Source organism: Gemmatimonas sp. (assembly GCF_036405635.1).
GTDB lineage: Bacteria > Gemmatimonadota > Gemmatimonadetes > Gemmatimonadales > Gemmatimonadaceae > Gemmatimonas.
Genome location: NZ_DASWXE010000117.1, coordinates 1 through 47,778, shown reverse-complemented (window position 1 = coordinate 47,778; position 47,778 = coordinate 1). Strand labels below are relative to the sequence as shown.

The 47,778-nt window shown below is 64.9% G+C and carries 46 protein-coding genes and 1 tRNA gene; 4 read left to right on the top strand and 43 right to left on the bottom strand.

Annotation, left to right across the window (positions count from 1 at the left end):
- The 6 genes from VGE27_RS10415 to uvrB form a co-directional block, all read right to left on the bottom strand.
- The coding region (locus VGE27_RS10415) for a single-stranded DNA-binding protein (RefSeq protein WP_331049584.1) at positions 1 to 288 on the bottom strand (288 nt) is incomplete at its 3' end.
- A 220-nt stretch (positions 289 to 508) separates the two neighbouring features.
- Entirely contained in the window at positions 509 to 1,027 is a 519-nt protein-coding gene (rimI, locus tag VGE27_RS10410; RefSeq protein ID WP_331049583.1) for a ribosomal protein S18-alanine N-acetyltransferase, read from the bottom strand.
- Between the two features lie 3 nt (positions 1,028 to 1,030).
- On the bottom strand, positions 1,031 to 1,753 hold the full coding sequence (tsaB, locus tag VGE27_RS10405) for a tRNA (adenosine(37)-N6)-threonylcarbamoyltransferase complex dimerization subunit type 1 TsaB (protein WP_331049582.1): 723 nt from the start codon (positions 1,751 to 1,753) through the stop codon (positions 1,031 to 1,033).
- Between the two features lie 75 nt (positions 1,754 to 1,828).
- Positions 1,829 to 3,301 (bottom strand): HD-GYP domain-containing protein, encoded by a 1,473-nt coding sequence (locus tag VGE27_RS10400; protein ID WP_331049581.1) that lies wholly within the window; start codon positions 3,299 to 3,301, stop codon positions 1,829 to 1,831.
- 115 nt (positions 3,302 to 3,416) lie between these two features.
- Positions 3,417 to 3,899: a tRNA (adenosine(37)-N6)-threonylcarbamoyltransferase complex ATPase subunit type 1 TsaE gene (gene tsaE, locus VGE27_RS10395; RefSeq protein WP_331049580.1), complete on the bottom strand. Its 483-nt coding sequence runs from the start codon at positions 3,897 to 3,899 to the stop codon at positions 3,417 to 3,419.
- A complete protein-coding gene (uvrB, locus tag VGE27_RS10390) occupies positions 3,889 to 5,988 on the bottom strand; it encodes an excinuclease ABC subunit UvrB (protein ID WP_331049579.1) in 2,100 nt (699 codons plus the stop codon). Before uvrB ends, tsaE begins: the two co-directional genes overlap by 11 nt.
- 206 nt (positions 5,989 to 6,194) lie before the next feature.
- Here uvrB and VGE27_RS10385 point away from each other — a divergent pair, with 206 nt between their 5' ends.
- A complete protein-coding gene (locus tag VGE27_RS10385; RefSeq protein ID WP_331049578.1) occupies positions 6,195 to 8,294 on the top strand; it encodes a methyl-accepting chemotaxis protein in 2,100 nt (699 codons plus the stop codon).
- 70 nt (positions 8,295 to 8,364) lie between these two features.
- Here the strand turns inward: VGE27_RS10385 and VGE27_RS10380 are convergent, their stop codons facing one another.
- Positions 8,365 to 10,542: a bifunctional (p)ppGpp synthetase/guanosine-3',5'-bis(diphosphate) 3'-pyrophosphohydrolase gene (locus VGE27_RS10380; RefSeq protein WP_331049577.1), complete on the bottom strand. Its 2,178-nt coding sequence runs from the start codon at positions 10,540 to 10,542 to the stop codon at positions 8,365 to 8,367.
- A 195-nt stretch (positions 10,543 to 10,737) separates the two neighbouring features.
- Complete coding sequence (gene radC / locus VGE27_RS10375; protein WP_331049576.1) at positions 10,738 to 11,454, bottom strand: RadC family protein; 717 nt, start codon at positions 11,452 to 11,454, stop codon at positions 10,738 to 10,740.
- A gap of 172 nt (positions 11,455 to 11,626) precedes the next feature.
- Here radC and VGE27_RS10370 point away from each other — a divergent pair, with 172 nt between their 5' ends.
- Positions 11,627 to 13,135 (top strand): pyridoxal phosphate-dependent decarboxylase family protein, encoded by a 1,509-nt coding sequence (locus VGE27_RS10370; protein WP_331049575.1) that lies wholly within the window; start codon positions 11,627 to 11,629, stop codon positions 13,133 to 13,135.
- A 43-nt stretch (positions 13,136 to 13,178) separates the two neighbouring features.
- Here VGE27_RS10370 and VGE27_RS10365 read toward each other — a convergent pair whose 3' ends face one another.
- Both VGE27_RS10365 and VGE27_RS10360 read right to left on the bottom strand, forming a co-directional pair.
- Positions 13,179 to 14,525 carry a hypothetical protein gene (locus tag VGE27_RS10365; RefSeq protein WP_331049574.1) on the bottom strand — a complete coding sequence of 449 codons (1,347 nt, stop codon included), beginning with the start codon at positions 14,523 to 14,525 and terminating at the stop codon, positions 13,179 to 13,181.
- A 26-nt stretch (positions 14,526 to 14,551) separates the two neighbouring features.
- A complete protein-coding gene (locus VGE27_RS10360; RefSeq protein ID WP_331049573.1) occupies positions 14,552 to 15,286 on the bottom strand; it encodes a hypothetical protein in 735 nt (244 codons plus the stop codon).
- 270 nt (positions 15,287 to 15,556) lie between these two features.
- On the opposite strand from VGE27_RS10360, the gene VGE27_RS10355 reads away from it, so the two are divergent.
- Complete coding sequence (locus VGE27_RS10355) at positions 15,557 to 16,519, top strand: cation diffusion facilitator family transporter (RefSeq protein WP_331049572.1); 963 nt, start codon at positions 15,557 to 15,559, stop codon at positions 16,517 to 16,519.
- Between the two features lie 85 nt (positions 16,520 to 16,604).
- Here the strand turns inward: VGE27_RS10355 and secA are convergent, their stop codons facing one another.
- The 21 genes from secA to smpB form a co-directional block, all read right to left on the bottom strand.
- On the bottom strand, positions 16,605 to 19,916 hold the full coding sequence (gene secA, locus VGE27_RS10350) for a preprotein translocase subunit SecA (protein ID WP_331049571.1): 3,312 nt from the start codon (positions 19,914 to 19,916) through the stop codon (positions 16,605 to 16,607).
- 53 nt (positions 19,917 to 19,969) lie between these two features.
- Positions 19,970 to 20,605, bottom strand: a complete 636-nt coding sequence (gene nadD / locus VGE27_RS10345; protein ID WP_331049570.1) for a nicotinate (nicotinamide) nucleotide adenylyltransferase — start codon at positions 20,603 to 20,605, stop codon at positions 19,970 to 19,972.
- Positions 20,606 to 20,611: 6 nt separating this feature from the next.
- Entirely contained in the window at positions 20,612 to 21,496 is an 885-nt protein-coding gene (locus VGE27_RS10340; protein ID WP_331049569.1) for an outer membrane protein assembly factor BamD, read from the bottom strand.
- Between the two features lie 52 nt (positions 21,497 to 21,548).
- Positions 21,549 to 22,889 carry a nucleotide sugar dehydrogenase gene (locus VGE27_RS10335; RefSeq protein WP_331049568.1) on the bottom strand — a complete coding sequence of 447 codons (1,341 nt, stop codon included), beginning with the start codon at positions 22,887 to 22,889 and terminating at the stop codon, positions 21,549 to 21,551.
- A gap of 23 nt (positions 22,890 to 22,912) precedes the next feature.
- Positions 22,913 to 24,025, bottom strand: coding sequence for a DegT/DnrJ/EryC1/StrS family aminotransferase (locus tag VGE27_RS10330; protein WP_331049567.1), 1,113 nt, complete (start codon positions 24,023 to 24,025; stop codon positions 22,913 to 22,915).
- Positions 24,026 to 24,058: 33 nt separating this feature from the next.
- Positions 24,059 to 25,120: a Gfo/Idh/MocA family oxidoreductase gene (locus VGE27_RS10325; protein ID WP_331049566.1), complete on the bottom strand. Its 1,062-nt coding sequence runs from the start codon at positions 25,118 to 25,120 to the stop codon at positions 24,059 to 24,061.
- Positions 25,117 to 25,704, bottom strand: coding sequence for an acyltransferase (locus VGE27_RS10320; RefSeq protein WP_345788008.1), 588 nt, complete (start codon positions 25,702 to 25,704; stop codon positions 25,117 to 25,119). The genes VGE27_RS10325 and VGE27_RS10320 overlap by 4 nt, the downstream gene beginning before the upstream one ends.
- Positions 25,705 to 25,787: 83 nt before the next feature.
- Complete coding sequence (gene carB / locus VGE27_RS10315) at positions 25,788 to 29,039, bottom strand: carbamoyl-phosphate synthase large subunit (RefSeq protein WP_331049564.1); 3,252 nt, start codon at positions 29,037 to 29,039, stop codon at positions 25,788 to 25,790.
- Positions 29,023 to 29,994 carry a GDP-mannose 4,6-dehydratase gene (locus VGE27_RS10310; RefSeq protein ID WP_331049563.1) on the bottom strand — a complete coding sequence of 324 codons (972 nt, stop codon included), beginning with the start codon at positions 29,992 to 29,994 and terminating at the stop codon, positions 29,023 to 29,025. Before VGE27_RS10310 ends, carB begins: the two co-directional genes overlap by 17 nt.
- 41 nt (positions 29,995 to 30,035) lie before the next feature.
- Positions 30,036 to 31,055, bottom strand: coding sequence for a GDP-mannose 4,6-dehydratase (gene gmd, locus VGE27_RS10305; protein ID WP_345788007.1), 1,020 nt, complete (start codon positions 31,053 to 31,055; stop codon positions 30,036 to 30,038).
- A gap of 42 nt (positions 31,056 to 31,097) precedes the next feature.
- Positions 31,098 to 31,319 carry a 50S ribosomal protein L28 gene (rpmB, locus tag VGE27_RS10300; protein WP_331049561.1) on the bottom strand — a complete coding sequence of 74 codons (222 nt, stop codon included), beginning with the start codon at positions 31,317 to 31,319 and terminating at the stop codon, positions 31,098 to 31,100.
- 11 nt (positions 31,320 to 31,330) lie between these two features.
- On the bottom strand, positions 31,331 to 31,687 hold the full coding sequence (gene rplQ / locus VGE27_RS10295) for a 50S ribosomal protein L17 (RefSeq protein WP_012683461.1): 357 nt from the start codon (positions 31,685 to 31,687) through the stop codon (positions 31,331 to 31,333).
- A gap of 6 nt (positions 31,688 to 31,693) precedes the next feature.
- Positions 31,694 to 32,767, bottom strand: coding sequence for a DNA-directed RNA polymerase subunit alpha (locus VGE27_RS10290; RefSeq protein ID WP_331049560.1), 1,074 nt, complete (start codon positions 32,765 to 32,767; stop codon positions 31,694 to 31,696).
- Positions 32,768 to 32,949: 182 nt separating this feature from the next.
- Positions 32,950 to 33,585 carry a 30S ribosomal protein S4 gene (gene rpsD / locus VGE27_RS10285; RefSeq protein ID WP_331049559.1) on the bottom strand — a complete coding sequence of 212 codons (636 nt, stop codon included), beginning with the start codon at positions 33,583 to 33,585 and terminating at the stop codon, positions 32,950 to 32,952.
- Positions 33,586 to 33,587: 2 nt separating this feature from the next.
- Positions 33,588 to 33,965, bottom strand: coding sequence for a 30S ribosomal protein S11 (gene rpsK / locus VGE27_RS10280; protein WP_012683464.1), 378 nt, complete (start codon positions 33,963 to 33,965; stop codon positions 33,588 to 33,590).
- A 3-nt stretch (positions 33,966 to 33,968) separates the two neighbouring features.
- Positions 33,969 to 34,346: a 30S ribosomal protein S13 gene (rpsM, locus tag VGE27_RS10275; RefSeq protein WP_012683465.1), complete on the bottom strand. Its 378-nt coding sequence runs from the start codon at positions 34,344 to 34,346 to the stop codon at positions 33,969 to 33,971.
- Between the two features lie 14 nt (positions 34,347 to 34,360).
- Positions 34,361 to 34,477, bottom strand: coding sequence for a 50S ribosomal protein L36 (gene rpmJ / locus VGE27_RS10270; RefSeq protein ID WP_012683466.1), 117 nt, complete (start codon positions 34,475 to 34,477; stop codon positions 34,361 to 34,363).
- A 349-nt stretch (positions 34,478 to 34,826) separates the two neighbouring features.
- Complete coding sequence (gene pyrF, locus VGE27_RS10265) at positions 34,827 to 35,579, bottom strand: orotidine-5'-phosphate decarboxylase (protein ID WP_414653558.1); 753 nt, start codon at positions 35,577 to 35,579, stop codon at positions 34,827 to 34,829.
- Positions 35,576 to 36,523, bottom strand: coding sequence for a dihydroorotate dehydrogenase (locus VGE27_RS10260; protein WP_331049557.1), 948 nt, complete (start codon positions 36,521 to 36,523; stop codon positions 35,576 to 35,578). Before VGE27_RS10260 ends, pyrF begins: the two co-directional genes overlap by 4 nt.
- On the bottom strand, positions 36,520 to 37,794 hold the full coding sequence (locus tag VGE27_RS10255; protein ID WP_331049556.1) for an N-acetylmuramoyl-L-alanine amidase: 1,275 nt from the start codon (positions 37,792 to 37,794) through the stop codon (positions 36,520 to 36,522). The genes VGE27_RS10260 and VGE27_RS10255 overlap by 4 nt, the downstream gene beginning before the upstream one ends.
- A gap of 2 nt (positions 37,795 to 37,796) precedes the next feature.
- Positions 37,797 to 38,267, bottom strand: coding sequence for an SsrA-binding protein SmpB (smpB, locus tag VGE27_RS10250; RefSeq protein WP_012683470.1), 471 nt, complete (start codon positions 38,265 to 38,267; stop codon positions 37,797 to 37,799).
- 138 nt (positions 38,268 to 38,405) lie between these two features.
- On the opposite strand from smpB, the gene VGE27_RS10245 reads away from it, so the two are divergent.
- A tRNA-Leu gene (locus VGE27_RS10245) sits at positions 38,406 to 38,489 on the top strand.
- Positions 38,490 to 38,636: 147 nt separating this feature from the next.
- On the opposite strand, the gene VGE27_RS10240 is transcribed toward VGE27_RS10245, so the two are convergent.
- From VGE27_RS10240 to VGE27_RS10185, 12 genes are all read right to left on the bottom strand, one after another.
- Positions 38,637 to 39,170, bottom strand: coding sequence for a hypothetical protein (locus tag VGE27_RS10240; protein WP_331049555.1), 534 nt, complete (start codon positions 39,168 to 39,170; stop codon positions 38,637 to 38,639).
- A gap of 8 nt (positions 39,171 to 39,178) precedes the next feature.
- Positions 39,179 to 39,670 (bottom strand): Rrf2 family transcriptional regulator, encoded by a 492-nt coding sequence (locus VGE27_RS10235; RefSeq protein ID WP_331049554.1) that lies wholly within the window; start codon positions 39,668 to 39,670, stop codon positions 39,179 to 39,181.
- 58 nt (positions 39,671 to 39,728) lie between these two features.
- Entirely contained in the window at positions 39,729 to 41,153 is a 1,425-nt protein-coding gene (locus tag VGE27_RS10230; protein ID WP_331049553.1) for an aspartate ammonia-lyase, read from the bottom strand.
- A 46-nt stretch (positions 41,154 to 41,199) separates the two neighbouring features.
- Positions 41,200 to 42,018 (bottom strand): hypothetical protein, encoded by an 819-nt coding sequence (locus VGE27_RS10225; RefSeq protein WP_331049552.1) that lies wholly within the window; start codon positions 42,016 to 42,018, stop codon positions 41,200 to 41,202.
- A 45-nt stretch (positions 42,019 to 42,063) separates the two neighbouring features.
- On the bottom strand, positions 42,064 to 42,735 hold the full coding sequence (locus VGE27_RS10220) for an MBL fold metallo-hydrolase (RefSeq protein WP_331049551.1): 672 nt from the start codon (positions 42,733 to 42,735) through the stop codon (positions 42,064 to 42,066).
- Entirely contained in the window at positions 42,732 to 43,763 is a 1,032-nt protein-coding gene (gene trxB / locus VGE27_RS10215; protein WP_331049550.1) for a thioredoxin-disulfide reductase, read from the bottom strand. Before trxB ends, VGE27_RS10220 begins: the two co-directional genes overlap by 4 nt.
- Before the next feature lie 25 nt (positions 43,764 to 43,788).
- Entirely contained in the window at positions 43,789 to 44,559 is a 771-nt protein-coding gene (locus VGE27_RS10210; protein ID WP_331049549.1) for a hypothetical protein, read from the bottom strand.
- 17 nt (positions 44,560 to 44,576) lie between these two features.
- The gene (locus VGE27_RS10205) at positions 44,577 to 45,311 is read right to left on the bottom strand and encodes an SDR family oxidoreductase (RefSeq protein WP_331049548.1); all 735 of its coding nucleotides are present in this window, start codon (positions 45,309 to 45,311) and stop codon (positions 44,577 to 44,579) included.
- Positions 45,312 to 45,313: 2 nt separating this feature from the next.
- A complete protein-coding gene (locus VGE27_RS10200) occupies positions 45,314 to 46,213 on the bottom strand; it encodes a PHP domain-containing protein (protein WP_331049547.1) in 900 nt (299 codons plus the stop codon).
- Complete coding sequence (locus tag VGE27_RS10195) at positions 46,210 to 46,476, bottom strand: hypothetical protein (protein WP_331049546.1); 267 nt, start codon at positions 46,474 to 46,476, stop codon at positions 46,210 to 46,212. Before VGE27_RS10195 ends, VGE27_RS10200 begins: the two co-directional genes overlap by 4 nt.
- Positions 46,477 to 46,478: 2 nt before the next feature.
- Positions 46,479 to 46,724, bottom strand: coding sequence for a hypothetical protein (locus VGE27_RS10190; RefSeq protein WP_331049545.1), 246 nt, complete (start codon positions 46,722 to 46,724; stop codon positions 46,479 to 46,481).
- 59 nt (positions 46,725 to 46,783) lie between these two features.
- Positions 46,784 to 47,778, bottom strand: a 995-nt coding sequence (locus tag VGE27_RS10185) for a dihydrolipoamide acetyltransferase family protein (protein WP_331049544.1), incomplete at its 5' end; no start/stop codon positions are given.

Genomic DNA, 47,778 nt, shown 5'->3' with positions numbered 1-47,778 from the left:
GTCCTTGTCCTGCCACTGGCGGTACTCGATCTCGCCCTCGACGTAGATCTTCTCGCCCTTGCGCACGTACTTCTCCACCACGTCAGCCAGGCCGGAGCCGCGCGAGTTGTTCCAGACCACACAGCGATGCCACTCGGTCTTCTCCTGCTTGTTGCCGCTCTGATCAGTCCAGTTGCGGCCGGTGGCCAGCGAAAACTGGGCGACGCGGCCGCCCGTGCCGACCGTGCGCACTTCGGGGTCTCCCCCGACATTGCCGATCAGGATGACCTTGTTCAGGCTGCGACTCACGATGCCTCCTCGCGCGCGACGCGCGATGCGTTTGGAAAACGGGAACGGTGGAACCCACCAGCCCTGCTGATAGAGGATCCGGGACCCCCCGGCCTCAGTGATCACAAGAGTAGAAGTCTTTGGCGGAACCAATTACCCGGAAATCCGCCACCATGTTCTTTCTTACGCACCACGGTATCGCATCGACTCCCCGGGTGTAAGGGAAGCCCTGAAGACCGGCTCAGCCCGGTTCCGGCGTACGCGTGGGACGGTCGCGGCGGAGCACGAGGGCGTCCTCGTCCGGATGCTGATAGTACCCACGACGGCGGCCAACCATCCGGAATCCGCGGGACGCGTACAGTCGCCGGGCCGGCGTATTCGACTCGCGCACTTCGAGAAAGACCGCGAAGGCCAGTGTGTCGTCCGCCGACGACAAGGCCTCGTCGAGGAGCAGCCCGGCGATGCCCTGGCCTCGCGCGTCAGGGGCGACGCAGATATTGGCGATCTCGCGTTCATCGAGGGCGATGAGCAACACGCAGTACCCCACGATGTGCCCCTCGGCATTCACCGCGAGCTGTAGGCGTGCGTGCGACCGGCGCAGCAGCATCGCGAAGGCATTGGCCGGCCAGGGATCGCTGAAGGCCTGTGCCTCGATGGACGCGACGCTCTCCACGTCGGCCTGTGTCATGGGCCGCAGTTGCACACCGGCCGGCAACGGTTGGCGCCGGAAGGCTTCCCCAGATGCGGATATCGCTTCCACGGGTCAGCCTGCAGCCAATGGCGCGTCCGGCAGGGCCCGTCCGTGAGAGGCCTCCCACTTCACCTGTGCCTCCGCCAGTCGGCCATACTGCGGCTCCCACGTCGCCAGATCCACCGGTTCCTCACGCCAGGCCCCGTCCACACGAGTGGCCATTGCCGCACGGGGAGCTACCACCGCGACACCCGGCAGTTCATCCGGCGTCTTGAGCAGCGCCACGCGCTGAAGCGCAGAGGATTGATTCAGCAACTCTTCGGCCGGAATGCGCACGGCGGGCCCGGCAGCGATCACCCGTCCCGCGGCGTCGCGATGTACCGGCTGCACGTAACGCTCACCACGCAGCGCGTCAGCGTGCAGCACGAGTTCACCGGTCACCGAATCGTCCAACGAGGCCGCGGCCAGCAGCATCGACGGCACGGCATAGAGTGGACGGCCCAGTCCATAGGCCAGACCCTTCGCCAGCGAGGCGGCAATTCGGAGTGAGGTGAAGCTGCCGGGTCCGGCGCCGCAGACCAGGGCCTCCACATCGCCGGCCACTACACCGGCCTCGGCCAACAGCTGCTGAATGCCCGGGAAGAGGCCATCGCTATAACCTGCGCCCATCGGCACCGCCCGCTCCGCCACCACGCGCTCCCCATTGAGCAGCGCCACACCGCCAGCGGCGGTGGAGGCCTCGATGACCAGCGTGAGGCCGGTCAGCGGCCGCGTGAGAGAGGATGGCGTGGGCATCCCGCAGTTTAACCGCCACGCTCCACTGCGCGACTGTCCGGTCTCCTGACGTGACCTCCGCGCAGCCCGCTCGAATCAGGCGGCGTTGGAGAGCAGCACGACCGGTGCCGGTGCTCCGCGCCGCTGCAGTTCCTCGAAGCCATTTTCGGTCACCTCTGCCAGCTCCGCGAGAATCCCGTTTTCGGCCAGTGCGACCGCGGCGTCCAACACATGGGGATCAAACGCCGTTCCGCGATCACGCGACATGATGTCGACCACCTTGGGGACGGCGAGCCCCTCCCGGTACGGACGGTTGGCGGTCAGGGCCTCGTAGACGTCAGCCACTGCCAGCACGCGCGCCATGGTACCGATCTGCTCACCGCCCAGTCGGAACGGGTACCCACGACCGTCGAGACGTTCGTGATGTTGCGCGGCGGCGTCGGCGAAATGTTCGAAGGCCTGCACATGGCGCAAAATCTCCAGCGTCCACGTGGGGTGCTTGCGCACCTCGCGAAATTCGTCGTCGGTGAGCTTGGCCGGCTTGTCGAGAATGCGGTTGGACACCCCCAGCTTGCCGATGTCGTGGAGCAGGCCCGCGCGCAGCACATCACGATAGGTCTGCGCGTCCGCGCCGATCTCGCCCATGATGCTCACGGCATAGCGGGCGACATTGGTGGAATGGCGTGCCGTGTACGGCGTCTTCGCATCGATCACCGCCGCGAACGCAAACGCGATACGATCGAGTCGTTCTGGCGTCGCCACCATGGGGGTCATGCCGGGTTCGAGCGCTACCACCTGCTCTTCCAGGTGCACCATGTCAGTGAGCTTGTCCCACCACGTCTTGTCGGTGTGCCAGGCGAGCACACGATCGACCAGTGCCGGGTCGAACCAGGTGCCACGACGCGCCCGCGCCATCTCCGTGGCGGCACGAAGCCCATGTTCGATCCAGTATGCCTCGAACGTCTGCGCCAACAACAGGACACGCGAGAGCAGCGGGATCTCATTCCCCGCCAGCCCCACCGGATGCCCAAGGCCGCACCAATGTTCATCCACGTGCAGGATCGCCTCGCCGGTGGCGGACGGAAATCCCAACACCGTCGCAATCTGCGCCCCGCGTTCGCAGCGAGTCTGAATGATCTCGCGCGTGAGCGAGGGCGTGCGCGCCACCTGCAGGAAGTGCTTGATGCGTGAAATGGGGTCGAGACCAATCCCGCAGCTCTTGGCGGTACGCATCGCGAGACGCCAGCGATCGTGCCAGTCGACCAGCCGCATGCTACGCTTGAGCGCCTGATCATCGCTTCCGAACAGCGCTGACATGCGCGCGGCATTGCTCGAACACCCGGAGTCCTTGAGCAGCGAGGCGTAGTACAACGCCGCCCGCGATTCACTGTCGAGCCCAAGGTCTTCACTCAGGCGCATCGCAATGAGCGTCGTGCGCAGTGTGTGCCCCGGGCGCTGACCTTCGGTGAGGTCGAGCGCATACGTAAGCGCCGAAATCACTTCGGCCAGGCGCACCGTCACGCGTGGCGAAGGGGAAGCCAATGACAGCGGCTGCACGACAGCGTCCAACGTCGACCGTTCCAGACAGGAGGAAACACACGATCCCCCGCGCGATGCGGAGCTTACCTGTGCAGGACGATGGACCAGCAGATCGGTTACAGCCGCCCGACCCAACAGCCGCCGCCTATCTGGCGGCCCCGGCGCGCGGCACGTGCACCTTGAGCAGCCGACGTTCGGGATGTTCGGGATCGTGTGCGAGTGTGATGCCGATGGCATCGGCCGGCAGCATGTTGGCAGCGCGGTCGGGCCACTCCACCAGCAAGACCGGCGACTGATCGACGAGTTCATCCCAACCCAGCGCCTCGAGGTCCGCCGGCCCTTTCAGTCGATACAAGTCAGCGTGCACGATCGGTCCGCGGGGCGCGTCGTACTGTTGCACCAGCGAGAACGTCGGACTGGTCACGGCGTCGAGGGCGAGCACCCCCAGCCCCGCACACAGCGCGCGGGCAAGCGTGGTCTTGCCCGTGCCCAGATCTCCTTCGAGCGTGATGACGGTTGGTCGTGGCAGCGCAGCGCCGAGGGCCTTGCCCCACGCATCGAGGGAGTCGCGATCGGGATTGCGCGGTGCGCCACGCCCCAGCAGGTGCGCCAGCGAATCAGCGACCACGACGGCCTCCGGCACGACGCTGCGGTGCACTGCCAGGCGGACGCTTCGGCGCCTGCGCATTGCCACGCGCCTGAGCGGGCGCCTGTCCCAGTGCAGTGCGCACTTCGAACAGTTGATCGCGAAGACGCGCCGCTGCCTCGAAGTCGAGTGCCACCGCGGCCTCGCGCATCGCGACCTCCAACTCACCCACCAGCGTCTCCAGTTCCTCGCGACTACGCGGCGCCGCCTCGCTGGCCAGGCGACGAGGTGCCGGCGCCTCTCCTTCGCGTTCCACACGGGCATCGGCGACACGTGTGATGAAGCGGACTTCATCGACGCTCTTCATCACGCCCTTCGGCACAATGCCGTTGGCTTCGTTGTGCTCCCGCTGGATGTTTCGACGGCGTGTCGTTTCGTCCATCGCGCGCTGCATCGATCCCGTGATACGATCGGCATACAGAATGGCCATGCCATGCAGATTGCGCGCCGCGCGGCCGATAGTCTGGATCAGCGAGCGATCACTGCGCAGGAAACCTTCCTGGTCGGCATCGAGAATGGCCACCAGGGAGACTTCAGGCATGTCCAATCCTTCGCGCAACAGGTTGATACCCACCAGTACGTCGAACTCGCCGAGCCGCAGACCGCGGATGATTTCCATGCGTTCGATGGCGTCGATATCCGAGTGCATGTAGCGCACCCGTACGCCCATCTGCTGCAGGTAGTCCGTGAGGTCTTCCGACATACGTTTGGTGAGCGTGGTGACGAGCACCCGCTCCCCGCGACGCTCGCGCGCTCGAATCTCGTGCAGGAGATCATCCACCTGCCCCTTCACCGGGCGCACCTCGAGGATGGGATCGAGCAATCCGGTGGGCCGGATGACCTGCTCCACCACCACACCTTCGGACAGCTGCAGCTCAAGTTCACCTGGCGTCGCCGACACGTTCACGAGACGCGGCACCAGTGACATGAACTCATCGAACACCAACGGGCGGTTGTCGAGTGCACTCGGCAAACGAAAGCCGTAGTCCACCAGCGTCAGCTTGCGTGCCCGGTCCCCGTTGTACATCGCGCGAATCTGCGGCAGCGTGACATGCGACTCGTCGACCACCACGAGATAGTCATCGGGGAAGTAGTCGAGCAAACAGGCCGGGCGTTCACCAGCTTCGCGTCCACTGATGTGCCGCGAGTAGTTTTCGATGCCGGCACATGTCCCGATCTCCATCAGCATTTCGAGATCGAACTGCGTGCGCTGCTCCAGACGTTGCGCCTCGAGCAACTTGCCCTGCATGCGCAACTCGGCCAGCCGGGTGGCCAGTTCATCGCGAATGGCCTTCGAGGCACGCTCGATGGTGGGCCGGTTCGTGATGAAGTGCTTGGCCGGATAGATGGCCATACGTTCGAGGGCGGCGATGGTCTCACCCGTGACCGGATCGATCTTGGAGATCCGCTCGATCTCATCCCCCCACAACTCGATGCGCACCGCCTGCTCTTCGTACGCAGGCAGGATTTCCACGGTGTCACCGCGCACCCGGAAGGTGCCGCGGTCGAACGCGACATCATTGCGCAGATACTGAATGCCGACCAACGCCCGGAGAATGTCGTCGCGCGCGATCTTCTGCCCACGCGCCAGCGCCACCATGCGCTCGCGATACTGCACCGGGTCACCAAGACCGTAGATCGCTGACACCGTCGAGACGATCACGACATCATCGCGCTCCATGAGGGACGACGTAGCGCGCAGGCGCAGCCGGTCGATGTCCTCATTGATGCTGGCGTCCTTCTCGATGTACGTGTCGCTCGAAGGCACATAGGCCTCCGGCTGGTAATAGTCGTAGTACGAAATGAAGTACTCGACCGCGTTGTTCGGGAAGAACGACTTGAGCTCCCCGTACAACTGTGCGGCCAGCGTTTTGTTGTGCGAAAGCACCAGCGTTGGCCGCCCCCAGTCGGCGATGACGTTGGCCATGGTCATCGTCTTCCCCGAACCGGTCACACCCAGCAGGGTCTGGATTCGGTCTCCGCGATGCAATCCGGAAGACAGCTCGACGATGGCGCGCGGCTGGTCGCCGGCGGGCGCGTACGGGGCTTGCAAACGAAACGGCGCAGTCATTCCTGCAATATAGCACAATGTCGGCATTTATTCGGGACTTCCGAATCGGGACAAAATTCTTCCCCGCCCGACTTCAGAGGACTGCCGGCAGCGCCGATACTCGGGCTGACAGGTCTCGCCTAACATCGGCAGGCCAACATCTCAAATGCCACTCCTGGTCACCGCATTGTTACGGCTGGCCATCCTTCTCCGTACGAAGAGGTACGATGCACGCGATTGCCCGATGGTTCACGCACCTTCCACTCCGCGGTCAGCTCTGGCGCACGCTCGGGCTCGGCATCGCCGCCGGCGCGGGGGCCACGCTGGTCTCGCTGTTCGCCCTCAAGGGAATCGCCAGCGAGGCGCGGGCGTTGGAATCGCAGGTCATCTTGCCACTCGCGGCATCGGGACACCTGCAGGGTGAAGTGCAACGCGTGCGCGCGGCGTATCGCGACCTCGCCTATGACACCACACGGCAGACGGAAGCGCGCGCGACGCTCGTACGCAGCATCGTGCGCGTCGACTCGCTGTATCGCACGGTCGCCGTGACGATGACCGCTCCTCAGGATCGCGCCGTGCTCGACACGTTCTATCAGCGCTGGTCGGCCGCCCAGCCGTCACTCGCTGCCATGATGGATCGGATGGCACAGGGACAGCAGCAGGAGGCCATCGGCATCCTGCATGGTCCGCTCCTTCGTGCGATGCTCGGCGTGGATTCTTCGCTCACCGTCGTGACGGATCGACAGGCGCATGCCGCCGTCGCGCTGGCCACCGCCGCCGACGCGCAAGTCACGCGCAGCTTCTGGCTCGCGTTGGCCACTCTGTTCTTCGGTATCTGCGCAGCCGCTACACTGGCCAGCCTGGTCATCGGGCGTGTGAGCACGTCGCTGGCACAGGTGCGTGACCGACTCACCTCGCTGCAGCGGCACTGCATGGCCGGACTGGAATCCGCCACATCGGCGCTCGCTGCCGGCAATCTCGATGAAGAAGTAGTTGCGCGCACCACACCGGTGGACATCGCCGGTGGCGATGAAATCGCCGCAGTGGCGGCAGAACTCAATGCGACCATCACGCGTGCGCAGGCGGGCATTCACTCGTACGGCCGCGCGGTGACCACGCTTCGCGCCCTGCTGGCAGAAACCGATCGTGTGGTGGGTCGTGCACGCCTTGGCGATACGAGCGCGCGCGCCGACAGTGATCGGTTCTCCGGTGCCTTCGCGCAGTTGCTCTCGGATTTCAATCAGGCTCAGGATGCGGCGCGTGAGCCCGTTGTGGCCGCACTCGCCGTGCTGGAACGTGTGGCCGAGCGCGATTTGTCCGTGCGCGTCGCTGGAGAATTCCCGGGTGATCATGCCCGCCTGGCCACGGCCATCAACGTCGCCGTCGTGAACGTCTCCGAAGCGCTCTGCAAGGTGGAAGTCGCCGCCGAACAGATCGCGAGTGCGTCGTATCAGGTGAACAACGGTGGACAGGAGATGGCCGGCACGGTGGCGAACCAGGCCGAGTCCATTGACGGCATCACCCGTGCGATGCGCGCCCAGACCGATGCGACCATTCGCACGGCCGATACGCTGGGTCAGACGCGTGAGCTGTCGGTCGCCATGCGCGAGCGCCTCACCGAAGGCACGCGCTCGATGCGCGAGCTGTCGGAGGCGATGACCCGCATGCGTGGTTCGGCCGAGCGCACGGCGCAGATTGTGAAGACCATCGACGAAATCGCGTTCCAGACCAACCTGCTGGCGCTGAACGCTGCAGTGGAAGCCGCGCGAGCGGGTGACGCAGGGCGTGGCTTTGCGGTGGTTGCCGGCGAAGTGCGCCAGCTGTCCATTCGTGCGGCATCGGCGGCGCGCGAAACGGCCACGCTCATCGACGAGACGGTGACCACCACGCGCGAGAGCAACATGATCAGCGAACATGTGCGTTCGCAGCTCGATGTGATCGATGGCGACGCCAATCGCGTCGCGACACTGGTGGAGAAGGTCGCCGACGATTGCCGCGTACAGCGTGACCAGATCGTGCAGGTCAACGAAGCCGTGGCCCGCGTGAGTGAGCAGACACAGGCCGCAGCCGCTTCGGCGGAAGAATCTGCTACGGCCGCCGATGAACTGGACGCGCAGGCGGCCACGATGCGTGACCTGGTGCGCTGCTTCCTGGTGCAGGATTCCAAGGGCGGTGCGCGCACGATGGCGCGTCGCATTCCCCACGAGCAGCCGAATTTTCCGGTACGGGAACGCCGCAGCATCGCGCAGACCCTCTCCGGCGTGGTTGCGCCCAAGGCATCGACACAGGCACCGGCCCGCAAGCGCGCGTTGGCATCGACGGGCTGACGCTGCCTGTCTCAATGTCGCGCTGACAATGAACGGCGCCGCTCCTCAGTGTGGGAGCGGCGCCGTTTGTTCAGTCGTCTGCGGTGATCTTCTCCCGTCGACTCACCACCGCGATTCCCTTCACGCGTCGCGCCGCCTTGATGATGCGCTCGAGATGCGCGAGGTTCTCGACCTCCACCATGGCAGCTCCCGTGACGCGCCCGTCAGTCGTCTTGAGCTCGAGGCTCTTGATGTCGGTGCCCGTGGCGCTCACTGCCGCTGCCACGTCCGCATAGAGGCCGCGTCGGTCCGTGCCTTCCATCGCCAGGCGCACCACGAAGCGTTCCCCGGCCATTTCCTGCCAATCAATCTCGAGGCGCCGCTCCGGTTCATGCGCGAGGAGCAGCAGGTTCGGGCAATCGCCGCGATGGATGCTCACACCACGGCCGCGCGTCACGTAGCCCACGACGCGGTCACCCGGCACCGGCTGACAACATTGCGAGTAGCGCACCAGCAGGCCATCGGCGCCCTGAATGCGGATGCCCTTGCCTGTGCCACGCACCCGGTCGACGATGCGCTCGAAGGTGCTGACCTTCTCGGGCTCCGGCGGTGAGGTATCGAGGTCCGGGTGCAGCGCTTTGAGCACCTGCAACACGTGCAGGTCCCCGGCGCCCACCGACGCGATGAGATGCGTGGTATCCTTGAGCTTCAGCTGCTTGGCAATGGGCTGCAGTTTGTCATCGTCCACTTTGGGCAGCCGACGGCGACGCAGCTCGCGCTCGAGAATCTCGCGACCCAAGCGCATGGCCGACGAGCGTTCTTCGAGGCGCAACAGTTGACGGATCTTGTGGCGCGCCTTGCCCGTGCGCACGTGCGACAACCAGTCACGACTGGGCTTGGCATTCGGATTGGTGAGGATTTCCACCGTTTCCGAATTCTTGAGCTCCCGCGACAGGGGCGCGATGCGGCCGTTCACCTTCGCGCCGGCGCACCGCGCACCAACCTGGGAGTGCACCGCGAACGCGAAGTCCAACGGTGTCGCGCCCTTCGGCAACTGGATTACATCGCCCGTGGGCGTGAACACGAAGATCTCGTCCTGATACAGGTCGAGCTTGAGGAACTCGAGAAACTCGCCCGGGGTTTCCGCATCGAGCTGCAGCTCGAGCACCTGACGGAACCAGGCAAGGTGTCGATCGAGCTCGTCGGCGTTCTTGGAGTTCTCCTTGTACAGCCAATGCGCCGCGATACCGAAGTCCGCCGTGCGATGCATGTCGCGCGTGCGGATCTGAATCTCAAAGAGCTGACGCCCCGGACCAAACACCGTCGTGTGCAGTGACTGATAGCCGTTCGATTTCGGCTGCGCGATGTAGTCCTTGATGCGCTCCTGCACTGGTGTCCAGCCGTCGTGAATCACGCCCAGTGCGTGATAGCATTCGAGCACATTGGGCACGATCACGCGAATGGCGAGCAGGTCGTAGATGTCTTCGTAGGGACGATCACGCTGCTGCATTTTCTTGTAGATCGACCACAGGTGCTTCGGACGGCCGGTCACTTCCACGTCGGCGATGCCGGCGTCGGTCAGACGCTTCTCGAGCGGCTCGCGCATCTGCGCAATGAGCTCTTCGCGTTCGCCACGCTTGGCGGCAACGAGTTTCGCGAGCGTCTTGTAGGCCTCGGGCTCGAGATGCTTGAACGCCAGATCCTCCAGTTCCCAGCGCACCTTCGCCATACCGAAGCGGTGGGCGAGCGGCGCGTACAGGTCGCGTGTCTCCTGGGCGATCCGGCGACGCTTCTCCGGCGCCAGCCAATCGAGCGTGCGCATGTTGTGCAAGCGATCGGCCAACTTGATCAGGATGACACGTGCATCCTTCGCGATCGAGAGCAGCAGCTTGCGATAGTTCTCCACCTGCCGCTCTTCACGCGACGACATCGGCAGATTCGCAATCTTCGTCAGGCCATCGACAATCTGCGCAATCTCACTGCCAAACTCCCGCTCGATATCCTCGACGGTGATGTCGGTGTCTTCGACGATGTCATGCAGCAGCCCGGACGTGACCGTCGCCGTGTCGAGCTGCAGGTCGGCCAGGATGCGCGCCACTTCGATGCAATGCGACACATACGGTTCACCCGAGTGACGCACCTGCCCCGCATGCGCCGCGTCGGAATACTTGTACGCGCGCACGAGCAGGTCATGGTCGAGCCGATCATACGCCCCTTCGGCGCCCGGCCCGAATCCTGGAATCATCTCGTGCAGCGCGATCGTCGTCACAACGCCTCGGTCTTCTCTAGGGGTTCGTGCACACGGCGCCGATCCGCGCTCGTGCCACTGCCCCGGTGTCATCCGGCCAGCCTTTCGGAAAATACGAGCCGGCCGTCATTTCCTGCAGATCGTGCCCCCAGAGAGCGGCACGTACCATCAATACCCCGACCGACAGTCCCGGATCGTCGACTGGCCGGCACCCAACTACAGCAAACCGGCCTCTGCGAAGCTCACATAGCGGCCGCGGCCGACGATGATGTGGTCATGCACGGGGATGTCCAGCAGCCGACCTGCGGCCACCAGCTGCTCGGTCACCGCCCGATCCTCGGCACTTGGCGTGGGGTCACCACTGGGGTGATTGTGCACCAGGATCACCGCCGCCGCCCGCTCGGCGATCGCCTCCCGGAACACCTCCCGCGGGTGGACCAGCGAGGAATTGAGCAGTCCTCGGGTGATCAGGATGTCCCGCTCGAGACGGTGCTGCGCGTCCAGAATGGCCACATGGAACTCCTCCACCGGGGCATCCTGGAGACGCGGCGCAAAGGCGGCGGCGACATCACGCGGTCCGCGAAGTGGCATCCCTGCCTCGCGCGCCTCGCCGGCCATCCTGCGACCCAGTTCGAGCGCGGCGTGGATGGCGGTCGCCCGCGCCACCCCTACGCCACGCACCCGTGTCAGAGCCGCCAGAGGCATCGCGGCCAGGCGCCCCAATGACCCGCCGCACTGCTCGAACACCACCTGCGCGCACGCTACGGCGGACGTACCCTGCTGGCCCGAGCCCAACAGCGTGGCAATCAGCTCAGTGGTACTGAGCGCCTGAGAGCCAAGCGATCGCAACCGTTCGCGCGGCCGCTCACTGGCCGGGAGCTCCTTGATGCGTAGTCCCGTCATGGGCTGAACAGCGGGTGACGATTCGGTCATGCGGTTTCTCCGTGTTGAGGCAGGCGATCGGGTGGGTGCCCCCACTATGCGGTGCACGACCGCGAATGCCGGTACCAGCGTGCTGCAGGTGGGCACATTTCTCCGCACACTTCGTCGCTTCACCCGTGCCGCGCCCCTGTCGCTTCTCGGCACGCCGTCACTTTGTTCAGACATGCCGACATCCCCCGCCACGACGCACGAATCATTCGATCCCACCACCGACCAAGAGTGGGAACAACTGCGCGCCCTCGGCCATCGCATGCTCGATGAGCTGCTCGACGCACAGCGCGCACTGCCACACACGCCGGCCTGGCGGCCGCTACCCGCCGACAAGCTGCCCGTGTTTTCCGAGGAGGGGCCTCGCGCCGGTATGGGCGCAGACGCGGTCTACGACCGCTTCCGCTCGCACGTGCTGCCCTACGGCAACGGCAATTGGCACCCCCGATTTTTTGGCTGGGTACAGGGCAACGGCACGCCGCTCGCCATGCTGGCCGACATGATTGCATCGGGCATGAATCCGCACCTGGCAGGGTTCAACCAGGCACCCGCCCTGGTGGAGCAACAGGTCATCGGCTGGTTAGCGGAGTGGATGGGCATACCCGGTGCGAGCGGGTTGTTCGTGACCGGAGGGACCATGGCCAACGTGCATGGACTGGCCGCGGCGCGATACGCGGGTGCGCTGAAAGCGGAGCACGACGTGCGGTCGCTGGGCGTACAGGCGTGGCCCGGCGAGACACGACAAGCGCCGCTCGTCTTCTACGGCTCTTCGGAGACGCACGGTTGGGCCTACAAGGCCGCCGAATGGTTGGGACTTGGACGGCGCGCCTTCCGGCAGGTCCCTGTGCACGACGACTTCACCGTGCGTATCGATGCGCTTGAGGCGTGCATCGCGGCCGATCGCGCGGCGGGACTGCAGCCGTTCGCCATCGTGGGAACGGCGGGCACAGTGAACACGGGTGCGATCGACGACTTGCAGACACTCGCCGACATCGCCGCTCGCGAGTCCCTCTGGTTCCACGTAGACGGGGCCTTTGGTGCCCTGCTCGCCCTCGCTCCTTCACTGCGTGATCGCCTACGCGGCATGGAGCGCGCCGACTCGCTGGGCTTCGACCTGCACAAGTGGGGCTCGATGCCGTTCGAGTGCGCCTGCGTGCTGGTGCGTGACCCAGCGCTGCACGAGGCGGCCTTTCGGCAGCAGGCTGCCTATCTCGGCGCCATGTCCCGGGGCGTGAGTGCGGGTGGCCAGCGTTTCAACGACCGTGGTCTCGATCTCACGCGCGGCTTCAAGGCACTCAAGGTGTGGATGCAGTTGCAGGCGGATGGTGTGGACAAGTTCGGACGCATCATCGAACAGAACGTGCGCCAGGTGCAACGTCTCGTTGCGCACATCGACAGTCATGATGAATTGGAGCGACTGGCCCCAGCGCCACTCAATGTCGTCTGCTTTCGCTATTGCCCGGCCGGCGCAACGCTGAGCGACGCGGCGCTCGACGCGCTCAACACCGAAATTCTGCAACGCCTTCAGGAGCGCGGGATTGCCACGCCATCATCGACGATCATTCACGGTCGCTTCGCATTGCGGGTTGCGCACGTGAACCATCGCACCACACTGCAAGACATCGACGAGTTCGCGGAAGCGGTGGTGGAGGTAGGGCGTGAAACACACGCGGCGGCCATGTGAGGCCGCCGCGCGGTAGGTCATGCTGATGGCGATCCGTTGCCGCTCACATGCCGCCAGGAGGGCGCGGCTTGGCGGTGCGGCCTGAGCCGCTACCTGATGACGAGCCTCCCGACGATCCGGCGCTGCCCGACGAACTGCCGCCGGAGCTGCCACCAGACATGCCGGAGCGCGGGGTAGCGGGCTCCCCACCGCCAGAACCACCACTACGGGTGTAGCCTCGGCCCCGAATGGCGCGTCCCTGTGGCTGGGGCTCACTGGGCGGCCCTACGACGATGATCGGTCCTCCGCCATAGTAGATGCCGCCACCGCCCCACGGGCCACCACCCCACGGGCCACCAAAGCCCATGTTGTAGGGATAGGCTCCGAAACGATTGGCCAAGCGCCAGCTGTTCATGCCGAACCATGGGTTGAATGGATCCCACGCGCCCATGCCATACTGCCAACCAAAACCCCAGGCGCCCATACCGCGCGGGCCGTAGCAGAAGTCATCGTAAAAACTGCATCGACCCATGCGATTGTTGGACGCCGTCACAGTGGGCGGCACCTCAGAGATCGCGTTCGCCGCGATACCGCGGCGCGCCATCGCGTCATTGGGCCGCACCGAGAACGCCTGCGGATTGGACAGCGCGATCATCATGTCGATGACGCGTGGCGGCATCCCACGATCGGCAAGTCGGGCCAGCGCCTTGCCATCGAGATCGAATCCCGAGCCCAGTTCCGCCAGCCACGCCTCGGTGAGCCCGGTCGGCGTCTGCGCCGCAACATCCAGCACCTGATCACCATTCACCGGCGCTCCCGCCGCCAACCGCAAAGACGAGTTGGAGCGCGCACCGGAGTAGGTGATGCCCTGCGGCCACGCGGCACCTTCGTTGTAGCGAAACCGCACCGTGGTGGTGGCTTCGTTGCCGCCAACGTGCAGATGCTGCAACTGGAGCCACTCGCCTTCTGGCGTGATGGTCATCATACCTGTCTCAACGCGCTTGAGACCTCCGCTGCACGTCAGATCCGCCGTCATGATCAGGCGTGCGTTGTCCTTGGTCCACGAGGCCTTCTCGCTGCCGCGGCAATCATCGACGGTTTTGTCCGTGACCGTACCAGCCGCGGGCAACGTGTTGCGGGAGAGCAGCGAGTCGCGGGAGAACAACACGACGTCGACGCTGCCCGCTACTCGCGTGGAGGGCACGACGCACGCCTGCGTCGGTGCACCGGATGGGCTGGGCATATCGGTGTTGTCGACCGTACGCCAGCAGCCGATCCATGGCTGGAATCGTGCATCAACGGCCTGAGACGCCTGTGCGTGCATGCCGCTGCTGGGCGCCGTCAACACCGTGATCGCCGTGAATAGCAGCCCGCCGAGCGGGAGACGGAAATGCGATAGGGTACGCGTCATGGGAACCTCCCCTTGGGACACGAACATCAGAAACGGAACTGAAAACCGGCGGTCACACCGACACCCGAGAGCGAGATGGGATCGAAATTCTGAAAATCCCCTCGCAGCGAGGCATTGCTCACATCATAGCGCACTTCGGTAATGAGCCCGACCGAGCGACTCATATTGAAAGTGGCTCCTGCCGCACCGTAGCCCAGTGCTCCCCATCCAGAAGACTTGAGCGTGCTCGTGAAGACGCTGCTGTCTGCGAAGTCGATGAAGTCACCGGATTGGCGGAACTGGTAGTACGTCGTTCCGCCGCCGGCCGCCACATAGGGCACGAAGCGCGACGGTACCCACGCGAGCCGGCTGATCTGACGACCGGCCGGCAACAGATTCCACTTCAGGCCGACCGCGAGTGGCACACGGCGAAACGATGTGGACTGTTCAATGGGCAAATCGTCGTTGTCGACAAATCCGCCGTACTCCGAGTTGGCTCGGCGACCGCTGGTCCCGCCGCTGAACTGCAGCTCGAGACGCTGGCTCAAAGGCACCGACAGGTCGGCCATGAATGACACGCCAAGGAAGTCGCTGCGGCCGACGGTAAGGTCTTTCGACACGAAGTCAAAGACGTCACTGGAAGCGCTGGGCTGTCCCGCGCCGAGTCGCAGCGACACGGTCGCGGCAGGTCGGCGAAACAGAAAACCGTCACCACCACGCGGCTGCGCCGACAGCGCCGCAGGGATCAAGGCCACGGAGGCCAACACAAGCCGCCAAGTCATCGCCGGATGCTCCGAAGAGGATACGAAACAATATACCCGTGGCCCTCAGTCCAGATCCGCCTCCGGTGCGGTCCGTCCCATCCACCGCTCCGCTGACCATCCCACCTGACCGCACCGGAGTTCGGCTGGCTCGTTGGACAGGCTCAGGGTGCGTTTCGCCGTCAGCAAGCCGTCAGACGATTGCGTCATTCCGGCCTGGGTACGGCGGTTTCGTACGCCCCATCGGCGGGCCGCTCCCGCCATTTCGGTCTGCGCCCGTATCTTTCGGACATGGCGCACTCTCATACCGACGGCCACGGGCACGGTCATGCCCACAGTCATGCGCACGGTCATGGGCGCCATCATGCCCCGGCGTCGTTTGGGCGCGCGTTCGCCATCGGCACCGCGCTGAATCTGGCCTACATCGCGCTGGAGGCCGGATACGGCCTGCACACCGGCTCCATGGCGCTGCTGGCCGACGCGGGCCACAATCTGAGCGACGTGCTCGGCCTGCTGCTCGCCTGGGGTGGCGCGTCGCTGGCCCAGCGGGCGGCCACTGCCCGGCGCACCTACGGCTATCGGAGTTCCACCATTCTGGCCGCCCTGGGCAATGCCGTGGCCTTGCTGCTGGCCATCGGCGCGATCGGCTGGGAAGCCATCGGCCGCTTCGCCAACCCCGAACCCGTCCCCGGTGGAGTTGTCGCCTGGGTGGCTGCGGTCGGCATCCTCGTGAATGGTTTCACCGCGTGGCTCTTTGTGGGCGGACGCGATACCGACCTCAATGTGCGCGGTGCGTATCTGCACATGCTCGCCGACGCCGCCGTATCGGCGGGTGTGGTGATCGCCGGTATCACGATCACGTTCACCGGCTGGCAGTGGATCGACCCCACCATCAGTCTCGTCGTGGTGGTACTCATCGCCTACGGCACTTGGGGACTGCTGCGTGAATCGGTGGACCTCGCACTGCATGCGGTGCCATCCCATGTGGATCCGGCGGCGGTACGCGCGTATCTCCTGTCGCTGCCCGGCGTGACAGGCGTGCACGACCTGCACATCTGGGGCATGAGCACCACCGATACCGCGCTCACGGCGCACCTGCTCAGGCCCGGCAACGGCGACGACGCCGACACGTTACTCGCCGACGTCGCGCATGAACTGCAGGATCGTTTTGGTATCCGGCACCCCACCATTCAGATCGAGCGTGGTACCGGCTCCCATCCGTGCCACAACTGTCCCGATGTCATTGTCGCCTGACGGCGAGATGAGAAGAACCTGAACGCACGAGCGGGTCGCCAGATGTTCTGGCGACCCGCTCGTGTATCACGCATGCGGATACGAATCAGAGATTCGCGCCGTGGCACTTCTTGAACTTCTTGCCGGACCCACACGGGCAGGCGTTGTTGCGCGGCGTGAGCTCCCAACCCGGCGGCAACGCACCACCACCCGCTTCGAGCGAGCGCACAGATCCTGCGCCAACAATGGCCGGCGTGCCGCGCGCCACCAGACGCGCCTCGCCACCCGTATCACCACTCTCCGCGTCCTCGACCTCGTCGGATTCTTCGGCGGTCTCGAGGAACTCCTCGGGCGGCACATCCTCGAGAATGCCGAGCGCGTTGTAACGACGCGTCGGACGCGCGCCTTCCACCCGCTCGACTTCCACCGGGAGTGGCTCGAAGGTTTCCACCGGTGCCTGCTCGAACACCAGCTGGGCCTTGAGGAACCGTTCGGTGAACGTGTGCGCCACGTCGTGCATCAGGTCCACGAACATGGTGTACGCGTCCTGCTTGTACTCCACGAGCGGGTCCTTCTGACCCCACGAGCGGTAGTGAATGGACGCGCGCAACTGGTCGAGATCGTAGAGGTGATCCTTCCACTTCTCGTCGATCACGCTCAGCATCACCAGCGACAGCAGACGGCCGGAGAAGCCCTGGCCGTTTTCATCGGTGACCTGGTCGAGGCTCTCGATCTTCTGCGCGAATGCATCATGCACGGCCGTAACGGCCAGCGCCTGCGCATCTTCCACCGACGTCGGACGATCATGCTGCACGAAGCCCGGCACCTGCAGCATGTAGTGCATCAGCAGGTCCTGCTGCACGTACTCGAAGTCCCACTCTTCGGGCTTGTCGAACGTGGCCAACGCCTGCTCCACACGGCGCTGCACGCCGCGCTCGAGCATCTTCGTCGCCTCGCCCTTGAGCTCTTCACCACCCTCGAGGGCAAACGCGCGCAGCGAGTAGATCACCTCACGCTGCTGGTTCATCACGTCATCGTACTCCAGCAGCCGCTTGCGGGACTGGAAGTTCTGGAGTTCGACACGCTTCTGCGCCTGCTCGATGGAGCGCGTGATGAGCGGGTGCGTGAGCACCTCACCATCCTGTGCCCCCATGCGATCCATCAGGCGCGCAATGCGCTCGGACCCGAAGAGACGCATGAGGTCATCTTCGAGCGACAGGAAGAACTGCGACGCACCCGGGTCGCCCTGACGGCCGGACCGACCACGCAGCTGGCGATCGATGCGGCGCGACTCGTGACGCTCGGAGCCGATGATGTGCAGGCCGCCGATCTCCATGACGTCCACTTCCTTGCCATCGGCATCGAGCACCCGCGATGGCTTCGCCTCGACGGTGCCAGGTCCAAGCTTGATGTCGGTACCACGGCCGGCCATGTTGGTCGCGATCGTGATGCCGCCGGAGCGACCAGCTTCCGCGACGATCTCGGCTTCGCGCTGGTGGTACTTGGCGTTGAGCACGTTGTGCTTGAGTCCCGCGCGTGCGAACAACCGGGCCAGCGTTTCGGAGGCTTCCACGCTCGCCGTACCGACGAGCACCGGGTAACCCAGCTCGTGCAGACGCTTCGTTTCATCGACGATCGCGTTGTACTTCTCGCGGCGAGTCTTGAACACCCAGTCCTGACGATCCTCACGCTGGATGGGCCGGTTGGTCGGAATCACCGACACTTCCAGCCCATAGATCTGGTGGAACTCACCCTCCTCCGTTTCGGCCGTACCGGTCATGCCGGCCAGCTTCTCGTACATACGGAAGTAGTTCTGGATGGTGATGGTCGCGAGCGTCTGGGTCTCGCCCTTCACCTGCACGCGCTCCTTCGCTTCCACCGCCTGGTGCAGGCCTTCGCTCCAGCGACGGCCCGGCATCGTACGACCGGTGAACTCGTCGACGATGAGCACCTGCCCTTCCTGCACCACATAGTTGACGTCGCGCTCATACAACGCGTGCGCACGCAGCAACTGGTGGATGATGTTGAGCCGCTCGCTCTTCGTCGCGTATTCGCGCTCGACGAGATTGCGCTGTTCGAGGCGCTCCGTCGGGCTCAGGCCATGATCCTTGTCGATCTGGCCGATGAGCAGCGAGATGTCGGGCAGCACGAACGTGTCTGGATGATCCGGCGAGAGCCAATCGAGGCCCTGCTCGGTGAGGTGCACGGTGTGCCCCTTCTCGTCCAGCACATACAACAGGTCGTCTTCGATGGTGCGGAAGGCGCGCTTCGACACCGGCAGCTTGCGATCCGCGATCACGTCGAGTTCGACGCGCTGCACGAGCTGCTTCACACCCGATTCCTGCAGCACCTTCATGAGGCGCTTGTTCTTCGGGCCGCCCATCTGCGCCTTGTAGAACTGCAGCCCCGCCGCCTGCTGGTCGCCGGCTTCGAGCTGACGCTCCCCCTCGGCAACCAGCGCATTCACCAGGTCCGACTGGCGACGCACCAGACGTTCGACCGACGTGTTGAACTCGGCATACTGCCCATCGCTCTCGTTCCCCACCGGGCCCGAGATAATGAGCGGCGTACGCGCTTCGTCGATGAGGATGGAGTCAACTTCGTCGATGATGGCGAAGATGTGCGGACGCTGCACACGCTGCTCGAGCGACACCACCATGTTGTCGCGCAGGTAGTCGAAGCCGAACTCGTTGTTCGTGCCGTACGTGATGTCGGACGCGTACACCGCACGACGTTCCCACGACCCCGGCTCGGTGTCGTCGAGACATCCCACCGTGAGACCCAGCCATCCGTAGAGGTGGGCCATCCACTGCGAGTCACGCCGGGCGAGGTAGTTGTTCACCGTGACCAGATGTGCACCACGTCCGGGCAGCGCATTCAGGTACATCGGCAACGTGGCCACCAGCGTCTTGCCTTCACCGGTCGCCATTTCGGCGATGCGACCGAGATGGAGCTGAATGCCGCCGATGAGCTGCACGTCGTACGGAACCATCTCCCACGTGAGCTCATGGCCCGTCACCATGACCTTGGAGCCCTTCAGGCGTCGCGCGGCTTCGCGCACCGTGGCAAACGCCTCGGGCAGGATGTCATCAAGGACTTCGGCAATGGCCGAACGCAGTTCGGCTTCTGCTCCACCACGTCCATCGACGCCCTGCAGTTCGCCATCGAGGCGTTCACGCTCCGCACTGTCCGCCGTGTCGTGCTTGGCGGCCTTCAGTTCTGCGATGCGCGCTTCAATAGGCCCGGTGCGTTCGGCCAGGATGCCGCGGAACTTCGCGGTCTGGGCCTGAATCTGTTCATCGGACAGCTTGGCGAGCTGCTGCTCGAACTCGTGGATTTCGGCGAGGATTGGCTGGACGCGCTTGCGCTCACGCTCATGGCGCGTGCCAAACACCTTTCCGATCAAGGACTTCAACATAGGGATCTCTACTCCTGGCAAGGGCACCGGCCGGACGGAGCCCGCCGCGCCGATCAGGCGCGCTCGGAGCGCTCCGCATCCGCCGATCCCCGGGGATACTCGCGATACAACCCTGTGGATGCGATGTAGGTCGCCACGGCATCGGGGACGAAGCCCCGAATGGAGCGTCCGTCCCGAACCCGCGACCGAATTTCGGTTGACGACATATCCACCCGCCGGGTGGACAGCACTTCAGCGACCACACCGCCGTCGCTCTCCCCGTTGATCATCAGCGTTCCGGCTTCCGGCGCTGCATCACGCGTGAGCACGACCATTCGGACCATGGAGAGGAGCCGACCGATCTGATGCCAGCGTGGCAATGTGGGAACCACATCGCGACCAACGAGCAGATGGAGGTGTGCTTCCGGCCAACGCCGTTGCACGGCCTCCACGGTGTCAACCATGAAAGATAACCCGCCCCGTTCGATTTCGACCGGGTCCACCTCGATCCCCTGGATACCCTGGAAGCACGCCCGGACCATGGCCAGCCGGTGTTCGGCGGCGGTCTGGTGGGCACCCTTCAGCGGCTGCTGCGCCGCGGGAATGACGAGGAGGTGGTCGAGACGGAGCGCCTCGACGGCGTCCTGTGCGACCAGCAGGTGGCCCACATGCGGCGGATCAAAGCTGCCGCCGAAAAGGCCGAGTCGCACAGACGGTCAGCCGCGCCCGACTGGCGCGGGGCGGGCATACACCACAGGCATTCGCGCTGACAGCGGGGCCAGGGCAAGCGTGTCCCGTGCGGCGGGTACCGCGGCCGGCCCTGGAGCGGCCGTCGTGTCAGCCGGCTGCGCACCGCAGGCAGTGCGCACCTCGGGATCACCCGGATACGCCTTCCACATGGCCGTGCACGTCTCCGCGGCATCCTCCTTCCAGCGGATCTTCGTGTACAGCTCGTGCAGGCGCAGCCAGGACAGCCGCGCCGCCTTCGTGGACGGGTACGTGGTGACAACGTCCTTGAAGTAGATGATCGCCGGATCGATCGCCCGACGGACTCGCACGTAGTGCACGCCCGTCTGGTAGTCCTTTTCCGCGAACCATTCTTCGAGGGTGGCGATGCGGACCTTGGCGTCCTCGGTCTCCTTGGCGTCGGGATACGACGACAACAGCGCCCGCAGTACGGAGACCGCCTTCTGTCCCTGCTCGGGGTCGAGAGACGGGCGGCGCCAGATGTTCTGGTAGGAGCGCCCGCTGCCGAGCATGGCGGTCGCCGCGAGCGTGTCGTCGGGGAATCCGTCCGTGACGCGCTCAAACGCCTGCGCAGCCAGCAGGTACTCGTGCTTTCGCTCATGCGTCAGCGCGAGATAGAAATACGCCGGAGCCAGCAGCGGATCACGGGACGACAGGTCGTTCGTGAGCCGTTCAAAGCCCAGCTGGGCGTTGTCCCACTTCTTGCGCTCGAATTCCTGCAACGACGCCTTGAACAGGGCTTCCGGCGTCGCAAAGTCCTGCGGACGGAAACCGCGCGAACAGCCAGCCACGGCCGCTGCGACACTCAGCAGCAGCATCAGGCGCCATTCGATGCGGGTTGGAACGTATCTCATGCCCACAACATACCCTCGACAGACTCGCCGTGGTTCATCCCGGCCCCAACGTTCACGCCACGCCCCCTACGGACCGGATTCCAGCCGCCAGCGGCACGATGCGCGCCCGTCCGGGACGCAGGGAGGCCGTCACGTTTCGGGTATCCACCAGCAATGCCGCGTGGTCAACCACCCGCTGGTAGTCGAGCTGCTTGTGGTCGGTGATGACAACCACGGCATCCGCCCAGCGCAGCATCTCGTCGCTGAGTTCGACCCCCTTGCGCGTGTGGCCTTCCTCGCGGAACTCATGCACGAACGGGTCGTGGAACTCCACATGAGCGCCGCGCTCCTCGAGCAGCCGGATCACGTCCAGCGCGGGGCTCTCCCGCACGTCATCGATGTCGCGCTTGTAGGCCACGCCCAGCACCAGCAGCCGGCTGCCCCGAACCGACTTACGCACCTCATTGAGCGCGTCGGCCACCTTCTGCACCACCCACTCGGGCATGTGCGAATTGATCTCGCTCGCCAGGTCGATGAACCGCGTCTTGTAGTTCAGCGTACGCATCTTCCAGGCGAGATAGTGCGGGTCGAGCGGAATGCAGTGCCCGCCGATGCCAGGTCCCGGGGTGAACTTCATGAACCCGAAGGGCTTGGTGGCGGCAGCATCGATGACTTCCCAGACGTTCACGCCCAGTTTGTCACACATGATGGCGATTTCGTTCACCAGGCCGATGTTGACCGCCCGGAACGTGTTCTCCAGCAGCTTCACCAGCTCGGCCGCCTCGGGCGAGGTCACCGGAACGACGGTGTCGATGCAGCTCTCGTAGAGCGCCGCCGCCACTTCCACACAGGCGGGCGTCACGCCGCCAACCACCTTCGGCGTGTTCTTGGTGTTGTAGGTCGGATTGCCCGGATCGACCCGCTCGGGGCTGAAGGCCACGAAAATGTCGCGCCCGACGGTGAGCCCCTTGGCCTCGAGCCGGGGCTGCAACAGCTCCCGGGTCGTGCCGGGGTAGGTCGTGCTTTCCAGCACCACACACAATCCGGGGTGCGCCTGCCGGGCGATCGCGTCCGCCGCGCTCAGCACATAGGCCATATCCGGATCGCGGGTCTTGGAGAGCGGCGTCGGCACCGCGATCGAGATGGCGTCGCACTCCCCCAACCGGTCCTCGAGCGCCGTGGCCACGAAGCTGCCACTGGCCACCGCGGCCTGTACCTGCGCGGCCGGCACGTCCTGGATGTGCGACTGGCCCGCCATGAGCAGCTCGACCACGCGCTCGCTGACGTCATAGCCGATGACGCGAAACCCGGCGTGCACGAACTCCATGGCCAGGGGCAGGCCCACATAGCCAAGGCCGATCACACCGATCACGCCGGACCGATCGTGAATCCGGTCCAGCAGTTGCTGCTTCATGTCACTGGCTTCACTCATGGCGATCACCGACCGAAGAAGGCACGGACCACACCAATCACCTCGTCGAGCTGCGCGGTGCTGAGCTCGGGGTAGATGGGCAACGAGAGCACTTCGTGCGCGGCCCGCTCCGATTCCGGGAACTGCCCTTCACGATAGCCCAGGTAGGCAAAACACGGCTGCAGATGGAGCGGCAGCGGGTAGTACACACTCGAGCCGATGCCACGGGCCTTGAGCTGCTCCTGCAACTGGTCGCGGCGCGGCACACGGATGGTGTACTGGTTGTAGATCGACGTGTTCGCCGGATCGATGTACGGCGTCACGATCTCGGGCACATCGGCGAATGCCGCGTCGTAGTATGCCGCATTGCGGCGGCGACCGGCGCTCCAGCCCTCGAGGTGTGGCAGCTTGGCGCGCAACACCGCAGCCTGCAACGCGTCGAGACGGCTGTTGTAACCCACAATTTCGTGGTAGTACGTCTTTCGTCCGCCGTGCGTGCGGAGCTTCATGAGCTGGTCGAACAGCACGTCGTCCTGCGTGACGGCCATTCCGCCGTCGCCATAGCCGCCAAGGTTCTTGGACGGGAAGAAGCTGAAGGTGCCGATGGCCCCTGCCTCACCAGCCATCACCCGCTTCCCATCGATGACGCGACTCGCGCCGATTGTCTGCGCCGCATCCTCGATCACCGGCACACGGCCCGCCGTGGCCACGATCTGCTCGATCGCCGCCATCTGGCCAAACAGGTCCACGGCAATCACGGCCTTCGTCTGGCCATTGATCGCCGCACCCACGGCCGCCGGGTCGATGTTGAAGGTGCGCGGATCGATGTCCACGAACACCGGGCGTGCACCCACGTTGTGCACGGCGCCGGCCGTCGCGAAGAATGTGAAGGGCGTGGTGACCACCTCGTCACCCGGTACCACGCCCAGGGCACGCAGCGCGATCAGGATGGCATCGGTGCCGTTGGCGCAGCCCACGGCATGCCGGGTCTGCGAAAGTGCCGCCACCTCGCGCTCCAGGTCACTGACCGGTTCGCCGAGGATAAAGGTCTGCGAATCCACCACGGCCATCAGCGCTGCGACCACATCGTCGCGGATCGTCGCGTGCTGGGCCTTGAGATCGAGAAGGGGGACTGCCATGGCGTCAGGAATGAAAAGGTCGAACGATGATATTCAGATGTTCACGCGCAGCGGCAGCGGAACGTCACGTCCCGTCTTCGCTGACTCGTAAATCCCCAGGATCAGCTCGAGCGACTTGCGACCTGCCCGCCCGTCGGTGTCCGGACGGGCCTCGCCTCGCAGCACTGACACCACATTGCGGTAGTACCCTTCGTGACCGAACCCGTACACGCTGGTCGGGTTGGTGTTCGACTGCTCGACATACTTGTCATCATCGTCGTAGTCGGCGAACTGCCAGTGCTCCACCTTGTTCACGGCAGTACCGCCGATCTTCACCGATCCCTTCTCCCCCAGGATCGTGATCGATCCCTCGAGGTTCTTCGGGTAGGTCAGCATCGTCACTTCGATGGTGCCAATGGCGCCCGACCGGAACTTGAGCACGGCCACGCCCGAATCTTCCGCCTCGATGCGACGGGCCATGGTGGCCGTCTTGGCCATCACGCTCTCCACGGGCCCGACCAGCCACTGCATCAGGTCCACATAGTGCGACGCCTGATTCATGAACGCGCCGCCATCAAACTCCCACGTGCCGCGCCACGGCGCCTGGTCGTAGTAGTCCTGCGGACGGGTCCAGCGCACGGTGCAGTTGGCCATGTAGATGCGTCCGAAACGCCCGGCATCGATCGCGCGCTTGAGCAGCACGATCGGCGGATTCAGGCGATTCTGCTTCACCACGAACAGATGCACATGGTTGTCGTCGCAGGCCTGCACCAGCGCATCGGCCGACGCCAGAGAGATGGCCATCGGCTTCTCGCTGATCACGTGCCGACCAGCTTTGGCAGCCAGAATACCGTGCTGCGGATGCAGTCCGCTCGGCGTGGCCACCACCACCACATCACTGGGCACCTCGGTCAGCATCTGCTCGAGGCTCTGAAACCATGGCACGCCCGCCGCCGTGCCCGCCTGCTCCGCACGCTCGGCGACCGAGTCGGCCACCGCCACGAGTTGGAGGTCGGGAATCTTCGCGATCGCGTCGAAGTGATTGCGGCTGATACGGCCACATCCCACGAGCGACACACGAATCGGCGTTCCGGCCGGTACGATCTTCTCGGTCACTGCTCCTCCTGCCGCACGACGACATCGCCGCGGCGCTCATACAAGGCACCAGTTCCTTCACAGCGCAAAATCTCGACATCGGATCCAGTGGCCGGAACCACAGGTGTCAGGCGATACCCTGCCTCGGACATCCATCCGATACGACGAGCCGGCACGCCGGCCATGAGTGCGTAGTCTGGCACGTCACGGTTGATGACCGCCCCCGCGCCAATGAACGCAAAACGCCCGATCGTCACACCGCACACGATGGTGGCATTCGCACCGATGCTTGCGCCACGCCGCACCAGCGTGCGCCGGTACTCGTCCTTGCGTGAGACGGCGCTGCGCGGGTTGTAGACATTGGTGAATACCATGGATGGCCCACAGAACACGTCCTGCTCGAGCTCCACCCCTTCGTACAACGACACGTTGTTCTGGATCTTGGCATTGTCGCCGATGGTGACCTTGTTCATCACCACGACGTTCTGCCCCAACGAGCAGCGGGCGCCAATGACGGCGCCGCCCAGCACGTGACAGAAGTGCCACACGCGCGTGTTCTCGCCGATGACGGCTCCATCATCGACGTACGCCGACTCGTGCACCATGGCACCCTCGCCCAGCACGACCGTCGCGCCGACATGTCCCTCGCCGGCGCGCGCGATCATTCCAGGAACGGCGCGAATGGTGCTCACGCGACTCCGGCCGGCTTGCCGGCACGAAGAATCTCGTGCCACTCCTGCAACGAACGCACCACCGGCTCACGCGTGCGGCGCGCAGCAATGGCTTCGTACGCCGCATTGGCCGCCGTCAGCGTGGTCGTGTACGGCAAGCGATTCGCGATAGCCGCCTGACGCAGCTTCTCGTCATCGACCTGCGCATGCTTGCCCAGCGGCGTGTTCACGAGTAGCTGCACTTCGCCATTGAGGATCTTGTCCACGCCATGGGGACGTCCCTCGTGCACCTTGAGCACACTCGTGACCGGAATGCCCTGCTCCCGGAAGTATGCCGCGGTGCCACTGGTGGCGAGAATCGAGAAGCCGATCGCATGCAACCGGCTCGCGAGTGACGCCGCCGCAGGCTTGTCGCCGTCGGACACGGTGAAGAACACGGTGCCTTCGCGCGGCAGGGCGTTGTCCGCCGCGAGCTGGGACTTGAGGAACGCGGCGCCGAAATCATCGTCGATACCCATCACTTCGCCCGTCGAGCGCATTTCCGGTCCAAGCACCGGATCGAACTCGCGGAACTTGTTGAACGGGAACACCGCTTCCTTCACGCTGATGTACGGCGGTACGATCTCCTGCGTGAAGCCGATCTGTTCGAGCGTTTCACCCAGCATGAGACGCGCCGCCACCGAAGGCAGCGACACACCGATCGCCTTGGAGACGAACGGCGCGGTGCGCGACGCACGCGGGTTCACCTCGATCACGTACACCTGTCCATCCTTGTAGGCGTACTGCACGTTGATCAGGCCGACGACACCCAGCCGCTTGGCAAACGCGATCGTGTGCGCCTTCATCTGCTCCACGGCGGCAGCCGGGATGAGATAGGGCGGCAGGATACAGGCGGAGTCACCGGAGTGAATGCCGGCGCTTTCGATGTGTTCCATCACGGCGCCAATCACCACGTTCGTACCATCCGACAGCGCATCGACATCCGCTTCGAACGCGTCCTCGAGGAACCGATCGACCAGCACCGGACGCTCTTCGCTCACACGGGCCGCGCGCTCGAAGTAGTCACGCAACGATGCTTCATCGTGCACGATCTCCATCGCACGGCCGCCCAGCACATACGACGGACGCACGAGCACCGGGAAGCCGATGCGCTGCGCGATCACCACCGCTTCATCGACGCTGGTGGCCGTGCCGTTGGCCGGCTGCTCGATGCCCAGCTCACGCGCGATGGCTTCGAAACGCCGGCGATCCTCTGCAGCGTCGATGGCATCGGGTGAGGTGCCGAGGATCTTCACACCTGCCGCTTCGAGCGGGCGTGTGAGCTTGAGCGGCGTCTGGCCACCCAGCTGCACGATCACACCCTCGGGGTTTTCGCGCTGCACGATCTCCAACACATCCTCGAGCGAAAGCGGCTCGAAGTACAGCTTGTCGGAGATATCGAAATCCGTGGAGACGGTTTCGGGATTCGAGTTGACCATGATGGTCTCGTACCCCTGCTCGCGCAGCGCCAGCACGGCGCGCACACAGCAGTAGTCGAACTCGACACCCTGGCCGATGCGATTCGGGCCGGATCCGAGAATCACGACCTTCTTGCGACCACTGGTGGCCGCCTCGCTTTCCTCGTCGTAGTTGCCGTACAGGTACGGTGTGCTCGACGGGAATTCACCAGCGCAGGTATCGATCATCTTGTACGACGGCCGCACGCCAAGCGCCCAGCGCTCGGCGCGAGCCTCACCTTCCGTCTGACCACGCAGGCTGCCCAGCTGGCGATCGGAGAAACCAAGGCGCTTCATACGGCGCATCGATTCTTCATCCACGCCGCCAAGCTCCCCGTACCACTGTTCGGCGTCGATCAGTTCGCGCAGCTGATCGAGAAACCACGGATCGATGGCCGTGATCTCGTACAGCTCCTTGGTGTCCATGCCGAGCAGCATGGCGCGCTTGAGTTGGAAGATCCGCTCCGGCGTGGGGCGACGCAGTGCACCGCGCAGCTCTTCCTTCGAACCTTCGGTGAGGCGGTCGTCCTGCAGGCGATCGGCCACCGTCCATCCAGCGCGGCCCGTCTCGAGCGCACGCAGGGCCTTCTGGAAGGCCTCCTTGAACGTGCGCCCGATGGCCATCGACTCGCCGACGGACTTCATCTGCGTGGTCAGCCCAGGATCGGAACCCGCGAACTTCTCGAAGGCGAAACGCGGACACTTCACGATGACGTAATCGAGCACCGGCTCGAAGCTGGCCGGCGTGGTCTTCGTGATGTCGTTCGGCACCTCGTCGAGTGTGTAGCCCACGGCGAGCTTGGCGCCGATGCGCGCGATGGGGAAACCCGTGGCCTTCGACGCCAGTGCAGACGAGCGCGACACACGCGGGTTCATCTCGATGACGATGAGTTCACCAGTGGTGGGACTCACCGCGAACTGGATGTTGCACCCACCAGCATCGACGCCGATCTCGCGGATGATCGCAACCGCCGCATCGCGCATCACCTGATATTCGCGATCGGTGAGCGTCATGGCCGGCGCCACCGTGATCGAGTCACCGGTGTGCACACCCATGGGATCGAGGTTCTCGATCGAGCAGACGATCACCACGTTGTCAGCGCAGTCGCGCATGACTTCGAGCTCGAACTCCTTCCACCCGAGCAGCGAGCGCTCGATGAGTACCGAGTGCACGGGCGAGAGATCGAGGCCACGGCGCACGATCGTTTCGAACTCTTCGCGGTTGTATGCGATGCCACCACCGGTGCCGCCGAGCGTGAACGACGGGCGGATGATCGCGGGGAACCCCGTGTCCTCGACGGCGGCGAGCGCTTCGTCGAGTGACGTCACCGTGCGACCCGTGGGGCAGCGCAGACCGATCTTCTCCATCGCCTCGGCGAAGAGCTTCCGGTCTTCGGCGACACGAATGGCACGCGCGTTGGCACCGATCAATTCGCAGCCGTACTTGGCCAGCACGCCGTTGTCGTGCAAAGCCAGTGCGACATTGAGTGCCGTCTGTCCGCCCATGGTGGGCAACACGGCATCGGGACGTTCCTTGGCGATGACCTTCTCGACAAACTCCGGCGTCACCGGTTCCACATATGTGCGATCCGCGAACTCCGGATCGGTCATGATGGTGGCCGGATTGGAATTCACAAGAATGACTTCGTAGCCCTCCTCGCGAAGGGCCTTCGTAGCCTGGGTCCCGGAATAGTCGAACTCAGCAGCCTGACCGATGATGATCGGCCCGGAGCCGATCACGAGAATCCGGTGCAGGTCAGAACGTCTCGGCATGGAACAGATCGTCGATGATGTCGTCGAGAGAACGCGTTGCACGCCAGCCTGTGGCGTGCTGCAGCTTCCGCGGGTCCCCGATCAGTACGGGGACGTCAACAGGTCGAACCAGTGAAGGATCCTCAGTGGGCACGGCGCGGACACCTGCTCGCGCCAGCACCCGATCGAGGACTTCGCGCACCGACCATCCGGTACCGCTGGCCACGTTGTACGCCTCTCCAGGCATACCCTGCTGACATAGGGAAATATACGCAGCCACCACGTCACGAACATGGAGGAAGTCGCGTATCGGCGAGAGGTTACCGACGGGCATCGGCGCACCGGCTGGTGCGTCCTTCAACCCATGGGCTCTTGCCACCAGAGCGGGCAACAGAAAGCGCGACGGTTGTCCCGGTCCGCTATGGTTGAAACTGCGCGCCACCACGGTCCGAAGGCCGCTGGCGCGCCAACACTGGAATGCCAGCACTTCCTGCGCGGCCTTGGTGGCGGCGTACACGGTGCGAGGCGCCTGTACCGCATCCTCGGCGAGTAGCGGCGCGTGACTCTCGTCCCGGCCATACTGTTCGGCGCTGCCTGCCAGCAGCACCAGCGGATCGCTGCGTCCTGCCGCTCGCGCGCGGTCCAGGTGATGCAGCAGCCTTGCGGTAGCGGTGACGTTCACATCCCAGGCGCCGGCAGGATCCGCCGCCGCCGTTGGCAAATGGGAAATGGCGGCGAGGTGAATGACGGCATCGGCGGCCGCTTCTTCCACCACGGTTGACACAAACCCGTCATCCCGCAGATCGCCGCTGCGCCAGTGAATGTCGGCCGGCATCACTGGCACGCCACGCGATGCCGGTGTGTCGCTGGCGGAGGTCATCGTGAGCGCGAACACTTCCGCGCCCTCGGCCACGAGAGCCGGTAGCAGCCAACTGCCCACGAAGCCCGATGCGCCCGTCACAAGGACCCGGCGCAACGGACGTGGAGGAAGCCCCGCGGCTGGAGGTTCCGATGTAGTCACCGTGTGGCGGCGTACCGTGCCAGGTCGGCTTCGACCATCATGCCCACCAGCTCAGCGAAACCCACACGTCGCGTCCAACCCAGCTGCGTCTGCGCCTTGGTCGGATCGGCCACCAGGAGATCGACCTCCGCAGGACGGAAGAAGCGTTCGTCCTGCGTCACGAACTCGCGGTAGTCGAGGCCCACGGCACCGAACGCCGCCTCGCAGAAATCACGCACCGAGTAGGTCTCGCCCGTCCCGATGACGAAGTCGTCGGGCGTGTCCTGCTGCAGCATCCGCCACATCGCGTCGACGTAGTCGCCGGCAAAGCCCCAGTCACGCCGTGCGTCGAGATTGCCGAGTCGCAGTTCGCGTTGCAGTCCGAGCTTGATGCGCGCCACACCGTCGGAAATCTTGCGCGTCACGAATTCGAGCCCGCGCCGCGGTGACTCGTGATTGAACAGGATGCCGGACACCGCATAGAGGTTGAAGCTCTCGCGGTAGTTCACGGTGATCCAATGTCCGTACACCTTGGCCACGCCGTACGGGGAGCGCGGATAGAACGGCGTACTCTCGCGCTGCGGGGTTTCGACAACCTTGCCGAATTGCTCACTGGAGCTGGCCTGATAGAAGCGCGCTTCCGGTGCGGCTTTGCGCAACGCTTCCAGCATGCGGGTTACGCCAAGCGCCGTGAACTCACCGGTGAGCACCGGCTGGTTCCACGACGTTTGCACGAAGCTCTGCGCGGCGAGATTGTAGATCTCGTCGGGGCGTGTGGCCTGGACGACATCGGTGAGCGACGTCTGGTCGAGCAGGTCGGCCGACGCGAGCTCGATGCGATCGACGAGGTGCGCGATCCGCTCGTACGGGGTGGTCGAGGAGCGGCGCACGACGCCGACGACGCGGTAGCCTTTCGCGAGCAGCAGCTCAGCGAGGTACGAACCATCCTGACCGGTGATGCCGGTGATCAGCGCAGTCTTCACGCGTGGAGAGCGGTGTGGGTCGAGAAAGTGGCAGATAGGCAAAACGGGGAGCATCGCAACGTGCGAGCTCCCCGCTTGTACACCGGACCAGACAGATCAGGCGACGGCGACCTGGCCGCGCGGAGCGCGCTGCACCTTGCCTGCCGCGAGGCAGCGGGTGCACACCTTGACCTTGATGATCTTGCCCGCCGAAAGCGTGCGCACAACCTGGAGATTGGGCTTCCAGGTGCGGCGGGTCTTGTTGTTCGCGTGCGAGACGTTGTTGCCGAAAGCAACACCCTTGTCGCAGTGGTAGCAGCGATTGCGATTGATAGCCATGGGTGTTGGTCTCAGCTGAGGATCAGTTCGATCCGCGCCATCTCAGCACCGTCACCCTTGCGGTGGCCGGTCTTGAGAATGCGCGTGTAGCCGCCCGGGCGCGTTGCGAATGCGGGGCCAAGCTCCTGGAAGAGCTTGTCCGCAGCTTCACGCTTGTGGACGTGCTTGCCAGCAAGCCGACGCGCGTGGAGCGTGCCGGTGCGGGCCTTGGTGATAAGCTTCTCGACGAACGGGCGGAGCTCCTTGGCCTTGGCCTCGGTCGTCTCGATCGCCCCCTGCTCGATGAGCGAGGTGGCGAGATTGCGGAGCAGCGCGAGGCGCTGCTCACTGGTCCGCCGGAGCTGGCGGTTGGCCTTACGATGGCGCATGGGAGATCAATCCTCGTCGTCGTCTTCGTCGGGCGCATTCTCAGCAGCGCGGCTGGGCGGGGTGCCCATGTCGAGGATGCGGACACCGTCCGCACTCTCTTCGTAGCGCATACCGAAGTTGAGCCCTTCCTTCTCGAGCAGCGCGGCGATTTCCTGCAGAGACTTCTTACCGAAGTTCTTGACCTGGAGGATTTGCGCCTCGGTCTGGCGAACCAGATCGCCGAGCGAGCGGATGTTGGAGTTCTTCAGTGAGTTGACCGAGCGAACCGAGAGTTCGAGATCGTCGATCGGGGTACGGAACAGTTCGGCGAGACGGATGGCGTCGCTGTTGGCGCCGTCACCGGTCGTACCAGGCTGCGCGGACGCGGAGGAACCAAAGCCCACGAAGTACTGGAAGTGGGTCTGGGCCAATGCGGCTGCATAGCTCACCGCTTCCTCGGGCGACATCGTGCCGTTGGTTTCGACGGTAAGCGTCAGGCGGTCGTAGTCGGTGCGCTGGCCGACGCGGGTTTCCGCGACGGTGAAGTTCACACGACGGACCGGGCTGTAGATGGCATCGATGCGCACCACGTCGACCGAAAGATTCTTGTCGGCGGGATGCTGATCGCTCTCGATGTAGCCACGACCCTTGTTCACGTAGAGCTCGATGTTGAAATCGCGCTCGCCCGTGATGGTGAAGATGTGGTGCGACGGGTCGACGATGCGCACGCCACCGGTCGCGACGATGTCTGCGGCCGTGACGGTGCCCGGGCCGGACTTGCTGATGCGGAGCACGGTCTGCTCCACTTCATCCGGAAGGGCGAGCGTCAGCGTCTTCAGGTTACCGATGATCTGGTGCACGTCTTCCACGACGCCGCCGATGGTCTGGTGCTCATGCACCACGCCATCGATACGGAACGCCCACACGGCGGAGCCACGCAGCGACGACAGGAGCAGTCGGCGCATCGCGTTGCCCAGCGTGTGCCCGAAGCCGCGTTCGAGCGGCTGCAGGCGGAATTCGGCCAGATTCGGGCTGTCCTCGCGCTTGGTTGCTTCGACAAGCTGCGGACGGACGAGCCCGGAGAGATCGATCGTTGCCATGATTTCGTGAGAATGAGGTCACGCCAGTGCGATGAAGTCCATCGCACCAGCGACGCGCTGCCCCGCCCCGAACGCGCGGCAGCCCCGTAGAGGGGTTCGGGCCCCGACCAGAACTGCAGTGATGAGTTTGGAGGCCACGGGTTCCGAGTACTCCAAACCCGTCCCGCCAAACCCAAAACCGCTTACTTGGAGTACAGTTCGACGACGAGCTGTTCCTGCGCGGCGAGCGGCACCGCCTGACGCTGCGGCTTCTCGAGCACGCGACCGGAGAACGACTCCTTGTCGACCGCGATCCACGAGAGCGACGCGCCACGCGCCGACTGCTCCATCGCCCCCTGCACGAGCACGAGCTCGCGCGAGGACTGCTTCACCCGCACTTCCTCGCCCGGACGTACGGCGTAGGAGGGGATGTCGAGCAGGCGCCCCTTCACTTCGATGTGGCGGTGACGGATGAGCTGACGCGCAGCCTTGCGGCTCGGCGCGAAGCCCATGCGGAACACCACGTTATCGAGACGCGTTTCGAGCGCCGCCACGAGGTTGTGACCGGTGATGCCGGCCTGCGTGGAGACCTTCTCGAACGTGTTGCGGAACTGCTTTTCGGACACGCCGTAGATGCGCTTGATCTTCTGCTTCTCACGCAGCTGCTTGGCGTACTCCGACATCTTCTTGCGACGGGCCGTGGCCTGGCCATGCTGGCCTGGCGCATAGGGGCGCCGATCGATCGCGCACTTTTCCGTGAAGCACTTGGTGCCCTTGAGGAAAAGCTTCGCGCCTTCGCGGCGGCACTGACGGCAGCTGGGTCCGGTATAACGTGCCATGGTCAGACCCTCCGACGCTTGGGGGGACGGCAACCGTTGTGCGGGATCGGCGTGACGTCACGGATGGACTTCACGGTGAGCCCGGCAGCGGCAAGCGCCTGGATAGCAGATTCACGACCCGAGCCCGGTCCCTGCACGCGCACATGCACGCGGCGCACGCCGAGCGTGAGCGCTTCGCGCGCGCACTGCTCGGACGCCACCGTGGCGGCGAACGGCGTGGACTTCTTGGAGCCCTTGAAGCCGGCTTTGCCGGCCGATCCCCACGACACGGCATTGCCATGCATGTCGGTGATCGTGATGGTCGTGTTGTTGAACGTGGCGCTGACGTGGGCGATGCCTTCCGCCTCGACGACGCGCTTGGTCTTCTTCGCGGTAGCCATGGCTTACTTGGTCACCTTCTTCTTGCCCGCGATAGCGCGGCGCGGCCCCTTCTTGGTGCGCGCGTTGGTGTGCGTGCGCTGCCCGCGCACGGGGAGGCCGCGGCGATGACGCGTCCCACGATACGACCCGATGTCCATCAAGCGCTTGATGTTCATCGCGACTTCGGTGCGCAGGGCACCCTCGACGCGATGATTGCGCTCAATTTCCTGACGGAGCTTGTTCAGGTCGTTGTCGTTCAGGTCGCGAACGCGCTGCGCGCTCGACACACCGGAGGCTTCGAGGATCTTCTGGGCCGTCTTGCGGCCGATCCCGAAGATATAAGTCAGGCCGATCTCCACCTTCTTCTCACGCGGGAGATCGACACCAGCGATACGTGCCATATTTGCGCTTCCCCTCAGCCCTGACGCTGCTTGTGCTTCGGGTTGCGCTTGCAGATGATGCGAGTCACGCCCTGTCGCTTCACGACCTTGCAGTGCTCACAGATCGGCTTCACGCTGCTGCGAACTTTCACGGGTCACCTCGGCGCTCACGCGCCGACGGAAGTCTCCCGCACCACCCCTGATGGTGGCCGGCTGGACTCCCCATGCTGTTCATCGCCCCTGAAGCATCGTCTCATCTGGGAAGCACAAAGCTTCCATCGAGACCGATTCCGCGCACAGGCGAAGCAAAAGTGGCCAGCGGATTGGCCGAGGACATCCCACCACTTGACAGGCGTAAAAAGCCCAAAAAGAGGCAAGACCCGCAGCTTAGCGGGGTTAGACCCGACCCGCAAGGGTGGCTAACCGGCCCTCAAACTCTCCCCAGTCCCGCCTTTCCGCGCCCCATTCGGGCTGGGGTCGGAGCGGATTCGCAGCGTGGGTTCAGACCGCGCGCGCTTCCAGATCGGCGTACACCGCGCCCATTGCGGCAACCGGATCGGCGGCCCCCGTCACGGCCCGTCCGAGAATGAGCCACCGGGCCCCGGCGTCGGCCGCCGCGGCGGGTGTCATCACCCGGCGCTGATCATGGGCGTCACCACCAGGCAGCCGAATGCCGGGAATCAGCAGCCCCAGCCGTTCACCATGGGCCGCCCGCACCACTGCGGCCTCGTGACCGGAGCACACGATGCCGGCGCCCCCCTGTTCCGCCACGTCGCCGGCCAACCGCAGCACTTCCTGCTGCACGTCCAGCGGACCGGAACGCCCCCAGGCCGCTGCCAGTCCGTGGCCATCCGTGCTGGTCAGGACGGTGACGCCAAGGATGCCGCAGCCGCCGTCGGGCGCTCCCTCAAGCGCACCGGCAACCGCCGCGGCGATCATTTCCGCGCCGCCGCTCGCATGGATGGTGAGCAGCGAGGCGCCGTGCCGGGCGACACTGCGTGCCGCCCCCCGCACGGTGTTCGGGATATCGTGCAGCTTGAGGTCGACAAACACCTGCTTCCCCTGCCCGCGCAGCCAGGCCACGATCGTCGGGCCTTCGGCGGCAAACAACTCCAATCCCACCTTGTAGAACGCGCAGGATTCACCAAGGCGCTCCACGATGGCCTCGGCGCCAGCACGATCCGGCACGTCCAGCGCCACGATGGGAATGACGGTTGGGCGCGCGCCCGCCGTCGGAAAGGCACCAGCGGTCAGGTCGGCCACTGCAGGGTTCCGATCAGGGAAGTGATATCGCGGACGCCTTCGCGGTCGCACCACCGCTGCAGCTGTCGCACAATGCGTTCAGGCGCGCGCGGGTCGCGCAGCGCGGCCGTGCCAACACCCACCAACGTGGCACCGGCCATGAGGTACTGCACGGCGTCATCCCCCGTGCTGATGCCGCCAAGCCCGATCAGGGGTACCGTGGGCAGCGCGCGGCTGACCCGCCATGTGGCCAGGAGGCCAACGGGCAACAGGGCGGGCCCACTCACCCCTCCGCTGCCAAAACTGAGCTTCGGGCGGCGGCGATCTGTATCGATGACGGTGCCCGGCATCGTATTGACCAATGTCAGACCGGTCGCACCGGCGTCGACCGCCACACGGGCGGTGTCGGCGATCGCGGCCCCCAGCGTCGGCGACAGCTTCACGAAGATGGGGCGCGCTGTGGCGGCCCGGGCCGACGACACCAATGCATGCAGCGCCTGCGGATCGGCGCCGAACTCGAGTCCGCCCGCCTTCACGTTGGGGCAACTCACGTTCAGTTCGAACGCATCGACGCCAGGCGCATCATCGAGGCCGCGCACCACGGTCGCAAAATCTTCGATGCTGTTGCCCACCACGTTCACGAACACCCGCGTGTCGGGATGATGGGCCGGCAGCCATGGCAGATAGTCGCGGCGCACCGCTTCGAGCCCGGGATTGGCGAGGCCAATAGCGTTCATCATGCCACCCGCAAACTCACTCACCCTGAGCGCGGGATTGCCGGGACGCGGTGCGACACTCACCGCCTTCGTGGAAATACCACCGACCGCAGACAGGTCGAGTACATCCTCGAGCTCCTGCCCAAAGCCCGCCGTGCCCGATGCCAGGACCACCGGATTGCGAAACGTGAGACCAGCCACCGTGACACGGGAAGCACCTGGTGCCGCGACGCTGGTCACGGCGTGCTCACCTTGCGTTCGTATTCCGCCAGATATTTCACGATGGCGTCAGCAAGGGAAGCTGCCATCTCGGCTTGCTTCTCGGGATTGGTCATGTAGGCCGAGTCGTTGGGATTGCTGCCGAATCCGATTTCCACGAGCACTGCGGGCATGAACGCCGTGACCAACACGACGAAGCCCGCCTGCTTCACACCGCGATTGACGCCAGGGTGCACCGCCTTGAGCCCACCCTGCACCAACTGTGCGAGGCGTCCGGATTCGCGCAGATGTTCGTTCTGCGCCATGTCGCGAATAATGAAGCCCAGCGGATCATCACGCGTGGCATCCACCGTCGTCTCGAAGCGGATGGACTCGTTTTCCATCGCCGCCACGCGACGCTCGTCCTCGGTCTTCGCTTCAGCGAGGAAGTAGGTCTCGTAGCCGCGCGCGCCGCCGGGATTCTTCCAGCGCGGATTGGCCGCATTCACGTGGATGGACACGAACACATCGCCTTTCGCCTGGTTCGCGATGCGTCCGCGGTCACCCAGCGCGATGAGCGTGTCGGTGGTGCGTGTCATCACCACCTTCACGTTGCGCTGCTCGAGTGCCTTGGCGAGCTGCTTCGAGACCGCCAGCGTGATGTTCTTCTCGTAAATCTTTCGCGGTGCACCGATAGGGCCGGACATGCCGTTGTCGACACCACCGTGCCCCGCATCGACAATGACCACATGCTGCCGTGCACCGCCGGCCGGTGTCTGCGTCGCGACCCGAGGCGCGGCGGCGGGTGGCGGAGACGCACTCGATGCCGGTGGGCGGGTCGCGGCAGCACGCGCGGGCGGAGTGTCCGTCGTCCGCCCACGCCCCGCCACGACCGCAGCGAACCGACGGAGCTCACCCTTTTCCGCGTCGAACATCACGCCCGCTCCGAGGCGTGGCAGGACGTCGACGGCCAGCGTGAGTGGCACGTACAGGGCGGTGCCCAGCCGATAGACCCGGGCAGTCAGTGGCAACGTGTCGCCCGCAGTCACGGCCAGCGTGCTGCCGGCCTCGATGTCGACGCCGGTGGTGCCCACCTCGAACCGATAGCGCGCCGGCGACGTACGCTGCGTCACCACCTGCCCGCCGAGCGCTTCGGCGAGGGCATCGGCTCGCACGGCGATGCCACCGTCAGGATGCCGGACCGTGCTCACCGTACGCACGCGATCGCCCATTCGCACCGTGAGTGCTTGCGCACTGCCGGCGGACTGGGCGCCCGTTGCCACCTGGAGAAGAAGGGCCAGCGTCGCGAGCATGATCAGCGGTGTCGCAGCGCGCGGGCGATTTCGCGATCTGCGTCGCGTCGCTTGATGTCTTCACGACGGTCGTGCAACTGCTTGCCGCGCGCGAGCGCAATGCGGGTCTTCACGCGTCCGTCCTTGAAGTAGAGGTCGAGCGGCACGAGGGTGAGCCCCTGCCTCTCCACCGCACCAATGAGTCGACGAATCTCGCGCCGGTGCAGCAACAGCTTGCGGGTACGGGTGGGCTCGTGGTTGAACATGTTGCCCTGACCGTACGCACCGATGTGCAGATTCAGCAGGAAGACCTCACTGTCCTTCACGATGCCGAAAGCATCCGTGAGGTTGGCACGACCGTCACGCAACGCCTTGACCTCGGTACCGGTCAGCACAATGCCGGCCTCCCACGTCTCGAGAATCTCGTAGTCGTGTCGGGCGCGCTTGTTTCGCGCAATGAGCTCGTTCTGTTCGTCGGTGTCCTTGGTTGCCATACGCGAGGTAACGTAATCGCTGGGTGGCCTCGAAGGCGGCGGAAGTTGTGACGGGTCTTTGGTTGGCGTTGACTTCCGCGCTTCACGGGGCCATTCTTCTCGCCCTGCCGCTACCCAGTCACACGGGCCAGCGGATCTGCCGGAGTGGTGGAATTGGTAGACGCGCTGCGTTCAGGGCGCAGTGTCCGCAAGGACGTGCCGGTTCGAGTCCGGCCTTCGGCACCTCGCGTCTCCTGCTCGTGCTGAGCGAGTATGGAGTTTGGTAGTTGAGATTCGACAAACGGGCCATGGTGCTGACCGCATCCATGGCCCGTTTGCCGTTTACCCCACCACAACACCGACGGTCCGCGCCGCCTACGCTGTACTCAGTCAGGTTCGCAGCGCCGAGGGGCGAACGTCCTCTGGCAACGCGGCGTCACCGAAGGCGGCACGCAGCGCCTCGTTCAGCGCGCCGCGATACTGCTGAATCATCTCCGTGGCCTGATGTACCACTTCGGGCGAGGGAGCCGTGACCCCCGCCCCCTCGAGCAGTACCCGGGCCAGCCGACCGGCGGGCGCCTCAACACTGCCGCGGACCGCCAGTGCGGCAGTATAGGCGAGCCAACGGTCATTCCATCCCCGCCCCGATTTGGCGTTCTGGCGGGCTTCACTCGCGATCACCGGCGCGAGCAGATGCGCGACATCCGCAGCGGTCCGGTCATCGAGCGCATCGCGGTCCGCGACGATGAGACCGACGGCGCGCCGGGCATATCGGAGCTCGCGCGCCGCGCTGGCAGGATCCGAGGCGACTGCGCTCAACCAACGGAGCTGTTCGGCGTCTGGCTCACGGAGGACGTGGCTCAGATAGCTCGCCACCCGACGGCGACGCTCACGCGCCGCCTGCCACTCACTCCAGAAGCCCATCGCTGACGTCAGGGCTGGAGGATGGGCAATCCACCCGGGATCGACGGCCGCTCGAAATGTGGCAGGCCGACACGATCCCGCACCACCGACTCATCGGCGAGCAGGTCGCTCAGCTTCACGCCCTCGAGCACCTCGTCAATGCGGCTCTGCAGCAACATCCACACGGGGCGAATGCTGCAGTCTTCAGATGCCGAGCAACGTCCCGCGTCCACGGGGTGGCTCACGCAGTGCAGATCGAACGTGGTCAGCTCCGAGGCCTGGATCACATCGCGCACCGAGATCTGGTCGGGCGTGCGTGCCAGCGAGTAGCCGCCGCGCGCGCCGCGCGTGCTGTTGACGATACCGGCCCGACGCATCCGGAGCAGAATCTGCTCGACGTAGTCACCAGGAAGTCGCTCACGGGCGGCCACATCGCGCCCGGTGACTGGTCCCGCCTCATTACGACGCGCCAGATGTAGGGCGCAGATCAGCCCATACTCAGCCCAGGTTGTAATCCGCATATATCGAGTCTAGGCCTCGGGGCCCGCCGAAACAAGGCACAGCTAGCGTCCCACGGACTCAGCCTCCCGCCACCGCCCCGTGCTTTCCGCTCGGGACGCCGATTTCCGTCATGCGCCTGAGGTCCAGCACGTCGTCTACCTGCTCGGCGGGAATGACCGCCTCCCGTTTCACCAAATCCCGGATCAGCACCCCTTCCTTCACCGATCGCTTGGCGAGCTCGGCAGCAGCCGCATACCCGATCTGGGGCATGAGCGCCGTGGCCAATGCCGCTGACCGCCCTACCCAGTACTGGCACATGGCCTCGTGCGCTTCGATGCCCTGCACACACCGCTCCGTGAGCGTGTTCATCGCGTTGGTGAGGATCTGCATGGACAACAGCACGTTGTGCGCGATGACCGGCATCATGACGTTCAACTCGAGCTGCCCATGTTCCGCCGCCATCGTCACGGTGGTGTCGCAACCGATAACCTGAAAGCACACCTGATTGACCATTTCCGGGATGGATGGATTGATCTTGCCCGGCATGATGCTCGAACCCGGCTGCACGGCCGGTAGCACAATTTCATCGAGACCCGTACGCGGTCCCGAAACCATCAGGCGCAGGTCGCTCACGATCTTCGACAACTCGATGGCGAGACCACGCAACGCCCCACTGAACGCTGCCGCGTCACCCATGCTCTGCATGAGCTGAATGCGATCGGCGCCTTCCCGCAGACTCGCGATGCCACTGATGGTGCGCAGGTGGCCCACCATCAGCGCAGGATACGACGGTTCCACCGTCACGCCCGTGCCCACTGCCGACCCTCCGATACCGAGGTCGTTGAGATAGTCGGCGGCTTGCAGCACACGTTTGCGGCAACGCGCCATGGTGCCCGCGTACGCCGCGAACTCCTGTCCCAACCTGATGGGCATCGCATCCTGCAGGTGGGTGCGCCCCGCTTTCACGATGTGATCGAACACCTCGGCACGATCGGAGAGCGCGTTCTCCAACTCGTGCAACGCGCCCACGAGCGCCGGCAGCTGACGCAACACCGCCAAACGAATGTTGGTGGGAATGGTGTCGTTGGTGCTCTGCGCCATGTTCACATGGTCGTTGGGATGCACCGGCGCATAGCGCCCACGCTCACCCCCCAGCAGCTCGTTGGCGCGATTGGCGAGCACCTCGTTCACGTTCATGTTGTGCGACGTACCGGCGCCGGCCTGGTATGGATCGACCACGAACTGCTCGGCATGCTGACCGGAGATGACTTCGTCCGCCGCTGCGATGATGGCATTCGCCCGTTCGGCGTCGAGGCGACCGGTCTCACGATGCGTGAGCGCGGCTGCCTTCTTGATCCACACCTGGGCCACGACAAAAGGCTCAAGTGGCTTGAGGCCACTGATAGCGAAGTTCTGTATGGCGCGCATGGTCTGCACGCCGTACAGGGCGTCGGCCGGCACGGCGAGTTCGCCGAGCGGATCCTTCTCGATTCTCGAGGTCATGACGGACTCCCGGCGCCGACCGCGGCTCCGCGGCCCGGCGCGGACTTCAGGGTACGGCCACCGTGGTGTCGATGGTGGAGACGATATGCAGCAGCGTGGTTTCGTTCAGCACTTTTTCGCTTGTCCGCCAACGCGTCAGCACCATTGAGCGGCGATTGGCGGGACTGGCGAGAAGTGTCGCGACACCGCCAACAGGGATGTCCACCGAGCCATCATCACGCAATGCGCAGTAAATCTGCTCATTGGCGTACGAGGACGTGGCCGGATTCGCATAGCGTAGCGAGAGGATGATCGCTGCGGTCGAATCGTTGGTACCGTTCCAACGAATGGGCAGCACCTGGCCGCTCACCAACGCCGGAATCGGCTCCGGGATGATCGGCTCGGCCAGCTTCACGCTGATGTTTGAGGCGGGAAAGCCGTTGGCTTCACCGGGCACGGTGACCGTGGCCTCATCGCCGCGCGTGTACGTGAAGGGATTTGCTTCCGGCGTAGCGTAGCGGACAAGCGTCGAGGAAAACGGCAGTGACAGGTTCTGGGCTCCCACCGTCATCGCGATGGCGTCGCCAGCGCGCAGTTGTCCACGCGGCGTGGATGTGGTCGTGTCCACGCTGGCGTAGACACACTGATCCGACTGCTGCAGCAGGCTGTTCGGAATGGACACCGAGGACGCGTCGAACACGATCATCGACGCCGAAGCCCTGCCCTGCGTGGTGCTGGCGTTGCGCGCAGAGATGCTGATGGCACCAAAGCGGTCGTTGAACTGCTCCCTCTCGGTGAGCGAGTTGCAGGCACCCACAAAGGCCACGGCGGCGAACAGCGCCGCGGCCCGGGCCGCAGAAGTGAGACGTATCGTCGAGGAACGCATGGCAATTCGATTGGAGGGCGCGGGAACCCCTGAACGTCGCCTTGGTTAGGCCCCGACGGGCCTGGCAGCGCCGCGCAGGAAGGGGTTGGACAGACGTTCCTGCCCGATCGTGGTAGTAACACCATGACCCGGCAATACCCGAGTTCCGTCATCCAAAGTCGTGACACGCATCAATGACGCGAGCATGGCCTTGGGGTCGCACAGCGGCAAGTCGGTGCGTCCGATCGAGCCGGCAAAGAGGAGGTCGCCTGAAATGCACAGCCCGTGACCGATAAAGGCGACGTGACCCGGTGCGTGGCCCGGTACGTGCCAGACTTCGAACTCGTATTCTCCCAGCGTGACCGTGTCCCCTTCGGCGAGCGCCTCCGTAGGACCTGTGGGTGTCTCGACCTGAATACCCCAACGTGCGGCACTTGTGGCCGCATTGGCATACAGGGGGAGATCGAGGGGGTGCAGCCGGACCGGCACCGGCCGAGCCCGCAGCACAGGCGCCAAGGCACCCACATGATCGAAATGCGCGTGGGTGAGCCAGATGGCCTCGAGGGTGCACCCCATGGCATCTACGGCCGCCAGCAATCGCTCGGATTCATCCCCCGGATCGACGAGCACAGCCTTGCCGCTGACGGGGTCGGCCAGCAGCCAGCAGTTCTCTTCCAGCGGCCCTACGGTGAGCTGTTGCACGCGGAGGGTCTTCGACTGACCGGACGCGTCACTCATGCCGACTGATCGCTGGGGGCGGTACTGATGGTGGATTCGCCTGTCTCCAGCACCGGCGATTCACCAATGCCATGATGGGCGAGCCACCGTTCGGCCTCGAGTGCAGCCATGCAGCCCGTACCCGCCGACGTGATCGCCTGCCGGTAGTAATCATCGATGACATCGCCCGCCGCGAACACCCCATCGACCGTGGTGGCCGTGCGCCACGGTGCGACCTTGATGTAGCCATGCTCGGTGGTATCGAGCTGCCCGTTGAGGAATCGCGTATTGGGAGTGTGCCCGATCGCTACGAACAGGCCACCCGCTTCGAGCTCGCTGGTCGCACCGGTGGTCGTGTCTTCGAGCCGCACACCGGTGATGAAGTCGGTGCCCAGCACTTCCGTGACGCGGCTGTTCCAGAGCACTCGCACCTTGGGATGTGACAGCACACGGTTGGCCATCACCTTCGACGCGCGGAAGCTGTCGCGGCGATGCACGATGACGACTTCACTGGCGAACTTGGTGAGGTACATGGCTTCTTCCATCGCGGTGTCACCACCACCGACGACCAGCAAGCGCTTCTGCCGATAGAACGGCATGGCGCCATCGCACACCGCACAGGCAGACACACCACCGCCCGTCTGCGCCAGGCGCATTTCGCTATCGAGCCCGATCCACTTGGCTGCTGCACCGGTCGCGACGATGACCGTGTGCGCAGTGAGGGGTTCCGCGTAGTTTGGCTCAATGCGGAACGGACGCTGCGAGAAGTCCACCGTCTTCACGAGCTCTGAAACGACCCGCGCGCCGTGATGCACGGCCTGCGCCTTGATGCGCTCCATGAGATCGGGCCCGCTCACGGCCTCGGGAAAGCCCGGGAAGTTTTCGATGTCCGTGGTGAGCATGAGCTGGCCACCAGGCAATTCCGTCCCCACCGGTTCGCCTTCGAACACGAGCGGGTTGAGATTGGCGCGCGCCGCGTAAATGGCTGCTGTCCAGGCGGCCGGGCCGCTGCCGATGATGACAAGATTTTCGGTGCGTGTATCAGACATGGCTGCAATGAAGTGGATCGCGCGTTCAGTCGAGTGCGAGTACGCCGAGAGCGCCGTGGCAGTGTGACATCGTGCCGACGAGCACGCGACACGGGCCTTCTCCGCCCCACGCACTCAGCCTGACGTCTGCCTCGGCGATCGACACCGCGTCGATCATTCCGACACCATACGTGCGATGTACACAGTGAAAACTAACTGTTCCCCGGAGGGTCGGCCGGGACTCGGTCCCCACCGGTGCTGTCTCGAGTGTGGCGATGCGACCGATAGTCACCGGCATGCTCCAGTCCCGCGGGGCTTTGATGGCGGGACAACTGACAGGCTCGATGCAGTTGGTCGGACAGATCCAGGTGGCGAAGGAGACATAGTGCCGCCCATCGGGCGCGGCACGCTGCCATGGCGTGGCCGGATCGAAATCCAGCGGATCCACCCGCATGGCGCGGCCGGGCCACCGGCTCGCGGCGCGGCGCATGAGCCAGTCGAGACAGACATGCGGCATCAGCGGTGATGGCACCATGGCGTCGTGGCGCAGCGCATCCACACCTTCTCCCAGCCACTCGTCGAGGAAGTCATCCCACGCAGCCACGCGCAGACGCACGGGCAAAGCGCCGTACACCCCCTCTTCAATGCGCATCGCAACGGTGCAGTCGTGATTGCGGTCCACCACAATGACCTCGTTCACGCGCAACACGCCACGCGCGAATGCACGTCCGAGCTGTTGTGTGTACCAGCTGCCGTAACATCCGCCGCCAATCACGATGATGCGGCCAAACTCCAGGGGCACGTCACGAGACGACATCGTACGCGCGTCCGGCATCAACGACGCAGGTGTCGCCCGCCGTCGACGCGCAGCACTTCGCCCGTCACGTACGTCGCGTCGACGAGATAGTGGATCGCCCGCACCACATCCTGCGGCGTACCACTGCGTGCGAGTGGCACGTCGGCCAGAAATTTCTGCAGCGCCGCGTCGCTCATGTTATCGGGTGCCAGTACGAGACCTGGCGCCACCGCGTTGACGCGAATCCGCGGTGCCAGCGCGGCCGCCATCGTGGTCACCAACGTCGTAACGCCCGCCTTCGTCACCTGATGCGGGATCAGATTCGGGTACAGCGTTTCGAACGCGAGATGATCGGACATCTGCACGATCACGCCACCGTCGCGCAGGACACGAGCGGCTGCCTGCATGAGAAAGAACGGCGCACGCAGATTCACGGCTTCCGTGTGGGCCCAATGCTCCGGTGTCACCGCATCGAGCGCCATGTATTCCATGACCGACGCGGAACTCACCACCACATCGAGCACACCAAAGCGGGTCAGCGCCGCGTCGACGATGCGGGCCGGCGCCTCGGCCTCGCGGAGGTCTTCCTGCACGACCTCCACGCGCACGCCGTGTTGCCTGGTGAGCTCGGTCGCCAGAGAGGCTGCGTCGTCAGGCGAGTTGCCGTGATGCAGTAACAGATCGTAGTCGCGCCCTGCAAAGCTGCGCGCGATCTCCGCGCCCACACGCCGAGCGCCACCCGTGACGAGTGCGACACGACGCGGCGTGGACATGCTCAGACGGCTGCCAGCCTGGAAGCGACGACGGCATCCTGCATGGCGAGCCAGGACTTGGGCACCTGCTGTCCACCGAGCTTGCGCGGGCCATCAGTCGTGCCGTGCCAATCGGAACCGCCGCTTGGCAGCACACCGAGTTGCGTCACGTGATCGAACAGGCGCTGCACGAGATATGGCGGGTGACTGGGGTGCAACACTTCCACACCATCGAGGCCAACGTCCACCAGCTTGCGGATGCGCGGGATGGTTGCGAGCTCGCCGGGATGTGCCCACACCGCGAGTCCACCGGCGCGATGCACGAGGGCGATGGCGTCGACCACCTCGAATCGGTCCTTGGCCATGTATGCGGGCCGACCGAAGCCGATCCACTTGTCGAAGGCCTCACGGAATTCCCGCACCCATCCACCGGCCAGCATCGCCCGGGCCACATGCGGACGCCCCACGGCGCCGCCGGCGGCTTCGCGCAGGACCGACTCCATGGTGATCGGAATTCCATGCGCATTGAGCACCGCCACGATGCGTTCGGCACGTACAACACGCTGCGCCTGGAACTCCTGCAGGGCGCTGCGGATGGCATCGCGATTGGCGATGTGCAGGCCGAGCAGATGCAGTTCTTCGTTTTCGAAGTGCGTGCTCAGTTCCACACCGGGCACGATGCGCACGCCGAGCGCGGCGCCGGCGGCCGTCGCTTCATCGAGACCATCGACCGTGTCGTGATCGGTGATGGAGATGGCGGCGAGCTGTGCGTCGTGTGCCGCCTGCACCACGACGGCCGGCGCGAGCGCGCCATCCGAAGCCGTCGTGTGGACCTGCAGGTCGACGAAGGCTGGCGTGGCAGCGGAATGACCGGCCTGATGCTGCTCCTGCTGGACGACGACCGAAACGGAAGTCGCGGTCACGGACGATAGCCGGCTTCGGGCGCGCGGGCACTCGACTGCGACATCCGGAACAGCGCGCGCAACTGCGCTTCATCGAGCTCGGCGAGCGATTGTTCCCGGGCCCGTGTGCGCTCTGGCATGTAGCGCGTGACTCGCACCTCACGATCGTTGCCTTTGCCAGTGACGAAGATGAGACCGAATTCATCTCCCACCGACTGGGTGAGGAACCCTGACGGATAGACCTGCCAGTCGCGGCTGTCGATCCGGATATGACGCGTGGGCATGTTCAAACTCCTCGTACTTCGCGCCAGTGATCGGGCGCCTCTTCGACACCGAGGAGCTGCGCCAGCACGACGGCATCAGCGGCCTCGGTGAACTCGAGAAAGCGTCCGGGTTCACCGGCGTGTTCAAAGACCCAAAAATGCGCCTGCGCTGCCGACGCGCTCTGTGAGCGCGCCGACAGCGCGGCGAGATAGTCCGCACGCTCCGCGTCAGAGACGCGGCGTTCCTGCATCGACAGCGTGCGTGGCATGTTGTGCGCTGCTCCGAAAAGGGACCCGGGTGTTGATACCCGGGGGAGCAGCCCCCGGTTCAGACGACCGCTTCGGTCACCGACTCGAGGGCCTTCTTGAGATCGCCCATGAAGCGATCCGCGTCCGCGCCATCGATGACCTTGTGGTCGAAGGATAGCGAGAAATACGCGCACGTGCGGATGGCAATCGTGTCTTCGCCATCGGCGCCCGTGATGACCTTGGGACGCTTCTCGATAGCACCGAGGCAGAGGATGGCCGTGGTGCCCACCGGAATGATCGGCGTGCCGGTCAGCGAACCGAACGTACCCGGATTGCTGATCGTGAACGTGGCGTCCTGCACGTCCGTGGGGCTCAGCTTCTTGCCACGGGCGCGGGCCGCCAGGTCGTTCACGCCGCGGGTCAGGCCGGTGAGCGACAGCTCATCGGCGTGCTTGAGCACGGGCACGATGAGTCCCGTGGGTTCGAGCGCGACGGCGATGCCGAGGTTGACCTGCTTGCGATAGATCAAATTGTCGCCAGAGACGGCGGTGTTGATCATCGGGTGACGCTTGAGCTGCTGACACACCGCCTGCAGGATGAACGGCAGGTAGGTGAGCTTCTGTCCCGACTGTGCTTCGAAGTCCTTGCGGACGTTCGCACGCACGCGCGCCACACGGGTCAGGTCCACTTCCCACAGGGTCGTGACATGAGCCGCCACACGAAGGGCGAGCGACATGTGATCCGACGTGAGCTTGCGGATCTTGGACATCGGCTCGACGATGTCGCCGGGCCACGGCGTCGCCGCGGGGCCATGCGAATCGGCGGAAGCATGCGAGACCGCCACAGGCGCTGCCGCGGGCGCCGCACCGCCGGCCGGACGGGACGAGAGATAAGCGTCGAGATCCTTGCGTGTCACGCGACCCGCGATGCCACTGCCCGTCACAGCGCCGATTTCCACGCCCTGTTCGGCGGCGATCTTCCGCACGAGCGGCGACGACTTGGTGCGCACGCGCTCCTCGAACGAACCCGACGGCGCGGCGGGCGCCTTCGGAGCGGCAGCCACCGGCGCGCTCG

What these genes read in the sequence shown, in the direction of transcription:
- rpsK (WP_012683464.1), bottom strand. Translation starts at nt 33,965, where the DNA reads ATGGCTACCGCGAAGAAGACCAAGCGCGTCGTCGAGGCGGAAGGCATC.
- VGE27_RS10240 (WP_331049555.1), bottom strand. Translation starts at nt 39,170, where the DNA reads ATGGGCTTCTGGAGTGAGTGGCAGGCGGCGCGTGAGCGTCGCCGTCGG.
- VGE27_RS10360 (WP_331049573.1), bottom strand. Translation starts at nt 15,286, where the DNA reads ATGACTTGGCGGCTTGTGTTGGCCTCCGTGGCCTTGATCCCTGCGGCG.
- rpmB (WP_331049561.1), bottom strand. Translation starts at nt 31,319, where the DNA reads ATGGCTATCAATCGCAATCGCTGCTACCACTGCGACAAGGGTGTTGCT.
- VGE27_RS10210 (WP_331049549.1), bottom strand. Translation starts at nt 44,559, where the DNA reads ATGTCGTCTCGTGACGTGCCCCTGGAGTTTGGCCGCATCATCGTGATT.
- VGE27_RS10370 (WP_331049575.1), top strand. Translation starts at nt 11,627, where the DNA reads ATGCCGACATCCCCCGCCACGACGCACGAATCATTCGATCCCACCACC.
- VGE27_RS10195 (WP_331049546.1), bottom strand. Translation starts at nt 46,476, where the DNA reads ATGCCCACGCGTCATATCCGGATCGACAGCCGCGACTGGCAGGTCTAT.
- VGE27_RS10225 (WP_331049552.1), bottom strand. Translation starts at nt 42,018, where the DNA reads ATGCGTTCCTCGACGATACGTCTCACTTCTGCGGCCCGGGCCGCGGCG.
- VGE27_RS10340 (WP_331049569.1), bottom strand. Translation starts at nt 21,496, where the DNA reads ATGAGATACGTTCCAACCCGCATCGAATGGCGCCTGATGCTGCTGCTG.
- VGE27_RS10385 (WP_331049578.1), top strand. Translation starts at nt 6,195, where the DNA reads ATGCACGCGATTGCCCGATGGTTCACGCACCTTCCACTCCGCGGTCAG.
- VGE27_RS10220 (WP_331049551.1), bottom strand. Translation starts at nt 42,735, where the DNA reads ATGAGTGACGCGTCCGGTCAGTCGAAGACCCTCCGCGTGCAACAGCTC.
- uvrB (WP_331049579.1), bottom strand. Translation starts at nt 5,988, where the DNA reads ATGACTGCGCCGTTTCGTTTGCAAGCCCCGTACGCGCCCGCCGGCGAC.
- VGE27_RS10255 (WP_331049556.1), bottom strand. Translation starts at nt 37,794, where the DNA reads ATGCTCGCGACGCTGGCCCTTCTTCTCCAGGTGGCAACGGGCGCCCAG.
- rplQ (WP_012683461.1), bottom strand. Translation starts at nt 31,687, where the DNA reads ATGCGCCATCGTAAGGCCAACCGCCAGCTCCGGCGGACCAGTGAGCAG.
- carB (WP_331049564.1), bottom strand. Translation starts at nt 29,039, where the DNA reads ATGCCGAGACGTTCTGACCTGCACCGGATTCTCGTGATCGGCTCCGGG.
- rpsD (WP_331049559.1), bottom strand. Translation starts at nt 33,585, where the DNA reads ATGGCACGTTATACCGGACCCAGCTGCCGTCAGTGCCGCCGCGAAGGC.
- VGE27_RS10320 (WP_345788008.1), bottom strand. Translation starts at nt 25,704, where the DNA reads ATGGTGCACGAGTCGGCGTACGTCGATGATGGAGCCGTCATCGGCGAG.
- tsaB (WP_331049582.1), bottom strand. Translation starts at nt 1,753, where the DNA reads ATGCCCACGCCATCCTCTCTCACGCGGCCGCTGACCGGCCTCACGCTG.
- VGE27_RS10235 (WP_331049554.1), bottom strand. Translation starts at nt 39,670, where the DNA reads ATGCGGATTACAACCTGGGCTGAGTATGGGCTGATCTGCGCCCTACAT.
- rpsM (WP_012683465.1), bottom strand. Translation starts at nt 34,346, where the DNA reads ATGGCACGTATCGCTGGTGTCGATCTCCCGCGTGAGAAGAAGGTGGAG.
- trxB (WP_331049550.1), bottom strand. Translation starts at nt 43,763, where the DNA reads ATGTCTGATACACGCACCGAAAATCTTGTCATCATCGGCAGCGGCCCG.
- VGE27_RS10365 (WP_331049574.1), bottom strand. Translation starts at nt 14,525, where the DNA reads ATGACGCGTACCCTATCGCATTTCCGTCTCCCGCTCGGCGGGCTGCTA.
- smpB (WP_012683470.1), bottom strand. Translation starts at nt 38,267, where the DNA reads ATGGCAACCAAGGACACCGACGAACAGAACGAGCTCATTGCGCGAAAC.
- VGE27_RS10290 (WP_331049560.1), bottom strand. Translation starts at nt 32,767, where the DNA reads ATGGCAACGATCGATCTCTCCGGGCTCGTCCGTCCGCAGCTTGTCGAA.
- VGE27_RS10330 (WP_331049567.1), bottom strand. Translation starts at nt 24,025, where the DNA reads ATGGCAGTCCCCCTTCTCGATCTCAAGGCCCAGCACGCGACGATCCGC.
- gmd (WP_345788007.1), bottom strand. Translation starts at nt 31,055, where the DNA reads ATGCTCCCCGTTTTGCCTATCTGCCACTTTCTCGACCCACACCGCTCT.
- VGE27_RS10230 (WP_331049553.1), bottom strand. Translation starts at nt 41,153, where the DNA reads ATGACCTCGAGAATCGAGAAGGATCCGCTCGGCGAACTCGCCGTGCCG.
- radC (WP_331049576.1), bottom strand. Translation starts at nt 11,454, where the DNA reads ATGACCGAATCGTCACCCGCTGTTCAGCCCATGACGGGACTACGCATC.
- VGE27_RS10205 (WP_331049548.1), bottom strand. Translation starts at nt 45,311, where the DNA reads ATGTCCACGCCGCGTCGTGTCGCACTCGTCACGGGTGGCGCTCGGCGT.
- VGE27_RS10335 (WP_331049568.1), bottom strand. Translation starts at nt 22,889, where the DNA reads ATGAAGCAGCAACTGCTGGACCGGATTCACGATCGGTCCGGCGTGATC.
- secA (WP_331049571.1), bottom strand. Translation starts at nt 19,916, where the DNA reads ATGTTGAAGTCCTTGATCGGAAAGGTGTTTGGCACGCGCCATGAGCGT.
- VGE27_RS10190 (WP_331049545.1), bottom strand. Translation starts at nt 46,724, where the DNA reads ATGCCACGCACGCTGTCGATGCAGGAACGCCGCGTCTCTGACGCGGAG.
- VGE27_RS10355 (WP_331049572.1), top strand. Translation starts at nt 15,557, where the DNA reads ATGGCGCACTCTCATACCGACGGCCACGGGCACGGTCATGCCCACAGT.